The organism is Luteococcus sp. Sow4_B9 (genome assembly GCF_052116585.1).
Taxonomy (GTDB): Bacteria; Actinomycetota; Actinomycetes; order Propionibacteriales; family Propionibacteriaceae; genus Luteococcus.
Genome location: NZ_JBQKKT010000003.1, coordinates 1 through 54,871, shown reverse-complemented (window position 1 = coordinate 54,871; position 54,871 = coordinate 1). Strand labels below are relative to the sequence as shown.

The following is a 54,871-nucleotide window of genomic DNA, read 5'->3' as shown; positions in this document are numbered from 1 at the left end:
GCCTCGATGAACTTGGTGTGGTGGTACTCGGGGTGACCCGGGGTCTTCGAGCCCCACGTGCGCAGCGACTTCAGGTCGTCGAGCTCCAGGTCGCAGCCGGCCAGGTAGAGCTGGGTGTACTGGGTGAGCGAGGAGTGGCCGGCGCTCAGGACGAAACGGTCACGGCCCAACCACAGGCTGTCGGTCGGATCCGTCTTCATGACCTTCTGGTACAGCAGGTAGGCCAGCGGGGCCAGCGAGATCGCGGTGCCGGGGTGGCCATTGCCCACCTTCTCCACAGCGTCGGCGGCCAGGATGCGGGCGGTGTCGACGGCGCGATCGTCCTGCTCGGTCCAGTTGAGGGTGTTGTTCACGGTCTGCCTTTCAGGTGCGTGCGGGGTCGAAGGCTTTCACTGGTGATCCTAGTTGGAGCCACTGACAGACCCTCAGGGTTTGCCAGTGGTTGCCGCCCGATCAGGAATGACAGCTGGGCGCGGAACCGACGGCGTCAGTCGCCAGTGACGTCCCACCCCAGCTGCTTCCAGACGGACTCTGGCAGTAGCCGGTCGATCCGGTCAAGAACGTAGTCAGGGCGCTCATCGGCGGGCAGCTGCCGGACATCGTCCGCCGTCGCCTCACCCGTCAGCACGAGCGCCGAGCGCATCCCCGTGTCCAGCGCCATCTGGATGTCGGTCTGGAGCCGGTCGCCAACCATCACGCAGTCCGCCAGATCCACGTCGAGACCGGACAGTGCCTCAGTGAGCATGATTGACGAGGGTTTGCCAAGGCTCGCCTGGCAGGTGGTACCGGTGCAGGCCTCGATTGCCGCGGTGATGGCGGCACAATCGGGCTCACCGCGCCCCCCTGGAAATGGGCAGAAGCGGTCCGGGTTCGTCTGCACCAGGATGGCGCGCTGGTGGAACCAGATCGCATCGAAGGCGATCTGCAATTTGCGGTAGTCGAAGGAGCGGTCGTACGAAGCCACCACGACGTCGATCTCGGCCGGGTCCTCGCTCAAGCGGAAACCAGCTTCCCGCAGTGCCCTGCAGAGGGGCTCCTCCGCGATCGGGAAAAGCACGGCATCGGGATGGTTGGCCAGCAGCCACCGGGTGGTGGTGACCACCGTGTTGGAGATGTCGGCGATCTCCGTCGGCAGGCCAAGCCCGGCCAGCTTCTCGACGTACTGTGCCGGGTCCTTCGTCGGATTGTTGCTCAGGAAGCGCACCGGGATGTCCCTGCGACGCAGCTCCTCCACGAGCCGCACCGCGCCGGGCAGGATCTCGTCGCCCAGATAGATCGTGCCGTCCATGTCGAAGACATAGGCGGCGTGCAGCTGGGTGGGACGGGTGGTCTGGCGGTGGGGCATCCCGGTGTTCCTGTTCATGTCGGGGTGAGTGGTCCTGCAGGCGTTTGCCGGACGGATTCAGCGGCCAGCGCCGTCGGAACCGAAGAACTTCTTCCACGGCACGTCGACGGGCTTGTCCTCGCCCACCACCTCATACAGATGGCGCAGCAGTGGGAACTTCTCTGCGGGCACGACGCCCCGCTCGGTCAGTCGCTTCAACGCCTGACCCACGACAACGATGCACGTGGCACCCTCCAGGGTGACTCCGGGCATCTTCGCCTTGGCCTCGCTGAAGGTCATGCCCTGCCCCACCAAAGTGCCAACCTTGACATTGCGGCCGCCCATCGAGGTGACGAAGCAGTCGCCGATGCCGGCAAGGCCCATCACGGTCTGCGGATCGCATTCCAACAGCTGCAACCACTCCTGCATCTCCAGGGATGCCTGACCGAACACCGCAGCGCCGTAGTTGTAGTTCACATAAGGGCTGTCCGAGAACTCGGCGCCCTCGTCCTTGAGCCGCTGCAGCGTTCCGTGCATGAAGCCGGCGCCGAAGGCGTAGCAGTTCTTCGTGGCTGCCATCAGCTCGATGCCCGTGAAGTCGGTGTTCAGCCACACGTGGTAGGCGTCGGTCTCGAACAGGTCCCGCCACATCTCAAGCACGCCTCGGTCCTCGCCCGCGAAGGTGACGCAGGTGTGGCGACGTACGGCCACTTCACCGGCGATCGACGGCCCTGCGATGGCGGACCAGCTCACCTGTGAGCGGAGCTCCTCCGGCACCTGGCTCGCCAGGACGCGAGGCAGGATTTCGAAATTCCCGTCCTCGTCGGCGCGGAGCCCCTTGGCCAGGGCAATGACGTGCATTCCGGGGCGCAACAGGCCAGCCAACTGCTCGCCGGCCCACTCCACACCGAAGCTATTGACACCGCTCATCACCAGATCGACGCCTTCGAAGGCCTTGTCGGCATCCTCCAACTGGTACGCCTGTGTCCCCTCGGGGACCTTGAGCCCCAGTTTCGGGTGGATGCCCGTCTGCTGGATCGAGTCGATGATCTCGCGGTCCAGGTGGGTTCCCACCAGACGAACCGTGTTGCCGTTGTCTGCGAACGGGGTGGCCAGGGCGGTGGCCATGATTCCGGAGCCGAGGACGACCAGGGTTGCCATGAATTCTTCCTTCCGTCGGTCTGCTGATGCCAGGTGCGGACTACGTCGTCCAGAACACGACTGGCTTCCTTGACCTCGACGCTAGTGCGCTGCCCCCTTCCCCGAGCCCCCTCGACAGCACGCAGCTTTGCAGGCAGCCCTGCAAAGCCGCGGCGCCGAGCGGCCCTCGACGCCCGCCCCGTCAGCCCACCTGGTCGACGGCCGTGACGACGTCCCCGTCGAGCTCCAGGAAAAGGACGACGGGTTTGTCCCCCGCCTGGCCCCGGGCGACCGCCCGCCGTCCGGCATCCACCAGGTCCACCAGTTCGAAGCCCCGCAGGGCACCGGCCCAGTCACTGGCCGGGGTCTCGACGCCGCCCACCCGGACGGGTCCAGCCAGCAGTGCACCCAGCGCCTTGCCATTGCCCTCCTCCAGCGCACGGGCCAGACGGTTCACCACCTGGAGCGTGGTCAGGCGTCGACCGGGGCGCGGCTCGACGCCCGTCGGGGCAGGGATGACCACCGGACTGCCCACCAGCTCCGGACGGTCCACGGGAGCAGCGGGCTGGGCGGGGGCGATGTCCAGATTGACCACCTCGCCCTGACGCGGCACCACACAGGTGATGCCGAACTCAGACACGATCCGCTCACGCAGCGCCTCTGCGGAATCCTTCTCGCCATGCACCAGGTAGACAGTGCTGGGCTTGCGGGGCAGGTCACGCAGCCAGTCGAGCAGGTCCGAACAGTCGGCATGCACGCTGAACTCGGAGTCCTGCACGATGGTGGCGCGCACGGGCACGTAGCGGCCGTGCATCTTGAGCTGCTTGGCTCCGTCGAGCAGCGACCGACCACGGGTGCCGACGCCCTGGTAGCCGGTCAGGACCACCGAGTGCTTGGGGTCGGGCAGCATGTGCTCCAGGTGGTGCACCACGCGGCCGCCGGTGGCCATGCCCGACGAGCTGATGATGATGCACGGGAAGGTCGGGTCGTTCAGGGCGCGGGACTCCTCGACGCTGCGCACCTCTCGCACGTACTTCAGGCTCGCCAGGTCATCGACGTGCATGTCCTCGCGCAGCTCGTCCGAGTCGCGGTAGACCTTGAGCGCCGCAAGGGCCATCGGGGAGTTGACGAATACCGGCACCTCCGGAATGCGCCCCTCGCGCCGCATCTCGCTGACCACCTTCAGCACCGCCTCGGTCCGGTCCACGGCAAAGGCCGGCACCAGCACCGACCCGCCGCGGGCCACCGTCTTGCGGATGGTCTCCGCGAAGGCCTCGTGGGGCAGCCCCTCCGGCTCAGGATGCTCCCGGTCTCCATAGGTGGACTCCATGATCACGTGGTCCGCCCCCTGCGGGACCCCGCGGGGCTTCAGGACGGGGTGGTCATGTCGGCCCAGGTCTCCGCTGAACAGGACCGAACGCCCGTCATGGGTGATGTTGGCGCAGGCCGATCCGAGGATGTGGCCGGCACGGGTGAAGCGCAGCACGAGACCGTCGCGCAGATCGACGTCGGTGTCGAAATCGACCGGCCGGAAGAGGCGCATGGTGGTCTGCACGTCTTCCTGGGTATAGAGGGCCAGCGGCGGGTTGTGCTTGCTCCAGCCACCCTCCGCGGCCTCCTTGGCGTCCTGCTCCTGCAGGTGCGCGGAGTCCATCAGGACGATCTCCGCCAGTTCGATCGTCTCCGGGGTGCACCACACCGTGCCGCGGAATCCGTGCTTCACCAGGGCGGGAAGGTAGCCGACGTGGTCCAGGTGGGCGTGGGTGAGCACCAGGTCAGAGATGGAGCCCGGTTCGACGGGGAACTTGGCCCAGTTCTGCTCCCGCCACTTCTTCTCGCCCTGGAAGAGACCGGCGTCCACCAGCACTCGTCGCTGTCCGAGGGTGAGCAGGTGCTTGGAGCCGGTCACCGTTTCCGCCGCTCCGATGAATGTCAGCGTCATCTGTCCCATGACCCCACTCTGCCCGGGAAGAGGGTCCCGCGGGCGGTATTGGCCCAGTTGTCAGCTCGGGTTCATCTTCGCCTCGAGCCGCTGCCATCGCAGCCTCGAGCAGCAGCCTCGAGCTCGCCCCGCCTGCCTGCTCTGCCCCGGCGCCAGTCTCACCGCCCGGATCGCACTCCCGCGCGCCAGAAACAGATGCATAGGCGGTGTCCAGTGCACCAAATGCACTGGACACCGCATATGCATCTGTTTCTGGCAGCTGAGGGCTGGACGGGAGGGTCCAGAGGCATCGCCGGTGATCCTGGTCAGACCCGGCCCAGGCTCCGGTTGCGTGCCTCCGGGAGAGCCAGACAGGCCAGTGCCGCCACGGCAAAGGCCACTGAGAAGACGGTGAAGGCAAGACCATTGCCACCCGCGCGGATCAGGACCGGCACCAGCAATGGCGCGATGATCGACGCGATCCGGCCAAAGGCGGCGGCCGCACCCGTACCGGTGCCGCGGATCGACGTCGGGTAGATCTCCGGGCCGATCGCGTACAGGGCGCCCCACGCACCCAGGTTGGCAAAGCTCAGGGCACAGCCGGCCAGCAGGATCTCGGTGGTGCTCGACGCATGCCCGTAGGCCAGCGCAGCCATGGCCGATCCCGCCAGGAAGGAGGCCAGCGTCGGGCGTCGACCCCAGACCTCGATCAGCCAGGCGGCCAACGCATAGCCGGGCAGCTGCGCCAGCGTCATCACCAAGGTGAACTGGAAGGACTTCACCATGGAGAAGCCTTGCGCCACCAGCAGCGACGGGATCCAGATGAAGGCGCCGTAGTAGCTCAGGTTGATGCAGAACCACACGGCCCACAGCGCCGCGGTCCGGACCCGGAAGCGAGGCGACCAGATGTGCTGCTCCCTCACCGGGTCGGCCAGGTCCTCCACCACGGGGACCTCGACAGGCTCGGCCACCGAAGGACCCGACGCCTCCTCGAAGGATCGCACCGCTGCCTCAGCTTCCTCGATGCGCCCCTTCGACTCCAGGAAACGAACGGACTCCGGCAGCTTGTGCCGCACCACGGCCGCATAGGCGGTGGGGACCAGCCCGACGGCAAGTGCCCAGCGCCACCCGTCGTCGGACATGGGGATCACCAGATAGCCCAGCAGCGCGGCCATCATCCATCCCACCGCCCAGAAGGCCTCCAGTGCCACCACCATCCGGCCACGGATCCTGGCTGGGGCAAATTCGCTGACCAGCGTCGACGCCACGGGCAGTTCGGCCCCCAGTCCGAGCCCGACGATGAAGCGCAGCGCCATGAGGGCGGCCACGGACGTGACCAGTGCGGAGGCCGCGGTGGCCAGACCGTAGAGCAGCAAGGTGGCTGCGAAGACCTGGCGACGGCCGATCCGGTCGGCCAGCAGGCCACCGAGCGAGGCCCCCAGCGCCATCCCCACGAAACCGATGGAACCGACCCAGCTGGTGGTGGTCATGTCCAGCTTCCACTGGACCGCCAGGGCGGCCATCACGAAACTGATCAGGCCGACGTCCATCGCGTCGAGCGCCCAGCCGATGCCGGAGCCCACCAGGAGCCGTCGATGGGCACGGTTGAAGGACAGTCGTTCAAGCCGCTGGGATCGCGTCGGGGTTGCGGACTGGGTCATGCTGGTCTCCTCGTGGCCAGGTGTCCACGGCACCGTAGCGTCATGCGAACACGTGCCGCAGGTGGATCACCTGCTGGGTAATCTGCAGGCATGGCCCCCAGCGCTCCCCTGCAGCCCCTTGGCTACCGCCCCCCACGCCTGCAGATTCGTGCCGCGACGCACGAAGACCTGCCCGTGATCACCGAGATCTACAACGAGGCCGGCGTCGGCACCACCGCCAGCTATGATCTGGAACCCGTCTCCGTCGAGAACCGTCGCGTCTGGCTCGACGAGCGAATCAATGGCGGCACCCCGGTACTGGTGGCCGAGGACGACGGCACCGTGCTGGGCTATGCCTCCTATGGAACCTTCCGTGACAAGGCAGGATATGCCCACACCGTGGAGCACAGCGTCTACGTCGCGCGCGGGGCAAGGGCCCTGGGCGTCGGCCGGATGCTGATGCTGGCCCTCATCGACCGCGCCCGGGGCGATGGCGTGCACGCCATGATCGGTGTGCTGGATGCGGACAATGAGGCGTCTGTGCACTTCCACGAGAAGCTCGGCTTCGTCGAGGTGGGGCGGCTGCCGCAGGTGGGCCGCAAGTTCGACCGCTGGCTGGATGCGGTCTTCATGCAGCTGACCTTTCCGGCCGCGGACCCCGGTGACGAGGTGCAGGCCCGGCAGGCTGCGGTTTCAATCGCTCGATAGGCTCGTGCCATGACTGCGTACCATGCCGATTCCAGCGACCTCGTCGACAAGGAGGTGCTCACCTGGCAGGGCTTCGGTGATGCCTCGCGTGAGCTCGCCCAGCAGGTGGTTGATTCCGGGTTCGAGCCTGACATCGTGATCGCGGTGGCACGCGGCGGAATGCTTCCCGGCGGCGCACTCACCTACGCCATGGGCACCAAGCTGACCGACGCCATCAATGTCGAGTTCTACACCGACGTCCACGAGACGCTTCCCGATCCCGTGCTGCTGGCGCCGATGCTCGACACCGACTCGATCAAGGGTCAGAAGTTGCTCGTCGTCGATGACGTGGCGGACTCGGGCCGCACGCTCGCCCTGGTGATCCAGCTGCTGGAGAAGTTCGACGCCGAGGTGCGCAGCGTCGTCCTGTACGCCAAGCCCAGCACCATCGTCGAGCCCGACTATGTCTGGCGCCGCACGGACAAGTGGATCGTCTTCCCCTGGTCGGCCGAGCCTCCGGTCACGCCCCAGGTCTGACCCCGGCAGCCAGGTCTGACCCCGGCAGCCAGAAGGCGCCCCGAACCATGAGGTTCGGGGCGCCTGTTCGTGCCCGGCTGGCTGATCGTCAGCGGCGGTGGGTCAGCTTCACGTCCACCCAGACCAGACGATGGTCCGAGGACGGGAAGGGGTAGACCCCGGTCAGACGCGAGAGCGGGGCCGCCTGCACGGGCCAGAAGATGCCGGCGTCGCGGATGGGCAGGTTTCGGCTGGGCAGCACGTAGTCCGCGCGCATGTTGCCCGACGAGCCGATGGCGTCGCCGAAGTCCGCCGTGTCGAAGCGGGCGGGAGCCTTGTGCGTGGCATTCGCCAGCCCCTGCTGCTCGGAGGCCTCGACTCCACCCTCGCTGGACGGGGTCACGGAGGTGTTGACGCGCGGGTGGTCCAGCAGCTGGTTGATCGCGCCGTCCAGCGAGTCACCGTCCAGCGGATCGGCATTCTGGTCGCCGGCGATGACGAAGCGGGCGCCGGGGCGCAGCCCGCCGCGGCGGCCCTGGTCGTCGTAGATGTAGCGGGACTGCTTCTTGCCGCTGATGTAGTCGGCCCAGAAGCGGATCTCGTCGTGGTTGCGACGGCCATTGCGGTCCTCGGCGCCGTCGAAGACGGGCGGGGTGGGGTGCGAGACCAGGAAGTGCACGTCCTTCTTGCCGATCCGGATCGGCACATCCCAGTGCGACTTGGAGGAGAGCGGGAAGGAGGCGAGTTCCTCCGCGGAGTACCAGTCGGCGGGTTCCGGGGTGCTCGGATCGTCGGGCAGCATGGCGCCGGGCATGTCGGCCCAGCGGAAGTCCTGGAAGGTGCGGACCTTCTTGGTGTCGATCGGGAACTTGGAGTAGACGACCATGCCGTACTGGCCGGGGAAGAAGCCGAAGCCCCAGGCATCATCGGCGGTGCCGAGCTTGCCGTCGTTGTTGAGGTCGTGACCCGACGGGACACCGGTGTTCACGGGCGCGACGTAGGCGTAGGGGTAGTCCACTGGGGCGGCCCCGTTCTGGCCCACCTCCAGGTAGTTGCTCCGGAAGAGGTCGACGGCCTTGCCGCCCTCGACGAAGTCGAACTCGTTGACCAGGATCACGTCGGCATCGGTGCGCTGGATGATCTCCGCGACGGCGGCGGCCTGGGCATTGGTGCGGGTGGAGAGGTCCTTGACCAGATCGCCTTCGGCACCGCGGTTCAGGGAGGCATTGAAGGTGGCGAAGCGAACGTCATGGGCGACGGGGGCCTTGCCTGCGTGGGCAGGGATCGCGGCCATCGGGCAGGCGAGCGCCACGGCCCCGGCCAGTGCGATGAGTGTCTTGTGTGGGGTACGCATGCCTCGAAATCTAGGGTGACGACGCGTTTCGTGGCCCACCAGAAGATGACCACCAGGTGAATCCACGGCACGGGCGGCTCGGCTGTGGAACGGCAGGCACCGGGCCGCGTTGCCTGAAATCTGTCAGTGACTGGTGGCATCATCTGTCGCATGTCGTCAACACCGGTGACCGAAGTCACAGCCTCCAACGGCCTCGTCGAGATGCAGGGAATCGACGTCGTGCCGGACTCCCAGCGCACGGCCAGGCCCAGTGACCTGTTCTGGCCGTGGTTCGCCGCCAATGTCTCCGTCTTCGGCATGACCTATGGCTCGTACCTGTTCGGCTTCGGCATCTCCTTCTGGCAGGCCACCGTCGTGGCCGTGATCGGCATCATCGCCAGCTTCGCCCTGTGCGGCGTGATCGCGATCGCCGGCAAGCGCGGCTCGGTGCCCACCATGGTGCTCTCCCGGTCTGCCTTCGGCGTCGAGGGCCAGAAGGTGCCCGGTCTGATCAGCTGGCTCACGTCCATTGGCTGGGAGACGAGCCTGACGATCACGGCGACGCTGGCCACCGCCACGGTCTTCGACCGGCTGGGTTGGAGTTCGGGCACCACCACCAAGGTGATCGCCTGCGTGACCATCGCCGCAATCGTGGTGATCTGCTCGGTGCTGGGCTACCACACCATCATGAAGGTGCAGTCGGTGCTGACCTGGGTGACCGGTGCCTTCACCATCGTCTTCATGGCGATGACCATCAGCCACATCGACTGGGCGGCCGTCAGCGCCCTGCCGGCTGGCTCGATCGCCGCGTGCATTGGCGCGCTGGTGATGGTGATGACCGGCTTCGGGCTGGGCTGGATCAACATCGCCGCCGACTGGTCGCGCTACCAGCACCGCGACGCGAGCAATGGTGCCATCGTCTTCTGGAACACCTTCGGCGGCTCCGTGGCTCCGCTGGTGCTGGTGGTCTTCGGCCTGCTCCTGGCCGGTTCCGACGAGAAGTTGGCCACCGCCATCCCCAATGACCCGATCGGTGCGCTGGCCGGAATCCTGCCCACCTGGATCCTGTTGCCCTTCCTCGTCGTTGCGGTGCTGACGCTGATCTCGGGAGCCGTGCTGGGCATCTATTCCTCCGGCCTGACACTGCTGAGCCTGGGCATCGACATTCCTCGCCCCGCCGCCGCCGCCATCGACGGCATCATCCTGACGCTGGGCACCATCTACGTGGTCTTCTTCGCGGAGAGCTTCCTGGCTCCCTTCCAGAGCTTCCTGGTGACGCTGGGCGTGCCGCTGGCTGCGTGGGCGGGCATCATGTGCGCCGACATCCTTGCCCGCAAGAGGCCCTACGACGAGGTGGCCCTCTTCGACCGCAGTGGCCGATACGGCGCCTGGAACTGGAAGTCGATCGGCCTGATGGTGCTGTGCTCGGCCATTGGCTGGGGGCTGGTGATCAACCAGTTCAGCGATGCCAGCTTCAACAACTGGCAGGGCTATCTGCTGGAGCCCCTGGGTCTGGGCCACCACGGCCCCGACGGCTGGGAGGGCACCTGGCCATGGGCGAACCTGGGCGTGATCATCTCCTTGGCCCTGGGCTTCGTCGGGCACCTGGTACTCAACGGCGGCACCATCAAGCAGCAGGAGGACCGGGCATGAGCCCCATCGGAGCCATCGAGCTGGCCGACGCCTGGCTGGTGGTGATCGACCACCAACGGATCTTCGCCGATCCGGCCAGTGAGTGGTGTGCACCGCGCTTCGCCGAGACCGCCCCCGTGGTGGCCCGACTCGCCACGCACTTCGACGACCGGGTGCTGTTGACCCGCTGGCTGCCGGGCACCAACCGCAACGGCTCCTGGCGGGCCTACTTCGACAAGTGGCCCTTCGCAGACCGCCCCGACGAGGACCCCTTCTTCGATCTGGTGCCCACGGCCCGGGACCTCACCGACCGGCCCACGGTCGACGTGACGACCTTCGGCAAATGGGGCCCGGAGCTGGCTGCCGTCACCGGCCAGTACCCGCACCTGGTGCTCGCCGGTGTGGCCACGGACTGCTGCGTGATCTCGACCGCCCTGGCCGCCGCCGACGCCGGCTGCACCGTCACCGTCATCTCCGACGCCTGCGCCGGCTCCAGCGACGAGAACCACGCCGCCGCCCTGCAGGTGATGGGGCTCTACGCTCCGCAGATCACGGTGCTGGACTCCGCCACCGTCCTTGCCTGATCTCCCCGGTTCTGCCCCTCAGCCCAGACGTCCCAGAACGGCGTCCATGGCGCTGTCGGGCAGCACCTTGCGGGCCGCCACTGCCGCCTTGGCCCCGGCGCCCACGGCATAACGTGTCCTGGGCGTCGTGGCCAGGCTGGCGGCCACCACGGTCTCGGCCACCACCCGGGGACTGGAGCCGACGGCCTTGCGATCGGCCAGCGCGAGCAGTCGCGCCATCCTGCGCGCCGAGCGCTCGTAGGCCCCGCCCTTGCTGACCTTGAGGAAGTCCTTGCGAGCGATCGAATTCCACTCGCTGGCGATCAGCCCGGGCTCCACCATGGTCACGTGGATCCCAAAGGGCCGCACCTCCAGGCGCAGCGAATCGCTGAAGCCCTCCACCGCATACTTGCTCGCGTGGTACCAGGCCGCGAAGGGCTCATAGATGCGGGCTCCCACCGACGAGATGTTGATGATCCGCCCACTCCCCTGATCGCGCATCGCGGGAAGCACCAGCTGCACCATCCGCGCCAGACCGAAGAGGTTCACCTCGAAGAGCTCGCGGCCGGACGCCAGCGGCATGTCCTCCACCGCGCCGTAGCCGCCGCGGCCGGCATTGTTCACCAGGACGTCGATCCGTCCCGCGCCAGCAAGCACCGCGTCCACGAAGAAGGCCATCGACGCCTCGTCGGTCACGTCCAACGGGAGAACCCGGATGCCGTGGCTGCCCAGATCCTTCATGCGCGCGGTCCGACGGGCACCGGCCCAGACCTCGAAGCCCGCTCGGGACAGTTCGATGGCCGTGTCCCGGCCGATTCCGGAGGAGGCACCCGTGACGATGGCAACGCGGTGGTCCTCCACCTGGTGAACGGGCGCGAGAGGTACTGGACTGTTCTGCATGCCCCCAACCCTAGCCAGCGCGGTGCAAGCGGTTGGGCGTGAGACGATGACATCAATCCCCAGCGTCGATTCCCAGAGGTGGACCATGTCCTCAGTGCTCCCCGGCCGTGCAGACCTGCTGCGGATGAACCCGGTGGAGGGCGCGCACAGGGTGGCCCTGCGTGCGGGAGTGAGTGTCGCCCTGCCCCTGGCCGTGGTGATCGCCCTGGGGCACCCCGAGTGGGCACCCTATGCAAGCTTCGGCGCCTTCGCGTCGCTCTACGGACGCGGTGAGGAACACCTGGTTCGCGCCCAGATGCAGGTATCGGCCGGAATCGTGATGGTGATGGCCGTCGTCAGCGGTGTGCTCGTCTCCATGCTCCCGAGTTCCAGCTGGCTCCTGGTCCTTGCTGCCGCGGTGATCGGCGCCACCGGAGAGATCTTCGCCAAGGCGCACTCCTACCACCCACCGGGCCCGCTGTTCATGATCTTCGCCTTCGGCACCATCGTCTCCATCCCCCACACTCCCCGCGACGTCCTGACAGCGCTGCTGGTCTCCGGCTTGGCGGCCGCCTTCTCCGTTCTGGTGGGAGTCATCGGGGTACTGCGCGATCCGCGGGGCTGGCGCCGTGCGCTGCGCGAAGCCAAGCCGTTGAAGTTGGTCTTCACCCGGAGCCGCAAACCGCTCTGGATCGCCCTGGCTGTCCTCCTCTCGGGCAGCATCTCCGTGCTGCTGGGCATCGGGCACCCCTACTGGGCGATGGTCGCGGCGGTGGCACCGATGTCCGCGCCGCACGTGACACAGCAGGTGGTTCGCGGAGTCCACCGGGTGATCGGAACCGCCGCGGGCCTGCTGACCTCCTGGGCCCTGCTCGCCCTGCACCTGGATCGACCCTGGGCCGTCGCCGTGATCGCGGTGCTGCAGTTCGCCGCAGAGATGTTGGTGGGTCGCAACTACGGCGTCGCCATGCTGGCCATCACCCCGCTCGCGCTGATGATGGGACAACTGGCCACGCCCCGTCCCATCTCCCAGGTGCTCTTCGACCGTGGCGTCGAGACGGCCATCGGGGCCTGCGTCGGGATCGCCATGGTGCTCGTGGGCCACGGGTTGAGAGAACGACGCAAGGCGAAGGTTGCGGACAGGCTGCGCGAACTGGAGCAGAGTCGCGGACGCTGCGTTGACCCCACCGACGGGCAGGCAGACGGCGCTGTCTAGGGTGAGCCACAACAGTCGCAGACATTCCTTGGAAGGGCCATGTCCACAGCCACAGCCACCCCCACCCGCCCCGTCGACGATGCCGAGCGCGCGCAGGAGCCACCCAAGAGCACCAAGGTGCTGCTCAGGCTGGCCGCCTTCTTCGGCATTGCGACGGTGATCACCGGCAGCATCAACTCGGCCACCGGTTCCGGCTTCGCCTGTCCCACCTGGCCGGGCTGCTATCCGGGGAAGTTCGGGCCGGAGGCGGAGGTGCACGACATCATCGAATTCGGGCACCGACTGATCGCGGCCAGCACCGGTTTCGTCCTGCTCGCCGCGGCCATCGCCGCGACGCGCCTGCCGCGCCGACACGTGCTGGGACGTTGGCTGCCCTGGGCGGCCGTGGCGGGAGCGATCGTGTCCGCCTATCTGGGCCGACTGGTGGTGCTGAACCTGGGAATCCCCAAGCCGTGGGCCACCTTCGACCTGTTCGGCGCCCTGACAGTCCTGGTGGCCTCCACCATCGCCACGCTCGCCGTGAGCCGGAACTCGCCGCCGTGGACGTGGACGCCGCTGGCACGGCTGGCCGGCTGGGTGCTGGCGGGGCTGGTCCTGATGCACCTGCTGGGCGTCGTCGTGGCCGGCAAGGGTTCGTTCACGGCCGTCGTCGGCTGGCCGATGTGGCGCATCGTGCAACAAGACGTCGCAGTGGGCCTGCAGGTGGCCCGGATGGTGCTGGCAGCCGTCGTCGCGCTGGGAATGTTCGCGCTGGCCCGCCGCGGCTGGGACCGTCCCAGTCTGAGGCCCACTCTGGTGACGATGCTGGCGCTGTTCGCCCTGGAAATGGTGTTGGGCCAGGTACTCGCCACGCTGGGTGTGGACATGTGGTGGGCGGCCGGGCACTGCGCCGCCGCCGGTCTCATCGTGGTCTGCGTCACCCTGGTGCTGGGCCGCAGCGCGCTCGACCGTCTCTGACCCCTCATTCCGTTCGACGCACGACCCAAGGGCGCCGGGTTGTCCACAGGGCAGTGTGGACAACCCGGCGGCTGCTTGTGGGAAACGCCGTCTGGTTTGTGGACTGGCCGGTGGACCGCTCAAATCACCCCGGCCAAAGTGGTCAGCACCTTGCGGCTTGGCCCTCCGACGGCCTAGAAAGGGAGACACAGCCCCTTCGGGGAGGGGCCGGGATGGTCGCAGTTCGACGGTCCTGGATCCAGTGGCCAGACATGGCGCTGGACGTCGGCAGGGTGACGTGATGCCGACGGGGCCCCAGAACACGGCGCATCGACCGGATTCGTCACCGCTACCTGGTCAGACCCAGAAAGGCCTCGCACCCCACGTGCGAGGCCTTTCATCCTGTCCGGGCCATGCACCACCACGCAGCACGCAACCGTGAAAAGAGACCTCTTGAGCACCCAGACCACCCCCAGACCCCACGGGATTCCCTTTGGTCCCCGAAGCCGGTGAGCGCGAAACCTCCACGCTCGCCGCCTGCGCAACCCCCGTCGTCTCAAGACCGAGGTACTGGCCGGCCTGGTCGTGGCGTTGGCCCTGATCCCGGAGGCGATCAGCTTTTCGATCATCGCGGGTGTAGACCCCCGTCTGGGTCTGTTCGCCTCCTTCACGATGGCGTGCACCATCGCCATCGTCGGCGGCCGTCCCGCCATGATCTCCGCCGCAACCGGTGCCATCGCACTGGTGATCGCCCCGGTGGCCCGGGAGCACGGCACGGACCACCTCATCGCCACCGTGATCCTGGCCGGCATCCTGCAGATCGTGCTGAGTCTGCTGGGCGTGGCCAAGCTGATGCGATTCATCCCACGGATGGTGATGGTGGGCTTCGTCAATGCCCTGGCGATTCTGATCTTCACCGCCCAACCGCCGCACCTGATCGGTGACCAGATCCCAATGCTCGTCTACCCGATGGTCGCCCTGGGCATTGCCATCATGGTCGGTCTGCCGCGCCTGACCTCGGCCGTCCCCGCCCCGCTGGTGGCCATCGTGGTCATCACCACGATCGTCGAACTCACGGGATGGAAAATGCCGACGGTCGGAGACCAGGGCGAGCTGCCCACCAGCCTGCCGAGCCTGTTCTTGCCCAAGGTCCCGCTCACCCTGGAGACCCTGCAGATCATCGCCCCCTACGCCTTCGCGATGGCTCTGGTGGGCCTGCTGGAATCGCTGATGACCGCCAAACTCGTCGACGGAATCACCGACACCCACTCGAACAAGTCCCGGGAGGCCTGGGGCCAGGGCGTCGCCAACATCGTGACTGGCTTCTTCGGCGGCATGGGTGGCTGCGCGATGATCGGCCAGACCATGATCAACGTGAAGTCCTCCGGTGCCCGCACCCGCATCTCCACCTTCCTGGCCGGTCTCTTCCTGCTGGGCCTGGTGGTGGGTGCCGGACCGCTGGTGGCGCGCATTCCGATGGCGGTCCTGGTGGCCGTGATGATCATGGTCTCGGTGGGCACCTTTGACTGGCACAGCATCCAGCCCCGCACCCTGCAGCGGATGCCGTGGAGCGAGACCATCGTGATGCTGACCACCGTCGTCGTCACCGTCGCCACCCACAACCTGGCCTACGGCGTGATCGCCGGCGTGAACGTCGCCTTCGTCGTCTTCGCCCGACGCGTGGCCCACTTCTCCAGCGTCGAGAAGGTCACCGAGACCGACGTCGACGGTGACGGCACCGTCGACCAGCGCGTCTACCGCGTGCACGGCGAGCTCTTCTTCGCCTCCAGCAATGACCTGGTCTACCAGTTCGACTACACGGGTGATCCGCAGCACGTGGTGATCGACATGTCCGGCTCGCACATCTGGGATGCCTCCACCGTCGCGGCGCTGGACGCCATCCAGGCGAACTACGCAGCCAAGGGCAAGACCGTCGAGATCACCGGACTGAACGACGCCTCCGCCCAGCGCCACGGACAGTTGTCCGGGCACCTGGGCGAGGGCCACTGACGAGCAGTCAACCCCGCAGCGCTCAGTCCACCTTGCGGGCCGCGCCCTTGTCTGCACTCTGGGCGAACTTCGCGAAGATCTTGAGCGCGGCCGAAACCTGACGGTCCCGGTCCTTCGGCTGCCACCCGGCCTCGTCCTGCTCGGCGCGACGGGTGGCGAGCTCGGCGTCGCTGATGTCAACGCTCACGCTGCGGTTGGGGATGTCGAAGGTGATGATGTCCCCGTCACGCACCAGCCCGATCGGGCCGCCGCTGGCCGCCTCCGGCGAGACGTGCCCCACCGAGAGACCCGACGAACCGCCGGAGAAACGACCGTCGGTGATCAGGGCGCACTTCGGCCCCAGGCCCACGCCCTTCAGGTAGCTGGTCGGGTAGAGCATCTCCTGCATGCCGGGGCCACCCTTGGGGCCCTCGTAGCGCACCACCACCACATCGCCCTCGACGATCTGGCCGCCCAAGATCATCTCCACGGCCTGCTCCTGGCTCTCGGCCACCTTGGCCGGACCGCTGAACTGCCACTGGTGCTCGGGAACACCGGCGGTCTTCACGATGCAGCCGTCGGGGGCCAGGTTGCCCTTCAGCACGGCCAGGCCGCCCTCGGTGGTGTAGGCATGCTCAACCGAGTGGATGCAGCCGTTCTCCGCGTCCACGTCCAACGACTCCCAGCGGTTGGTGCTGCTGAAGGCCTCGGTGGTGCGCACTCCCCCGGGCGCGGCGTGGAAGAGCTCCAAGGCCTTCTGGGTGGCCTTGCCGGAACGGATGTCCCAGTCGTCCAGCCACTGCTGCACGCTGGGTGAGTGGACGGCACGCACCCCGTCGTCGAACATGCCGCCGCGGCGCAGCTCGCCCAGGATGGCGGGAATGCCGCCGGCGCGGTGCACGTCCTCCATGTAGAACTGCGTCGTGTTGGGAGCCACCTTGACCAGGCACGGCGTCTCCCGCGAGAGGGCGTCGATGTCGTCCTGGTCGAAGTCGACCCCCGCCTCCTGTGCAGCGGCCAGCAGGTGCAGGATCGTGTTGGTGGAACCGCCCATGGCAATGTCCAGACGCATGGCATTGGCGAAGGCCGGCCTGGTGGCAATGCTGCGCGGCAGCACCGAGTCGTCGTCGCCCTCGTAATACTGCTTGCAGAGATCGACGACCAGTTTGCCGGCCTCCAGGAAGAGGTCCTTGCGGGCGGCGGCGGTGGCCAGCGTCGAGCCATTGCCGGGCAGCGAGAGCCCCAGCGCCTCGGTGAGGCAGTTCATCGAGTTGGCGGTGAACATACCCGAACAGGAACCACAGGTGGGGCAGGCATTCTCCTCGATGGTGGTGATGTCCTGGTCGGAGACGGTCTCGTCGACGGACTTGATCATCGCGTCGATCAGGTCGAGGCGGGTCACCGTCCCGTCATCCTTGATCGTCGCCTTCCCCGCTTCCATCGGCCCACCCGAGACGAAGACCGTGGGGATGTTCAGCCGCAGCGCGGCCAGCAGCATGCCGGGGGTGATCTTGTCGCAGTTGGAGATGCAGACCAGAGCGTCGGCCTGGTGGGCATTGACCATGTACTCGACGCTGTCGGCGATCACCTCGCGGCTGGGCAGGCTGTACAGCATGCCGGAGTGGCCCATGGCGATGCCGTCGTCGACGGCGATGGTGTTGAACTCGCGCCCCACGCCGCCTGCCTCGGCCACCGCACCCGCGACGAGCTGCCCCATGTCCTTGAGGTGGACGTGGCCCGGCACGAACTGGGTGAAGGAGTTCGCGATGGCGACGATCGGCTTGCCGAAGTCGTCATTGGTCATGCCGGTGGCGCGCCACAGTGCGCGCGCTCCTGCCATGTTGCGGCCGTGGGTGGTGGTGCGGGAACGAAGTGCTGGCATGGGGAAAGCCTAGGCGAGCGCACCAGCCCCACCGGGCCGGGACCACATGCCGAGTCCGGCCGCCGCCAGCAGCACGGGTCAGGGATGCCGGAACTGGTCAGCGCACCGCGACGAGCGGAATGTCGCGCTCCTGGGCCCACGCCTCCCAGTCCGCGGCGGTCCGCGTGACGAAGATCGCCGTCAGCTCCTCCCTGGTCCCCTCGATCTCCAGGGCCTCTCGGGTGCGCTGCCAGAAGTGCGGCTCCAGCGCCGCCAGCACGACGTACCCGTCAAGGGCCTGATACATGGCGTACTGCGGCAGGGAGCCACCCAGGATCCCGTCGGGGGTGGTCAACCGGTGGCGTGCCGCATCACCCATCATCTCCGCCATCTCGCTGAGCGCCACCTGCCGGTGACTCCCGACGCCGGTGCGCTCCGCGTGCAGCAGGGCCGCCAGGGCATCACCGACTGCGCGTTCGGCGCTGGTCAGGTCTGCCAACGGCACCAGCGGCATCGTCGGTGGCGTGAGGGTGCCGACGCTGGCCTGGTACGTGAGGTCGTGGCCGGCGACATCCGCCTTCTCCCCCGGGTAGCCCACGATCTCCACGTGGCTCAGTCGCGGCAGCCGGGCGTGCACCGTCTCCCAGTCGAGGCCCAGCCTGGTCAGGGCCGAGGGACGGTTCGACGTGATGAACAGGTCAGCCTCCGTCAGCAGCCGCCACAGCTCGTCGCGGCCTTCACCCGACTTCAGGTCCAGGGACACCACCTGCTGCCCCTCCAGGAGCTCCTGGTAGTAGTCGGCGCTGAGCAGCTGCATCATGTCGCCCGCCGGCGGCTCCACCTTCACCACGTCGGCCCCCAGCTGGGCCAGGCGTCGAGCCGCGGCGGGTCCGGGCAGGTTGATGGCAATCGAGACGACCCGAACCCCGGCCAGGAGCATCTCGTCGTGCTGGCGGTCGGCCTGCTGTCTGTCGTCGGGGCGGATGGTGTCGTGCGGCATGGGAGATTCCCTCCAGTCGGCTGGGAAAAGCCAACCAGAGCCGAGCGACACCCGGGAAGTGCTGCGGGAGATCTTCCACCCCTTGGGCAGGTCACCGGTCGGTGCCGGTCAGCTCGGCTGCCAGCCTCCACACTCGCTCCGCCTCGGCGGGATCACTGGCCTTGCCGGAACGGCCGATCAGGCAGGGCTCCCCTCGCCAGCCCACCAGCCAGCCATCCGGACCGATGTGCGAGCCGCGCGGCAGGTCGGCCGTGGCCGCGAACAGGGTGCAGCGGGCGGCGTCGGCGGCGGGGGCGGCGACGGGTGAGGTGACGATGTCGATGGCCCGTTGCACCGCGACATTGCCCACAGCACTCTGCATGTTGCTCATCACCCAGCCGGGGTGCACCAGCTGCACGTCGACGCCGCGGGTCCGCAACCGGGCCTCCAGGGCCAGGCCCCACAGCATCACGGCCAGCTTCGACTGGGCATAGGCCGCGGCACTGGTCCAGCGGCGCCGTAGGAAGTCCGGATCGCCATGATCGATCCGCCCTGCCTTGTGGGCATTCGACGCGACGAGCACCACCCGTCCGCCGACACTCGGCAGCAGCAGGTTGGTCAGCGCGAAAGGGCCCAGGAAGTTGGTCTGCAGGATCCGCTCGTGGCCGTCCGCGGTCAGCTCCCGGTGCAATGTCATGGTGCCGGCATTGTTCACCAGCACGTCGATCTGCTGACCGGCCAGCGCCCTGGAGACCTGCGCAGCGCACTCCCGGACCGACGAGAAACTGGCCAGGTCCAGGGGAACAACCAAGTGCTCGCCGCCCCATTCGGAGGTCAGTCGACGGGCCCGCTCCGCATTGCGGGCCGGCACCACCAGGCGGGCTCCCGCACGAGCCGCGGCGCGAGCCGTGGCCTCCCCCAGCCCATGGGTTGCGCCGGTGACGAGCCACACCTGACCCGTCAGCTGGTTCGGGGACAGGTGGCCGGGGCCGAAGGTGGACGCGGCGCGTGGACGGGGGAAGCGCACGTGCCCATTCGACCACTGCTCACCATCCCTGGGAAGACCTACCCGCAGGACGTGTCCCTCGTTGGGGGGACAGAATCCTGAGCGGTGCCCAAGGGGATGCCAAGAGCTCGCTGAACTGGCTTCGGACAAGCTGAACAAGTGCCCAAAATGGCCGGAGGCGGCCCTTTCGACAGAGACCATGGAGCCATGTCCGCTGTGCTTGGTTTCCTGCTCCTGCTGGCCTTCGTGGCCATGATCATCGTCGCTGTGCCCGTCCTGCTGGCACCGCTGGTCCTCATCGTCGCCTATGTCACCCGCACCCGGGAGGCCGATGTCGAGCGTTCGGACGTGGAGGAGCAGGTCACCGTCGCCAGCACCGGGCGCCCTCGCAGTCGTCGGCTCGTGAAGGTGGCGAAGGCCGCCTGACCCGGCCCTCCTGACCACCTGCCTACTACTGGGGGATGACGCGGCCGCCACGCCCCCCATCGGAAGTAGGAGACGAGAGCACACCCCAAACCGATGCGCCGCTGCCCGGGCACTTGGGATGGTGGAGCCATGACGGAGATCCTCGGACTGTCGGCCGCGCTCGCGGTCACGCTCGCCTTGGCCCTGGTGGCCCCCCTCCTGCTGGCACCCCTGCTTCTCATCTGGACGGCCCTGGCGCACCGCCGCAGCACCCACCGTCGCGAGGGGGCCGCATCCAGCAGGGCCCGCACCAGCGTCCATGACCTGCCCACCGTGCACCCGGGTTCGCACCCGGCTTCGCGACGGCTGGATGAGCGCGCCGTGGCCTGAAGCCTTCCACCAGATCTATGACGTTCCACATAGCCTGCAGGGGTGACGAACCCCCGCCCCCGGCTCGCCCGCCCAGGACTCAGGCTGCTCGCCCATCTGACCCTCGGCGCGCTTGCGTTGGGCTCGCTCACTGCCTGTTCAGGCAGCGCACCCACCCCTGAGGCTCCTTCCCCGACGCCCACCCGGGACGCCTCCTCCCGGCCCGCCACCCCGGACCATGCCGCCGAACTGCGCGCCCTGGTCCCGGGGCTGCTGCCCCGAGCCGAGAGCTTCCCCCAGCAAGCGCCCAAGGTCTCCACTCCCGGGCCACGCGTGGACATCTCCGTCCCCGCCGCCGAGCAGGCCGGCGGGCACGTCTGGCAGGAGTCCAATGTGGGGCTCTCCTTCGAGGCCACCGAGCTGGCCGACCAACGCTGGGAACCCGACGGTTCCACCCTGACACCGCTCCTGCTGGCCCTGGACAAGCCCTCCCTGCGGTTCGGGGGCAATTCCGTCGATCGTCGGATGTGGTGGACCTCCCGCCAGAAGAAGGCGCCCGACTGGGCCTCGGCAACCGTCACCCCCGACGACCTGGCCCGGCTGGCCCGCATGGCCGAACGCGTCGACGCCACGGTCACCCTGGTGGTGGACCTGGGGCACTTCGACCCGGACCGCGCCGCTGACATGGCCGCCCATGCGCACCGGGCCCTGGGCTCGCGGCTCAAGGCGGTCTCGATCGGCAACGAGCCCAATGGCTTCTTCATGGCCTCCCAGGCCCGGCTCAGCGCCCGCGACAGCAGCTGGTCGCCAGAACATTTCGTCGCCCAGGCTCGGGTGTACGAGAAGGCGATCCATGCCCGCACCCCCAACCTCCCCCTGGCCGGCCCGGGAACCTTCGACGCGAAATGGTGGCGTGCCTTCGCACAGGCGAAGCTGCCCCAGACCACCGCCATGAGCCAGCACTGGTACCCCCTGTGGTCCTGCCCCAACCGCAAGGGGGCGACGGACCCGCGTGCGGTGCCGACCGTGCAGAACATCACATCCCCGTGGCTGCACCAGAAGGCCGCCACGATGGTGGGCATGGCGCAGGAGACGGCGGCCAGCCACAACCTGCCACTGTGGCTGGAGGAGACCGGGCCGACGTGCACGAACTGCCGGCCCTGCACCCCGAGAGCTCTCGCTTCAGCACGCAGGTGCAGCTGGCGGTCTGAGGCTCAGGCCCCGTCCCCCGTCGGCAGCGCCTGGTCCTGTTCCCGTTCCATCTGTGCGACGAACTCGCGCTTGGTGCGCTGCCAGTCGTCCTCGGCCAGCCCGGTGCGCCAGTAGCCCGAGATCGAGACGTCCTGCTTGGCCAGGCCACGCTCGACGAACAGGTTTCGCCGCACGTCCTTGATCATCTCGGCATTGCCGTGCACGAACAGCGACAGCCGCCCCTGCGGGAAGTGCGCCTCACGAACCTTGTGGGCCAGCAGCACACCGTAGGGCGCAGCGGGGCTGCCACCGTCGGGCGCGCGATGGACCCACACCACCTCGAGACCGGGCAGCGGGCGCAGCGGGGGCCGCACGGACTCATCGGCAACCTCCAGGAAGGCGGTGGCGCGCGCCGTGTGCGGCAGGGCGTCGAGTGCGGCGGCGATGGCCGGGATGGCGGACTCGTCGCCGATGAAGATGTGGTGGTCGGCAGCCTCGTCGGGATGCCAGGCGCCCCCGGGACCGCCGAAGGTGATCTGGTCTCCCACCTGCGCGGCGGCGGCCCACGGCCCGGCAAGACCCTGGTCGCCGTGCACCACGAAGTCGATGACCATCCGTCCCTCCACCGGATCGTGGTGGCGGATCGTGTAGGTACGGGTGACGTCACCGAAGCGGATCTTCACATAGCTGTCGGTGGGCTCCAGCGGCCCGAACTGCTGCAGGTCCTCCCCCTCGAAGTGCAGCCGCACCAGGTCACGGTTGAGACGTTCGACGGCGCTGATGGTGGCGCTGCGCATCACCCGAGCCTTGCCGCCGGGGCGCGGCCGTGCGGATGGAGCGGTGGACGAGACCTCATTGTTCGACATAAGGCGAGCCTAACCTTTCATTGCGCCCGGATTCACGCGATGCTTCCCCCCAGGACGGCACGAAGGCCCCCGGCCAAGCCGGGGGCCTTCGTCACTGCCTTGCAGCGCTGGCTCAGAGCTGGGTGGATTCCAGCTCGGCCACCGCGCGGGTGGTGGCCAGGTGCCGCTCATAGGCATCCAGCACGTCGTGGCAGACCTGGTCCTCGTTGTAGGAGATCAGGTCATAGGCGCCCACGCTCGGCAGAACGGCCTCCACACGAGTGGAGAAGTCGTCCGCCTCGATCATGCGCGCACCATAGGTGGGGGCCGGAACCCGACGCACCTGCAGCGGATAGGTGAACAGCGCCTCGGCCTCCGGGTCGCCCACCTCCAGCTGCACCTGACGACTGACGCGCAACTCGGGGATGGCCTCGCCCTCGACGATGCGAGCCTGCGCCCCGCGGGCCTCCAGCTCCTTGGCGACGGCCCGCAGCGCGGGCAGCACCACCAGGTCGAGGTGCCGGTTGGCCTGCTTGACCGAGACGGCACCAAAGGTGACGCCCAGCCGCTTGCGCCAGGATCCGGGCGCGGCGACCGTCTCACGGCCCACCAGCGACGAGGTGACCTGGGCACGGGCGGCGTCGCGTCGGCTCCGCTCCCCCTCCAGCGCCCGGTGCAGGCCGACCATCACCATCACCATGACGAAGGCGAAGGGCAGGCCCATGATGATCGTCGCGTTCTGCAGCGCGGCGATGCCGTCCACCGCGAGCATCGCGATGGTCAGCACACCGGTGGCCAGGGCCCAGAAGATGCGCAGCACGGGCTGAGCATCGGTCTCGCTGTCGGGCAGGTGGCTCGACAGGTTGGCCATGACCAGGGCACCCGAGTCGGCGCTGGTCACGTAGAACAGCAGACCGACGAAGGTGGCCAGCCCCACCATGAACATGGGCAGCGGGTACTGCTGCAGCAGGTGGTAGAAGCCCAGTTCGGGGCTCTCGACCGCCAGCGTCGCGAACTCCTTGTCCCCCAGGGTTCGGATCTGGTTGACCGCGGCATTGCCGAAGATGGTCACCCACATCACGATGTAGCAGAACGGGATGGTCAGCGTGCCCAGCACGAACTGACCGATGGTGCGTCCGCGCGAGATGCGAGCCAGGAACATGCCGACGAAGGATGCCCAGGCGATCCACCAGGCCCAGAAGAAGAGCGTCCAGGCGCCCATCCAGTCGGCCGGGTGGTCATAGGCCATCGTGTCCAGCGTCATGCCGGGGAACATGCTGATGAAGTCACCGATGTTCATCGTCATGGCACGCAGCAGGAAGGTGGAGTCCCCGGTCACCAGCACCCAGGCCGCCAGCAGGATCGCCAGCAGCACGTTGAGCTGACTGAGGATGCGGATGCCACGATCCACGCCGGTCAGCGCCGAGACGGTCGCGACCGTGACGGCCAGCACCACCAGCCCCACCTGGGCGCCGAGGCCCTGTTCCACCCCGAAGAGGATGTCCAGGCCCACGTTGAGCATGACCACGCCGATGCCCAGGCTGGTGGCCACACCGAAGATGGTACCCACCACGGTGGCGATGTCGACCGCGTCACCGGCCGCCCCGTTGATCCGCTTACCCAGCAGGGGATGCAGCGCCGAACGCACGGCCAGCGGCAGCCCCTTGCGGTGGGCGAAGTAGCCCAGGGCCATGCCCATCAGCACGTACATGCCCCACCCGGTGATGCCGTAGTGGAACATGGTCCACACCGTCGCCTGGCGGGCCGCCTCCAGGGATTCCCCCTGGATCTGCGGTGGCAGCATGTACTGGCTCACCGGCTCGGCCACGGCGAAGAACATCACGTCGGTGCCGATGCCCGCGGCGAACAGCATCGAGGCCCACGCGAAGGTGCTGAACTCGGGCCGGTCGGTGTCCTTGCCCAGCCGCACCCGCGAGTGACGCAGGCCGATGACGACCACGAAGAACAACACCGCGGTGGCCAGGGCGATGTAGAACCAGCCGAACCAGTCGGAGATCAGCCCGACCACGCGTCCCAGGACGCGCAGGGCGTGCTCGGGTGCTCCCAGGCCCCAACCGGCGACGATGATCGTCACCAGGGCGGAGACGCCCAGCACGGGCCACTTGGCCCGTGGCCGAGCGACCTGCGGTGCATCGGGATGCCCCCCGGAGGGGGCAACCGCTGCGGCCCCGCTCACGCGGTGGCTTCCGTCTGGCCGGAGCGCTCCATCGACTCCATGGCGGTGGGGATGTCCTCGACCCGGTTCCAGGCCTGGTTGCGGGGATCACCCTCGGGGAAGATCGGCATGCCCTGACCAGCCTTGTAGACCGGCACGTCGGCCGGGGCCAGCGGGGTGTTGCCCAGGATCAGGTCGGCCGCCTTCTCGGCCACCATCATCACCGGGGCGTAGATGTTGCCATTGGTGATGGACGGGAAGACCGAGGCGTCGACGACGCGCAGGCCCTCCACCCCGTGCACCTTCATGCTGTTCGGGTCGGTGACGGCCATCTCGCCGGTGCCCATCGCCGCGGTGCACGACGGGTGCAGCGCGGTCTCGGCATCCTTGGCCACCCAGTCGATGATCTCCTGGTCGGTCTGCACCTCGGGGCCGGGCGAGAGCTCCCCGCCGTCGAAGGGCGCGAAGGCCGGCTGCGCGAGGATGTGGCGTGCGGCCCGGATGACCTGCACCCACTCCTGGCGGTCCCGCTCGGTGGACAGGTAGTTGAAGCGGATCGCCGGGTGGTTGAAGGGGTCGTCGTTCTTGATGGTCACGTCGCCCACCACGTCGGAGTTCATCGGGCCAACGTGCACCTGGTAGCCATGGTCCCCACCGGCGGCCGTGCCGTCGTATCGCACGGCGATCGGCAGGAAGTGGAACATGAGGTTGGGGTAGGCCACCTGGTCATCGGTGCGGATGAAGCCGCCCCCCTCGAAGTGGTTGGAGGCGCCGACGCCGGTCTTGCCGAACAGCCACTGGGCGCCGATGACGGGCGCCTTCCAGTAGGCGAGCCACGGTGCGATGGACACGGGCTGGATCGCGGCGTGCTGGATGTAGACCTCGAGGTGGTCCTGCAGGTTCTGACCCACACCGGGCAGCTCGACGCGAGTCTGGACCCCGGCCTTCTCCAGTGCGGCGGGGTCACCGATGCCGGACAGCTGCAGGACCTGCGGGGTGTTGAAGGCGCCACCGCACAGGATGACCTCGCCGGCCTCGACGCTCTCCGGACGCTTGCCGGGCATCCGGACATAGTCGACACCGGTGACCCGGTTGCCGTCCATCCGCAGTCCGGTGACGTGGGCCAGAGTCTCCACGTGGAGGTTCTTGCGGTTGCGCACCGGAGTGAGATAGGCGCGCGACGGACGACATCGCCGACATCCTGCGCCGAGAAACCCAGATGCTGCGCGACCGATTCCTGGCCTTTGCCGCCCAGGTGGCCCCCGACAACGCCGAGGCACTGGCCCGCGCCATCATGGTGGCCTACAACGGCACGACGGCCATGATGCTGCGGGTCCCGTGGCAGGAGGCGCTGGATGATGGCGAGGCGACCGCCCGGATGTTGGTGCGCTCCAGCCTGGAGTGAGCCAGCCGATTCACCCGGCCGACAACTGACCCCGCGCCGCCAACGCGCCCAGCGCATCCCCCGTGAGCCGGTAGGTGTCCCAGTCCTGGAGGGGGAAGGCGCCCATGTGCTGGTAGACGTCGATGGCGGGCTGGTTCCACTTGAGCACCACCCACTCGATCCGGGCATAGCCACGCTGGGCCGCGACGGCGGCCAGGCTGGCCAGCAGGGCCGTCCCCAGCCCCTTCCCGCGGGCGTGCGGACGGACGTAGTAGTCCTCCAGGTAGATGCCGTGCGTTCCCTCCCAGGTGGAGTAGTTCAGGAACCACAGGGCGAAGCCGTCGATCCGGTGAGCCGATGCCTGCGGAGCCTCCACCACATGGCAGAAGATGGCCGGGTGCTCGCAGAAGAGCAACTGGTGCAGGCGTTGCGGGGTGTTGCGCACCGCGTCGGGTTCCTTCTCATAGGCCGCCAGGGCATGGATCAGTTCGATGATCTCGTCAACATCAGCAGGGACGGCGTTGCGCAGGGTCATGGGCCAAGCCTAGGAGCAGGATGGATGGCATGGACCACAGCCAGATCCTCGCCGACGCCGCCCGACGACCGATCGACACTGCCCGCGTGGTGCTCGACGGCATCTCCCCCAAGATGCTCAAGGCCCGCCCAGGCGGAGCCGGCAATCCCATCGCCTGGCTGGTGTGGCACTCGGCGCGCCAGATGGACGTGCAGCTGGCCGAGCTCACCGGTGAACCCACGGTCTGGGAGCGCGACGGGTGGGCCGAACGGCTCCAGGTCGATCGCCCCGACGACGACTTCGGGCTGGGCGATGGCCCCGAGGAGGTGGCTGCGCTGCAGATCGATGACGCCACCAAGTTGCTGGCCCTGCTCGAATCCTGCGTCGCTGCCCTGGTGACGTACGTCGACGGGCTGTCGGCCGAGGAGCTGGACCAGATCGTCGACGAGTCCTGGGAACCTCCCGTGAGCCGTGGCGTGCGCCTGGTCAGCATCATCGACGACGCGGCCGCCCACCTGGGTCAGGCCGCCTATGCACGCGGCCTGTTGGAGGGCTGGCAGCTGGGCGTGTGAATCGGCGTCGCGCCCCGCGCTCTGTACGATCGTCTGGCAACCCATCCACATGAAGGCCTGGTGACCTCGTCCGTGTCCAACGACGCCAAGTTGATCGACAATCCTCCCCGCAGCATCGCGGCGCTCTTCCAGTACCGGATCGACAAGACACCACAGGCCCTCGCCTTCCTGGTGCCCGACCGCGACGGCGGCGAGAAGACCGAGTGGCGCGAGGTCACCTTCCGCGAATTCCACGACGAGGTGGCCGACTTCGCCGCCGGTCTGCTCTCCCTGGGGGTGCAGGTGGAGGACCGGATCGCGATCGCCTCCTCCACCCGTTACGAGTGGGTGCTCGCCAGCATGGCCATCACCTGCGCCGGCGGCGCCATCACGTCGGTCTACCCCAACTCGACCGCGCACGATGTGCTGTTCATCCTGCAGGACTCCGGGACCTCCGTGCTGGTGGCGGAGAACCAGTCGCAGATCGACAAGGTGCAGGCGCACGACGACGAGCTGTACGAGCAGCTCAAGCACATCATCATCATCGACGACGACCGCACCGCGGCCGATCGCGTTGACCGCCGCGTGATGACCTGGGAGGAACTGCGCCGGAAGGGACAGGACCTGCTGGCCGACCGCCCGGAGGCGGTGCGCGAGGTGGCCTCGTCCCTGGAGCCCGACACGCTGGCCAACCTGATCTACACCTCCGGAACCACCGGCCGCCCCAAGGGCGTCGAGCTCACCCACCGGGCCATCGTCGCCGACGCGGTGGCGCTGGACGCGATGGAGATCGTCTTCCCCGAGGACCGGCACTACCTCTGGCTGCCGTTGAGCCACGTCTTCGGGGGCTGTCTGGTGGCCTCCCAGTGGGCGATGGGCTACTCCACCGCGGTCGACGGCCGGGTGGACCGGATCGTGCAGGGCCTGCAGGAGACCCACCCGACGGTGGTCTGCGGCGTGCCCCGCATCTTCGAGAAGATCCGCGCCACCGTGATCACCAGCAGCCCGTCCAAGGGCCCCAAGGCCCGGATCGCCCGCTGGGCCTTCGCCGTGGGACGCGAGGCACTGCCCCATCTGCACCAGGGAACGCCCATGCCGCGCGGACTGGCCCGCCGCTATGCCGTGGCTGACAAGCTGGTCTTCACCAAGCTGCGCGAGACCATGGGAGGCCGGATCCGCATCTTCATCTCTGGATCCGCCAAGCTCTCCCCGCAGATCTCCGAATGGTTCTACGCAGCCGGGTTGAACGTGATCGAGGGCTACGGCTCCACCGAGACCACCATCAGCGTCCTGAACCCGCCGGACCGACAGAAGTTCGGCAGCATCGGGCCGGTCGTGCCCGGCATGGAGGCCTCCCTGGCCGAGGACGGCGAGCTGCGGCTGCGCGGACCGCTGCTGATGCGCGGCTACCACAACCGCCCCGAGCAGACCGCCGAGGTCCTGCGCGACGGCTGGTTCCACACCGGGGACATCGCCGAGATCGACGACGAGGGTTACATCTTCATCACCGATCGCAAGAAGGACCTGATCAAGACGTCGGGTGGCAAGTACGTCGCACCGCAGAAGGTGGAGAATGCCATCGCGGCGAACATCCCCTATGTCAGCCAGGCGCTGGCCTTCGGCGAGAACCGCAAGTACATCGTGGCGCTGGTCACACTGGACCGCGATGCACTGATGAAGTGGGGCAAGAACCACGGTTACCCCAAGGCGAGCTATGAGGAGCTCTCACAGCTGCCGGAGGTCAAGAAGTCGATCGACCGCTTCATGGAGCGCGCCAACGGCCAGCTGGAGCGTTGGGAGACCGTCAAGCGCTACCGGATCCTGGACCACGAGCTGTCCATGGACGACGGCACCGTGACCGCCACGTCCAAGGCTCGACGCGATGTGATCGCCCGCAAGTACGCCCATCTGGTCGATTCGCTCTACGACCCGGAGTGATCCGCCCGCAGGACCTCGTGTGAGCAGGGTCGGACAGGCCAGTCATTGTGGGTCGTTGCTGCGCCCAACGCCCGCAGTGCGGGCCAGCACCCCGATGCCGATGATGGCATTGATCAGTCCCAGGCCACCCAGCCCCGGGGAGTCGTCGTGCTGTCCGAAGAAGGCGAGCAAGCCACCCAGGGCCACCAGGTAGACACCCGCGAAGCCGCAGATCACGGCCCATGCACGGGATCGACTGCGGTCGGTGTTCGCCCGGTTGAGCGACGCATTGGTGGTGTCGAAGGGGTCCTTCTTGCCGGTGAAGGGGTCGGTCATCATGGCTCCTGGGTGATCGACCGGACAGGTGCCGGCCGGACGAAGAAGGACAGTACGGCGGCGAGGACCGCCACCACACCCGTGACGAGGAAGGCCACTGCGGCGCCCTGCCCGAGCGCGGTCTGCTCGGGGAGCCCGGCACGCATCCGGCCGGCAGCAACCCCAGAGTATGTGGCGATCATGAAGGCCGTGCCGATTGCCGCGGCGAGCTGCTGCAGCGTGTTGAGGATGGCCGAGCCGTGCGAATAGAGGTCTTCCGGCAGCGAGCCCAGTCCCGTGGTCATCAGCGGGGTGTAGAGCATCGCCAGACCGATCGAGAAGACCAAGTGGACGGCCACGACGAACCAGACCAGACTCTGGTCGTCGACCGTGCCGAGCAGCAAGAGCGTCACCGCGACGATGAAGGCACCGGGGATGACCAGCCTGCGCGGCCCGATCCGGTCATAGAACCGGCCGAAGACCGGCGACAGCAGGCCCTCCAGCAAACCGCCCGGTAGCACCGCCAGGCCAGAGACCAGGGCGGTGGTCAGCAGGGACTGCTGCAGGTAGAGCGGCAACACATTCAGCGCGCCGAGCAGTGCGGCATGGACCAGGAGCAAGACCGTGATGGAGACCGAGAAGTTGCGCACCAGGAAGGGGCGCAGGTCCAACAGCGCCTCGTCGGTGCGCCCCAGCCGGACCTGACGCCAACCGAAGACCAGCAGGGCCACGAATCCCACCACCAGCAGCACCAGCGCCCGGGAGGCGCCAGGTCCACGGTCGACGATGGCGCCGATCGAACTGATGGCGTAGATCAGTCCGCCGAAGGCAGCCGCTGACAGCGCCACCGACACCGCGTCGAAGGGAGCCCGACGAACGGTGCCCACATTGCGCATGAAAAACAGGCCCACCACGCCGGCCAGGGCCACCAGCGGCACCATCACCCAGAAGATCGCATGCCAGGTGGAGAAGGCGAGGATCGCCCCGGCCACCGACGGGCCGAGTGCTGGCCCCACAGCCATCACGACCGCGATCAGCCCCATGACGGTGCCCCGGATGTGGACGGGCACCACGGTCAGGACGACGGTCATGATCAGCGGCATCATGATCGTGGTGCCCACGGCCTGGGCCACCCTGGCCACCAGCATCACCGGGAAGGTGGGCGCCAGCGCAGCGGTGATGGTGCCCACCAGGAAGAAGCCAAGCGCGACCGTGAAATTTGTCCGTGTGGGGAAACGATCGATCAGCCACCCCATGGCGGGCATCAGGACGGCCATGGTCAGCATGAATCCGGTCAACAGCCACTGGGCGGTGTTCGCCGAGACGTGGAAGTCAGCCATCATCGCGGGCAACGCCACCCCCAGGGTGGTCTCGTTCAGCATCATCACGAAGGCACCGAAGACCAGCACGGCCACGACAACCTTCGCATCGCGGGTCATGGGCTGCGGAGCCGCGGCATCGAGGGCGGGAGAAGTGTCAGTCTTGGGCATGGCTGTCCCCTGGGAACCTTTCGGGGGTTGGCGCGCTCATCGCGAGGTCAGGAAGCGATCGACCTCCGGCGCGGCCGGGGCAGCTCCCTCACAGTCATTGAAACCCACGCTGTCCGTGAACGGCAACTGCGCCGCCCCCGGGCGACGACGCAGTTGGACGACGCGAAAGCGCGGCAGCAACGAGCCTCAGAGCTTGGCCTTGACCAGCTCGTCGAGCGACTCGGAGGAGAGCAGATAGGGCGCCACCTCGAAGACGGTGCGGGCACCGGTCTCGCCATTGGCCTGCATGCGGTGGGCGGCACGGCCGTAGGCCACCTGCATGGCGGCGGTGAAGTCGGGATTGCGCTCCAGCTGCAGACCGAACTCGATGACGTGACCCGACGTGCCGGCCTGGCCGCGGGTGATCACCTGCCCGCCGTGCGGCATGCCCTGGTGGTCGCGGTCGAAGTCCTCCTCGGAGATGAACTCGACCGTGGTCTCGTAGGGGGCGAAGTAGTCGGGCATCGTCACGATGGTCTCGCGAATCTTCTCGCGGGTGGCCTCGTCGGCCGCGGCATCACCGGTCTGTTCGGCGACGACGTAGACCTGGCGCAGGTGGCACTCATTGCCCTTGAGGTCGGCGCCCTCACCCCGCTTGACGGCGTCGATGGCCTCCTGGTTGGGGATGGTGTACTGCACGCCCTTCTTCACGCCCGGCACGCGACGCACGGCGTCGGAGTGCCCCTGGCTGAGCCCCGGGCCCCAGAAGGTCATCTGGTCGGCGCCCGGGAGCACGGCGGTGCCGAGCACGCGGTTCAGGGAGAAGAAGCCGGGATCCCAGCCGGTGGAGATCATCGCGATGGTGCCGCCCTCACGCGCCGCGGCATCCATGGCGGCACGGTGGTTGGGGATCTCGTGATGATTGTCATAGGTGTCGACGGTGGTGAAGTGGCGGGCCAGCGCGGGCGCCTGCTCGGGCACGTCCGTGGCGGAGCCCAGGCAGACGAAGAGCACGTCCACCTCGTCGGCGTACTTCTCCACCTCGGCGGCGGGCAGCACCCGAGCCGTCGTGTCCAGGCTCTCGCGGCGGGAGAAGATGCCCACCAGCTCCATGTCGGGCTGGTCAGCGATGACCTTCTCGACGCTGCGTCCAAGGTTTCCGTAGCCGATGATGGCGGTGCGAATCATGCAAAAAGCGTAGCGCCCGCCCCCGACAGTACTCTGCATCGTCTCGTACCGAACCCGGGCGTCAGGATGTCAACCGGCCAGCTCGGTGAGGCCGTCCAGATCGCGCAGGACGATCTGCACCCCATGGACCTCGACGAGGCCCCGTCTGGTGAGTCTGGCCAGCGCACGGCTCAACGATTCCGGCGTCGCCCCCAGGTAGGAGGCCACCTCCCGCTTGCGCATCGGCAGGGTCACCACCACGCGCTCCTGCTGCATCTCGGCCGGCAGGTCGAGCAGGTAGTCGGCCAGCCGGGAAGCCATGTCCGTGCTGGTGAGGCGCGAGATCCGCAGCTCGGCATCCAGCAGGCGTTGGCTCAGGGCCCGCAACATCTCCCCGGCAATGCGGGGATGCTGCGACATCAGCCGCTCCAGCTCGCGATGGTCGAAGACACAGGCCACCACCGGCTCGATCGCGGTCGCGGTGTGGTCGCTGGGCCCTCCCGTCAGGAAGGCATGCTCCCCCACCACCTGACCGGGTTCCACAGTCCGGACGATGCGCTGACTGCCATCGGCCCGGGCGTGGCTCAACTTCACCACCCCCTCGTGCAGCACGAAGAGCTGCCGCACCCGCCCGCCCTGCCGGTGGAGTGACTCACCGGGGGCCACCTGATGGGGATGGGCGCAGGCGGCCACCTGCTGCTGGGCCTGGGGATCCAGCCCGGCAAAGATCGGCACGCGCGCCACACAACTGTCCTGGTGCATGCCCCCATCGTCGCACTCGATCCACCCCGATGCCTTGATCTTCGTCAAGCCCACGAACCTTGATCTTCGTCAAGGTCTCCGACGTGAATCCTTCCTAGCTTGGAGTCATCGGCGGACAGGCCGCCAACCAGAGGAAAGGAAGAACGATGACCGAGACCACCCAGCACACGACCCTTCGCGCCCAGGGATTCTCCTGCCCCTCCTGCGTCAGCAAGATCGAGAAGCAGGTGCAGCGGATGCCCGGCGTCAACGCCGTCGAGGTGAAGTTCGCCAGCTCCCGCATCGAGGTGGACCACGAGCCCAGCGTCACGCCCGAGGACCTGGTGGCCGCAGTCCGCAAGGCGGGCTACGAGTCCAGCCCCTCCGCCTTCTGACCATCACCCCAATCGATCGGAAAGGAGTTCCCATGACCCCGGCCCAGCCCACGACGGGCAGCCGCCTGCGACGGTCACCGTGGACCATTCCCGCCCTGGCCGCCGCCCTGGTGATCGCCTCCTGGGCGGCGGGCTGGGCCGGCCGGGACGGCATCGCCGACGCCCTGATGCTCACCGCCGCCGTGGTCGCCGGCCACCGCATCGCCCTCAACGCCGTGCGCGCCCTCACCAACCGCGTCATCGGCATCGACCTGCTGGTCACGATCGCCGCTGTCGGTGCGATCCTGGTGCGCAACTTCTGGGAGGCCGCCGCCGTCACGACACTCTTCGCCATCGGCGGAGCCCTCGAGGCAATGACCCTCAACCGAACCCGATCGGCCCTCTCGGACCTGGTGGAGTCGGCACCGGACATGGCCCTGGTGGTGCGCGACGGCGTCGAGGTGGAGGTGCCCGCACACCATGTGCGTGACGGCGAGACCGTCATCGTCAAGAGTGGCGGCATCATCCCCGTGGACGGCCGCGTGACCAGTGGTTCGGCCGCCGTCAACGAGGCGAGCATCACCGGCGAATCGATTCCCGTCGAGAAGTCCGCCGATGGCGAGGTCTATGCCGGCACCGTCCTGACCGGCGGCCACCTGCGCGTCACCGCAACCTCGATCGGCGCCGAGACCACCCTGGCGCGCATCATCCGCCGCGTCGAGGATGCCCAGGATGCGAAGGCTCGCACCCAGACCTTCATGGAACGCTTCTCCCGCTGGTACACGCCCGGCATCGTGCTGATGGCCCTGGTCACGGGGCTGGTGACGCGCAATGTGGAATTGGCCCTGACGCTGCTGGTGATCGGCTGCCCCGGTGCCCTGGTGATCTCCATCCCCGTCGCCATCGTGGCCGGGGTGGGCCGCGGAGCACGCGACGGAATCCTGATCAAGGGCGGCGAGCACCTGGAGCGGGCCGCCACCGTCGACGTCGTGGCGCTGGACAAGACGGGCACCCTGACCCGCGGCCTGCCCGAGCTCACCGACGTCATCCCCTTGGCCGACGGGATGACTCGCCCGGAGGTCCTGCGGCTCGCCGCGATGGCCGAGTCCGGCAGTGAGCACCCGCTGGCCCGACCGATCGTCGAGGCGGCCCGCGACGAAGGACTGCTGCCTGCCAGCCCCAACGGCGACTTCCGCCCCGTCGTCGGCCACGGCATCGTGGCGACGATCGACGGCAGCACCATCGCCGTCGGCAAGCCCGAGCTGGTGGAGCAGGCCTTCCCCGGCCGCGACGGATCCGGAGCCCAGCGGGTGATCGACGACCTGGGCGCGCAGGGCCGCACGGCAATGGCAGTGGCCCGCGACGGTGAACTGATCGGCGTGGTGGCGGTGGCCGACACGCTGCGCCCCGAGGCAGCCCAGGTGGTCGAGGACCTGCACCGGATCGGCGTCGAGCGGGTGCTGATGCTCACTGGCGACCGTCAGTCGGTGGCGGCCGCGGTGGCCCATCAGGCCGGGATCGACGAGGTGCACGCCGGACTACTGCCGGAGCAGAAGCTGGAGATCATCACCGGGCTGCAGCGCGACGGCCACCGGGTGGCCATGGTTGGCGACGGGGTGAACGACGCCCCCGCCCTGGCCAGTGCGGACACGGGTATCGCGATGGGTGCCGCGGGCAGCGGGCTCGCCGTGGAGACCGCCGACATCGCGCTGATGGCCGACCGGATCGACCGGGTGGCCGACGCCCTGGGGCTGGCCCGCTCGACGCTGCGGGTGATGCGCCAGAACATCGTGATCGCCCTGGTCACGGTGGCGGCCCTGCTGGCTGGTGTCTTCGCCGGCGGCGTGACGATGAGCCTGGGCATGCTGGTCCACGAGGCGTCGGTGCTGGTGGTCATCTTCAACGCGATGAGACTGCTGCGTCGCCGTACCTGACCAACGCTGCCGCTCGGCGGTTCAGTCGGGCAGGAGAGCAGCTGCAGCTCCCAGGGCTGCCAAGCCCACGGCCATCCGGCTGTGGGCCGCGGTCACGCCCGCGGATCGGCGCCGCTCACCCCGGGCGAAGATCTTCTTCTCGATCACGACGGTGAGCCAGGTCGAGCCTCCCAACAGGGCCAGACCACCGGCCACCACGGCCGGCGAGAGCTTGCCGAGCTGTGGCATCTCCTTCTCCTCCTCGATGCCCTCGGTGAGCCGAGCCCCCAGCACGCCGGCACCCGCCAGAAGGCCTGACTTCAGCACCCCCCGGGCAGTTCGGGAGCGCACCACGTCGGGCATCGCATACCAGGCGAACAGGACGGCACCACCGACTGCCGCCATGGGGATCCTGCCTTCCAACTGTGCATCCATGGGCCCACCCTGCCATGTGCCGCGGGCCAACGACGGGCCGGGTTCACAGACTCAGATGCTCCCGTGCCGGTAGGTGATCTCGGCGTCGGGCTCGATGGCCGTGACGATGCCGGTGTAGAAGTCCTCGGCCTGTTCGCGCAGCAGGTCGCGATGCTCCACCACCTGTTCATCCTTGGCCTCGTCGCTGAGGATGTTCTCGACCACCTTGGCGGTGTCGATCTGGGGAGTCCCCCAACTCAGCACGCCGTTCTTCTCCACCGCGGTCTGGAACTTCGCCTCGTCGTGTCCGATGAACTCGAAGTCCGGCAGGGTGATCCGGTAGGCCTTGTCGCCGGTCTGCTCGATGCGCACCTGACTGCCGTCCAGTCCGAGCTTGGCGCGATAGGAGTACTGCACGAACTGGATCCGTTCGGTGCCGGGAATCTCGATGCCACGGATGCTGCGCTGCACCTCGTCGGAGGCGATTCCTTGGACGCCCAGACTGACCAGCACCACTTCCTCCTCCGTCTGCACGGCCTCCACCACCTGGGTGTTCCGGGTGGAACGCTCCTCGCCCAGGATGGAGGGCAGGCGCAGGTCCGAACGGCCCAGGAGGATGCCCATCAGGAGGGCCAGGATGATCGCGATCACCACCACGGCACGGTTCTGCTTCATGTCGGTCTCCTCAGCGTCGGCCCGGAGGGACGGTCATCCCGAGACTACTGGGCGGATCCGCAGGAGACACCACCCCCAGGGTGGGAGGCCGGCGACGACGGGGAGCCGGGGGCGCTTGACCCCGCCAAGCACGGAGGTCCTTGAGGCCGCCGCGTACCCTTGGCCCGTGACCCCGCTCAGCCACTTGATGGACGCCCTCGCCTCCGACGACGCCAGCCTGCGCCAACGCGCAGCCGTGGCCCTGGGCACCGTGGACACCTCACCTGTCATGCCTGCGCTGGTGGCGGCGATGGCCATCGAGCCCGACGACTTCGTGCGGGAGACCCTCATCTGGGCAGTCGTCGCGCGCCCGGCAGAGGCTACGCCCGCCCTCGTCACGGCGCTGGAGAGGCGCGGACTGCCCCGCGAACCCCTGCTTCACGCGCTGAGCAAGATCGGCGACCCCGGGACCGTGAGCGCGATCCTGCCCCACGCGGCCGACGAGGACTCCGTCGTCGCGGCCAAGGCCTGGTGGGCGCTCGGTCGGATCGCCGCCGAGGAGGGCCTGCCCGTGTTGCTCGCCCACCTGGGCTCCGGCGAGGCCGAGCGCCGCCACGGACTCACCCGGGCGCTGCTGCAGTACGGGGCCCCCGCCATCGACGCGCTCGCCCAGTCGCTGGACAGCGAGGACGCGGCGGTGCGCTCGCATGCTGCCGAGGTGCTGGTGGCCTTCGCCGACGGCTCCCGCTACGGCACCGTGGAGCGCCGTCAGGGCAAGGACTTCTCGGCCCATGCCGCCGAGGTGCTGCGCCGGGCGAGCGCCCCCGAGGTGGACGGCGCCCTGCTGCTGGCCACCGTCACCGACGACCGTCCCGGTCTGGTGGAGGCTGCACGGGAACTACGCGACCAGCGCGGTTGAGCTCCGCGGGCAGCACCCGGCCCCAACCACTGGGCACGTCCAGCTTCCATCCGCACGCGCTGCACCACGTGCCCCGTCACGGACGACGTGCGGAGTACTCAGCGGAGCGCGATGGCCGCCCACACGGTCTCGGTCTCCTGCTGGTTGATGCCCTGTGACAGGAGGAAACGTCGGGCCTCATCCGCAGCGTCCACCTCGAAGCGCTGGTGGGTGGTGCGGAACTTCTCGGTGAGCCCCAGGTCGTGGAACATCGCCCCGACGTAGAGCAGCTCCGGGTCGAAGGCCAAACCCTCCTGCTCGCCCCGCAATGAGCCGAACAGGAAGACCCGTCGGCATTGGTCGTAGACCACGTCGGATACGACGTCGCGCACCAGCTGGGTGGCCTCACGGGCCATGGTGCTGTCGGGAATCCGGATTCCGGCAATGGTCTCGGTCATCCGTTGTCTCCTGTCGTCTCTCGTCGGTGGGATCAGGCCTGCATGGTGCCGGTGGTGGCGAGTCGGTTATGGAAGTCGAAGGCCACCGAGAGATCGTGCGGCGTGTGGGCTGCACCCTTGCTCGTGGCCCGGGCGACGTACTCCTCCAGCAGCGGTCGGTAGTCCGGGTGGGCGATGGCGATCATCCGCTCGGCGCGCTCGGTCGGCGCCAGCCCGCGCAGGTCGGCGTAGCCGTGCTCGGTGATGACCACCATGACGTCGTGCTCGGTGTGGTCGATGTGGCTCGCGAAGGGCACGATCGCGGAGATGGCGCCATCCTTGGCCACCGACGGGGAGATGAACGAGGAGATGTAACCGTTGCGGGTGAAGTCACCCGAGCCACCGATGCCGTTCATGATCCGCGAACCGGCCACGCAGGTGGAGTTCACATGGCCGTACAGGTCTGCCTCGATCATGCCGTTGGTGGCGATCAGTCCCACCCGTCGGATCACCTCGGGATGGTTCGAGACCTGCAACGGACGAGTGATGATGTGCTCGCGGTAGCGGGCGGCCTCGGCATTCATCTTGTTGGCGTACTCGGGTGAGAGCGAGAAGCTGGTGGCCGACGCGACGGTCATCTTGCCCGCGTCGATCAGGTCCACCATGCCGTCCTGGATCACCTCGGTGTAGGCCTGGATCTGCTCGAACTTGCTGTCCAGCAGGCCCGCCATCACGGCATTGGGCACATTGCCGACGCCGGACTGCATGATGTAGCCGTCGTAGGTGAGGCGGCCCGCGCGGACCTCGCCCTCCAGGAAGTCGAGGAAGTTGCCGGCGATCTGGCGGGAGACGTCGTCGATCGGCTTGAAGGGGGCATTGCGGTCCGGGGCGTCGGTCTCGACGACGGCCACCACCTTGGCGGCGTCGATCGGGATGTAGGTGGTGCCGATCCGGTCGCCCGGGTTGTTGATCGGGATGGCGACGCGGTTCGGGAGAGCGGGCATCTGCCAGATGTCGGCCATGCCGTCGAGCTCGATGGACTGCCAGGAGTTCACCTCGACGATGATCCGGCTGGCGGCGTTGAGGTACTCGACATTGTTGCCGACGCCCGAGGAGGGCACCAGGTTGCCGTCGGCGTCGATCTGGCTGGCCTCGACGATGGCGACGTCGAGCGCCCCGAAGAAGCCCTCCTCCACCTGCTGGGCGGAGTGCGACAGGTGCATGTCGGCATAGGACATGCGGCCTGCGTTGATGGCGGCGCGCATCGTCGGGTCGGACTGGTAGGGGGCGCGGAAGCGCAGGGCATCGGCCTCGGCCAGCACGCCGTCGCAGTCGGGGGCGGTGGAGGCGCCGGTGAACAAGTCGATGGTGTACTCGCGTCCGGCCTGGTGCTCGGCGCGGGCGCGTTCTGCGATGGCCGTCGGCAGTGCCTTGGGGTAGGCGGATCCGGTGAAGCCGGACATGCCGACCTTGTCGCCATGGTTGACGAACTGGGCCGCGTCGGCGGCGGACATGATCTTGGCGCGCAGGGCGGCGTTCTTGATGCGTTCGTTCATGCACCAAGTCTGGAAGGACTGCCTAGACTCCTTCCATGCCTCGACGGACGGCTTCCCCCACGGATTCGGACATGCTGCGGGTGGGCATCGTGGTCTACGACGGCGTGACCCTGCTGGACGTCAGCGGTCCCGCCGAGGTCTTCGACCGTGCCGGTGGCTACCGGGTGGAGCTGCTCTCCCCCGACGGCGGCGAGGTGACGGCCTCCAATGGCCTGCGGCTGGCGGGCACGCGCGCGATGGACGAGCCCTTCGCCCTCGACGTGCTGGTGGTGGCCGGTTACGAGCACCTGTCCCACCACGAGCTACCAGCCGCGTTGCTGGAGGCGGTGGCCCGCTTCGTACCGCTGGCCGGGCGGGTGGCCTCGGTCTGCACCGGCGCCTTCGTGCTGGCAGCCCTCGGACTGCTCGACGGGCGCCGGGCCACCACGCACTGGCGCCAGGCCGACGAGCTGGCCCAGCTGCACCCCCGGGTGCGGGTGGAGGCGGACGTGCTGCACATCGCCGACGGGCCGGTGTGGACCTCGGCCGGGATCACCGCCGGGGTGGACCTGGCGCTGTCCATGGTGGAAGCAGACCTGGGGGCCGACCGGGCCCGGGAGGTGGCGCGCGAGCTGGTGGTCTTCCTGCACCGCTCGGGCGGGCAGGCGCAGTTCTCCACCTCGCTGCGCACCCCGGTGACCACCCACACCCCGCTGCGGGCCGTGATGGAGCAGGTGCAGGCCGATCCCGCCGCCCCGCTCGACGTGGAGCAGATGGCTGCCGCGGCCTCATTGAGCAGCCGGCAGCTCACCCGGCTCTTCCGTCAGGAGCTCGACACCACTCCGGCGCGTTGGCTGGAGCAGGTGCGGCTCGACCACGCCAAGCAGTTGCTGCTGGAGGGACGCTCGGTCACCGAGAGCGCCCGGCTCAGTGGCTTCGGCTCCGACGAGACCCTGCGCCGTGTCTTCCTGCGCCTGCTGCACACCACGCCCAGCGAGTACCGGGAACACTTCCGCACGGCGGGCACCGGCACGTGATGCCAGCGCTGCGACTGCTGGACAGGCGTGCTGGGACTGTCGTCGGACACAGCGCAGGTTGCGTCACGCTTCTTCCCACTGCATCTCCCCCGAGACCAGCATGGCGGTGAGTGCCTGTTGCGCGGCCATGGAATAGATGACGTTGAAGTAACGATTCGTTCCTGACCCACTCTCGTAGCGCGCGATGCCGAGCGTCGCCCCGCGAGCGCTGGGCCGAAGTGTGGAGTCCTCACGCACGAGCAGACCCGCCCGCTCCAGCGCCCGGTTGAATTGCTGCGAATTCGGCAGGGCTCGCCCAGCCGCCACGGGATCGGTCTTCCACTTCTTGATCAGTTCGCTGGCAATCAGGTAGCCCGGTTCATGTCGCGAGACCCAGATGTCGACGTCTCCATCGGGGACGGTTTCCGGTGAGGTGACTTCCGCCGTGGTGGGTTGCGTCAGGGTCGTGTCCGACGCCGATCTTTCGTTCTCACCCGACGCGTCCATGCTGGGATTGTTTGCCGATTCTTCGTGGACACCGGGCGCCCCGGAGGTGGCGGGCAACTCTACGGTCAAACCTCGCGCACCGGCGAAGTCACACGCGCTCGGGGTGGCATGTCGGGCCACCAAGGAGAAGACCGGCCCTCTGTCCTTGGCACGAGCCGCTCCGCCGAAGACGATGAACAGGTCCTTCGCACGAGAGACGGCAACATTCATCAGCTCCAGCGTGTTGTCCACGAAGGAAGCCTTGCCCGAATTGTCGCCGTAGACGGCGGAAAAGAGCACCACCGACCGCTCAGCTCCCTGCAGAGTATGTGCCGTACCCACGGTGACATTGCGTCGCAACTGTGCTCCGCCCACCGCCTCGAGACGCCGTTCGATGAGTCGTGCCTGCGCGGCAAAGGGCGTGACGACACCGATTATCTTCTTGTCCTCGGCAGGATCTCCATCAGGGTTGTAGATCTCCCGGAAAAAGTCGAAGTTGTGGACGATCCATTCGACAATGACGTTCGCTTCCTGTTCATTGATCCGGCTGGGTCCCTGTGCGCGATCCTCGGATCCGGGCACCTGCCGGAACAGGAATGGGGCGGGCACCCGCCCCGCCAACGGCCAGCTCTCGGCGGGACGGCTGGGAACCAGCTTCCCGTTGTAAAGCAGGTCATTGCAGTAGCCGATGATGTCGGGATGGCAGCGGAAGTGCTCAGCAAGGAACAGTCCGGGAGCCTCGTCCTCCCCGTTGCTCCACCGCGTCGCGGCGCTCGCCGCCCGCATGACCGACGACGAGCTCGAAGCGGTGAGGCCGCGCTTCTCCATCTCGTCCCAGTCACGGGTCAGACCATGCCCCTCAGCCAACTCGCGGTCAGCCTCGGGGTCGATTCCCCACACCGGCGCGAGTTGCTGCACGTCGCCGACGACCAGTGCCCGCTTGGCCAGCGCGAAGGCGGCGGCCCCCACCGAGGTGTCCACCTGTCCCGCTTCGTCGATGATCAACAGGTCGATGCGGCCCAGGTCGAAGTTCGACGGCTCTCCGCTCCGAGTCCAGAGCCGGAAGTACTTCGGCAGCTGGAAGGCTGTCATCACGAAACAGGGCACGAGAGCTGGCACTTGCGACCAGTAGCGGTCCATGTAGCGCTTGACGGTACGCGACCGTTCATCGGGGGCGATCAGGTCGTCACTGCCAATCACGGTTAGCCATTCCGCCTCATAGACATGCACGGCCAGCCAGAACTGTGCATAGCGAAGCGTGGTGTCGAGCAGCCGGTCCAGTTCGAGCAGACTCGCTGCCGACAAGATCTGCTCCACCTGCTCTTGTGTGATGACCCCCAGCAGCCGCGCCATCCTCAATGGACGTTCAGATGATTTCCGATAGTCGCGGGACGCCTCCTCCTCACGGCGCACCACCTGGTCGAGCTCAGCCTGCAACCGGTCCACTGTGGCTCCGAGCGCGGCGGAGCGCTCCTCGTAGAACTGGACATAGGCCCCGCATCCTTGCAAGGTTCCGGCTGGCTCGTCGGGCTGACGGTTCATCTCGGCGCGGTACTCATCCTCCACGGGGTCCGCTGGACTCCCGTCCGGGCGCGGTGGGGAAAGCCGCGCCACCCATTGATCAAGGAAATGCCGATGGCGCAGGAGATCGGCGCCAACCTGGTCGAGCTCCCGGCGCAGGCGTGCACTGTCGTTCGGCCCGATCAACGAATCCGCCCGGGCCCGCTCCTCTATGAGGCGGCGACGCTGTTCGTCACAGGTCTTCAACGCCTTGCGGAGTGCCACGGTCGCAGCCTTCAGGTCATGCGGAGCATCGAGACGAGCCGCAGTGCAGTACTGGGCTGTCTTCTGCAGGAAGTGTGACGTGGCAGCCACACGGTAGGCGTCCTCAGAGTACTCGCTGTACACACCCGACTTGTTCGTCGATTCGGTGAGGTACCCCTTCTCGCGTGCCTTGCTGGCCTTCGCCTGCGAGGGACAGTAGACAGCCAGCCCGGGTAGTGGGTCTGCGCCCGCATCGCCGTCGAGAGCGACAGGCAGCCAGCGGTGGTCCAGGATGCCTGGATCGTCCTTGGTCACGGAGCTGAAGGAGTCGATGATGTTGGTGACCGCCTGATTGTTGGTTGACGTGCCCACGACCAGGGGCGCGGGTTTCCCATCCAGCGCGTGCTGGACGAGGAGGCTGGCGACCACCGCCTGCAGCATCGTTGTCTTGCCCGTCCCCGGCGGACCGCTGACGGCAGTCGCCATGCCCTCGCCGTCACGTTCGAAAGCGTGCACGGCACGGCGTTGTGACGCCGTCAGGGGAAAGGCATCGCTCATGCTGCCCACGGCGCGCAGCGCGGACTCCCGCAACAGCTCGACGTCATCGTCAATGGAATCCGCGGATGCTCTTGGCTTCTGGTCCAGGCAGAGCAGGGCCTCGTACAGAGGCGCCTCCAGTGCGGCACCACCATCGATGAGGTGACCGTACAGCTCGAGGATGGCCCCATTGGCCTTGATGACCTTCCCGGGGACCACATGGCACAGCTCCGTGTCCACGACGTATTCGGCACTCGCCGCAAGGGATCGGAAGTCGTCGTCGCTGACGGCATCGAACATCGCCAAGGCATGGTCGACAGCGTCGGTGAAGGACTCCACCTTCGACGCGCTCTCCATCCCCTTGCCGTTGCGCCACTTCCAGAGCGCCGACAAGTTCCCCACCATGACCTCGCGATTGGCCGACCCCGGGGAACGCAATCTCACGACGGGGATCCATGGCTCACCGGACGCGAGGTCGGCAGTCAGCCGTCCATCCGGCGCGAGCGTGGCGGGCAGCAATGCCAAGGCCGCTGCCCGACCATCCTGGTGGAGCGTGACCAAGGAAATGATGATGTCCAGCGACTTCGCGTCACTTCGGGAACTCGCCGGTGGGCTCGTCGACACTCTGCCAGAAGCACCGTCCCTGAGCGCGTACAGCTCGGCAGTCCGCTGTGGGCCCAGCGTGCCCTGACGCAGCTCGCCCAGCGGGATGCGGCTGTACGGGGTCTTGCTGCTGAACTCCTGGTCAACGAGGTTGGTCCGCTCCTGGACGTCGCGCAGGTGGTGGGACAGCTTCACCGTGGTCTTCTTCATCTTGCTCCCACCGTCATCCTGGTCGGTTCCCAACGAATTCGTGACCACGCTACAGATCGGACGTGTCAACACCGCGCCGTCCACACCGTGGCCTCTGGGGCCAGCCACCTAGGCTGGCAGTGTGAACAAGCTCGAGACGTTGATGGCCGCCCTCACCTCCGAGGAGGCGCCGGTGCGCCAGCAGGCAGCACTGCACCTGGGGACGGTCGATGCCAGCCCGTTGATGTGGGAGCTGGTCGACCAGATGGCCTCCGAGCCCGACGACTTCGTCCGCGAGACCCTCATCTGGGCGGTCGTGGCCCGGCCACAGGCGGCGACGCCGGTGCTCGTCGCGGCGCTGGAGCGCGACGGCGTCCCGAGGGAGCCGGTGCTGCACGCCCTGAGCAAGATCGGCGACCCGGCCACCACGCCCGCGATCCTTCCCCACGCCTCGGACCCCGATCCGGTGGTGGCCGCGAAGGCGTGGTGGGCGCTGGGCCGCATCGCCTCTCCCGAGAGCCTGGCCGTGCTCGTCGGGCACCTGGGCTCGGACAAGGCGGAGCTCCGCCACGGCCTGACCCGGGCACTGCTGCAGTACGGCGAGCCGGCCATCGACGCCCTGGCCGCCGCCCTCGACAGTGAGGAGGCCGCCGTGCGCTCCCACGCCGCGGAGGTGCTGGTCGCCTTCGCCGACCCGAGCCGCGCGGGCACCGCCGAGCGACGCGCCGGGCGCGACTTCTCGCACAAGGCCGCCGAGGTGCTGCGCACCGCGAAGGCACCGGAGGTGGATGGCGCGCTGCTGCTGGCCACCGTCACCGACGACCGGCCCGGGCTGGTCGGCTCGGCGCAGGAGCTGCAGGACGAGCGCGCCTGACCCGTCCGTCGTCGGGGTGCCGCGGCGACTCAGTCCCGGGGCCGGTGCAGGTCGACGCGGGTCGAGGGGTCGACGCCGAAGTAGGCCGCTGGGCCACCGGCACGCAGCATCGGCAGGGCGGCGGCGGTGTCGAAGATGCCGTCCGGCAGCAGCGCCTGGTCGATGTGGACGGCGACGACCTCGCCGAAGGTGACCCACGTCCCCACCCCGTCGCCGGCGAGGTTGGTGAGTTCGAGCTGCTGGGTGACGCGGCACTCGAAGTTGACCCCGGCCACGGCCACCCTCGGTGCGGCCACCTCGACCGAGTCGGCGGCCAGCAGTCCGGCGCGCTCGAACTCGTCCTCGTCGGTCGCGGCACAGGTCTGGTTCATCTGCTCCAGCAGCGGACGGCTGACGAGGTTCCAGGTGAACTCGCCCGTCGCGGCGCAGTTGGCGACGGTGTCCTTCCAGCCGATGCTCGCGAAGCCGATGATCGGCGGACGGTAGTTGAAGGCGTTGAAGAAGGAATAGGGCGCCAGGTTGCGGCGGCCGTCGGCGGCCCGGGTGCCGATCCAGCCGATGGGGCGGGGAGCGACGATCGCGTTGAAGGGATCGTGGGGCAGGCCGTGGCCGTCGGCGGGACGGTAGAAGTGCATCGACATGGCCCAATCGAACCAGCTGGTGGCCACCCCTGTCCCGGGATGGCCACCCATTCGATCCGAAGGATCAGCGAATTTCCGAGACCGGCGGGAAGACCGGGAAGATGCCATCGTCGGTGGGAAAGCCCTCCAGGTACGTGAGACTGCCGTCGTCGATGAACAGCGCGAGGCCCAGCCCCTGGGCCTCGCCGGCCAGCACCGTCCGCGGCCCTGACGGGTCCCCGGGAACCAGTTCGATGCTCGGGCACGCACCGCAACCGCAGGTCCCGTACACCATGGCCCTGGGGACTTGGGCGAGCCACGCGCGGCGCTCCTCGTCGGTGGGCTGGGGATCGGCCGTGCCGTGCAGGACCATCCACTGGAGTGTCTCGCGCTCCCGTGCGGTCAGGGGACGCGGCCGGGCGGGCTGGTCACCGGCACTGGTCATGCCCACATGCTGCCAAAGGTGACGATCAGCCCGTCCTGCCGCACCCCCTCAATTGCGCCAGAGCCCCCTCGTCCCGATGGTGCGGGCCAGGCGCAACAGCCGCTCGTCGGCCCGCGGCGACAGGTGGCACCAGTAGGTGGGATTGGCCTGCTCGTCCAGCACCGGCACCTGGACACGGTGCGGGTCCGCACCGAGCTCGGCCAGCGCACCCAGCGCCTGGCCCCGGTGCCGTGGTTCACCATGCCCGTGGCGATGATGGCCCTGTTCGGCTACGGGCTCGACCTGCTCGCCCGCCAGGCCGACCACCAGATGGCCCGACGGCTGCGCGCCGAGCACAGCCGGGAGGTGGAGCGGGCCGAGAAGGACGCCAGCCGGGAGGCGGCCCGCCTGCTGCACGACCACGTCCTGCACGCCCTGCACGCCATCAGCCGCGGCTCCGGCGGTGTGCCGCACGCCACGCACGTCGAGGTGATGGTGGCCGAGCACGGCTCCCAGTGGCACATCACCATCCGTGATGACGGGCGCGGCTTCGATCCCGCCCGCGCCCCCGCACCGCCTCCAGGGCCGGGTTGACGGCCTCGCCGCCGAAGGGGTCGAAGGCGGTCACCAGGATCTTCACCCCGCCGAGGCTACCGACCAGGGCACCACCACACCCCTTCGAAGGGACCACCGTGGATCATCGAAAGTTCAACGACGCAAGAATGTTAAGTCTTCACAATCCCTTCCCTGCAAGGGATCAACGGATGTAATCTCCATGCTGGAGAGTATTTCTGCTCCACCCCCCACAACCCCCAACCCCCAACCCCCCAACCGGAGGAACCACCATGAAGCGCACCCCCGCCCTCATGCTGACCGGCCTGGCAGTTGCCGGTCTCACCATCCCCGCCACCCCCGCCCTGGCCGTCGAGGTCCCGCCGCAGCCCACGAACCTCGAGCGCACCAGCAATCTGTCCACCAAGGACCCCCGCCTCACCGAGTCGGTCCTGCAGCTCGCCAAGGGCCTCGGTGTCCCCGCCAGCCAGGTGCACGTCTACCGCTACAACGAGGGCTACTGGTCCAATGGCGCCAGCGGCTGCCCCCAGCCCGGCTTCATGTACACCATGGCCCTTCGCTACGGGCATGAGCTGGTGCTCGAGGTCGACGGCAACCTCTACCTGGCCAACGGCTCCGAGAAGGGCTACTGCAGCACCCCGAGCTGGGACTTCCACCCCAGCCCGAAGATGGACACCACCTTCCCGGCCTGATCCGGCCAACCGACCCTGAAGTGTGCGTCCCAGCCCTCGACATCGGGGGCTGGGATGCACACTTTCGCCCACCGGTCACGTTGCGTGCTTGACTGTCCCGACGAACAACCGGAGGGACCCATGACCGAGACCGCACCGCACACGATCGTCCTCGGCGCCGGGCCGGTCGGACTGGCCGCCAGCCTCCTGCTGGCCACCCAGGGCCATCGCGTCACCATCCACGAGGCCCATGACGAGCTCGACCTGTCGGCCGCCAACAGTTACCCGATCGGCGTCAACACCCGCGGCCAGGAGGCCCTGCGACGCATCGACCCCGCCCTGCTGCAGCAGCTGCGCGACGAGGCCGAGGTGGTGGAGGCCTTCATCATCCGCAACGGCACCCGACGCATCGCCCGCCTGGACAGCGGCCGTCTGCTCGCCACCACGCGTGCCTTCCTCACCCAGATCCTGCTCGACAGGGCCACCCGGCACCCGGCCATCACCATCCACACCGGCCACCGGCTCATCGGGCTCGACCTGGCCAGCCGCACCCTCACCTTCGCCACCGCCGACGGCGAGGTGACGGTCGAGGCCGCCGAGGCCCGGGTGCTGGCCGCCGACGGTGTCCGCTCCCGGGCACGCTCTGCGCTGGCCGAGCAGGTGCCCGGCTTCTCCCCGCTGGTCGGCGACTGGGGCGTGCAGTTCCGCGTCGCCTTCTCGAAGCCGGGGGCCAGCGCGCCCGGACTCGACCCCGCCATCCACCACATCTTCACCTCCAGGGGCATCTACACGGCCACGCTGTCCGACGGGGTGTGGGGTGTCGTCGTCACCGCCATCGAGGGCGACGACGCCGAGGAGCTCCTGCTGTCCACCACCGCCAGCGGGGCCAACATCCAGGCCCTGCGCGCACACATCGAGCAGCACGCACCGCTTGCCGCTCCCCTGTTGACGCACGATGACCTCGCCGCCTACTTCGACCGCAAGCCCTTCTCGGGCGCCGTCGTGCGCTGCGACCAGCTGGCCTTCGACGAGTGGCTGCTGCTGGTGGGCGATGCCGCGCACAGCGTCCTGCCGCCCACCGGCGAGGGCGTGAACTCCGGGCTGGAGGACGCCTTCCTACTCGCCGAGCACGCCGCCTCCGGCTCCGAGACCTGGTTCGCCGACTTCGAGGCGCAGCGCCTGCCCGACCTGGCGGCGCTGGGCGAGTACGCGTGGACGCTGCGCGACAACCTGGCCAGCACCGACCCCGCGCGCCGCGGGGCCACCGTGGCGCTGCGGATCGTCGACGCCGTCGCCACGGCGCTGCCGGGGGTGCCCAGTGCCCGGGTGGAGTCGCGCCTGTTCGGGCCCGATTCGGGACTGGAGCCCTACCGCGAGGCGATCGGGCCGTGGCTGCGGCAGCGCCGGGCGCTGTACCCGGTGGCGTACCGGGTCGCCCAGGGGGTGCACCTGGTCGCCGGGAAGATGAAGTCGGACAGCGATTCCGACGTGCAGCACCATTCGTCGGTGACGGCCTCGCACCCCGACCCGTTGGCGATCACGGTGGTGGGTGGCTCGCAGGGCTCGGGGCGGGCACTGGCCGAGCTGGCGCTGCGCCATGGCCACCGGGTGACGGTGGTCTCGCGTTCGGGCACCTCGCTGGAGGGCGCACGCATCGTCACCGGTGACGCGACCGATCCGCAGGTGGCCCGCGACGCGGTGGCCGGTGCCGATGCCGTGGTGGTGGCCGTCGGCGGCTCGAAGGACGCGCCCCGGGCCCGCACCGAGGTGACGCGCGCCGTCATCACGGCGATGCAGCAGGAGGGGGTGGACCGCCTGGTGGTGCAGACCTCGCTGGGGGCCGGCGCCTCCGCCGAGCAGCTTCCGGTGCCGATGCGCCAGATCGCCCCGCGGATGCTGGCCCAGCCGCTGGCCGACCACGACGAGCAGGAGGACGCCGTGCGCGGCTCGGGGCTGCGGTGGACGATCGTGCGCCCGGCCGGGCTGACCGACGGCGACGCGACGGGCCGGTGGCGCAGCCTGGACGAGGGCGGCAATGGCACCCTGGGCGGCAGGATCAGCCGCAGCGACGTCGCCCACTGCCTGCTCGACGTGGTCGGCGACGAGGCCACGGTCGGCCAGCAGCTGGGGATCAGCGGCTGAGTCGCCCCGGCCCGGCCTCGGGGGCCAGCAGCTCCAGGGTGTGGCGCTTCTGGTCCTCGGTTCCGGCCATGTTCACCACGATCAGCTCGTCGGCCTGCACCTGCTGGGCGAAACCGTCCAGGCCGTCGACCACCTGCTCGCGGGTGCCGGTGAAGGTGCACTCCAGCATCGACAGCAGCTTCGAAGTCCTGCGCCGTGGCGGCCTGGTGGTGGGCATCGCCGGCACCCCGGATCCCGCGCTGGCCGACCAGGCCGGCGCAGCACTACCCGTGAAACTGGCGCTGACGGTCCTGAGCGCCCGGCTGCGCGCCCGAGCCAGAAAACGGGGCGTCAGCTACCGCTTCCTGTTCATCGAGCCCGACGGTCAGGCCCTGCGCACCATCGCTGGCCTCGTCGACGACGGCGTGCTGCAGCCCGTGGTCGATCGGGTGCTCCCCTTCGGCCAGACGCTGGAGGCGATGCGTCAGATGCTCGACGGCGGCACTCGCGGCAAGGTGCTGGTGACCACCGGCCGGGACGGCTCGTGACCAGCAGCCGACTCAGCGCTCGTCGACGCGCTCCTGGTGGACGACCCGCATCATCGCGTCCGGGGCGACCTTCTGCACCGCCTCGCCGAGCGTCACGTTGATGCTCCAGGCCAGCGAGTCGAAGGCATCCTCGCCTCCGCTGACCACCGCCACCAGGCCCGGTTCCAGCCGCCGCAGGACGGCGCCACCGTCAAGGATCTTGGCCGCATCGCCGTCGTGCTCGCGCAGGACCTCCTGCCACGCCCTGTCCAGGGCCACCACGGGCTCGACGGCCACCCGCACCTCGTAGACCCGGGACTGGCGGTGCTTGCGTCGCCACTGCTCCGACGGCTCCCACAGCCCCACCCCGCTGCCGAATCCCAGCACGTTGCCCTCCCGTGATGCGCTGACCAGTTGATCCACCCCAGCATGCACCCCTGGTGGCTCTACTGTGTCCCTGCTCATCCACCACGTGTCCCCTGAGGGAAGATCCATGTCACGCCGTCTTCGCGCCGCCACGCTCGCCGCCACCCTGCTGTTCACCACCCCCACCGTCGCCACGACACCGGCCCACGCCGCACCGGAGGAGGGGCCGCACTCCCCCGTCGGACGCAAGGCTGCCGCGCTGAAGGTCACCCGCACCCGCACCGCGGTGGTGCGCGACGTCGACCTCGGCGACATCGACCTGGGCCCCGCCTCACGTCCGAAGGCCTACCGAGCTCCCGTGCGCGGCCTGCTGATCACGCCGCGGCGCGCACGGGCGAACGCGCCGTTGGTGGTCTTCGGCCACCTGCGGATGCCGTGACGGCGCGCCATCCGAAGCTGGTGGCCCTGCACCTGACGCCCACCCGTGACCGCAAGGACAAGCTGGGTCACACCCCCATGAGCTTGACCGCCGTGATGGCCGACGGCCGTCGCTTCCCCGTGGACATGGGGCCGAAGTACAACGCGCTGCGCGAGTGGCCGCACCCCTACGGCGCGGGGCTCTACTACCCCCAGACGGCACGTGTCCCCCTGCCCGCGGCTGCTCGGCGCGGCACCCTGGTCGCCGTCGAGCTGACCGGTCCACGTGGCGGGGAGGTGGACATCCGCGGTCTGGACGTGGTCACTGGCTGAACCGCAGAGGTCAGTGGGTGGCGCCTGCAACCAGCGAGATGTCCTCGCCATGGCTGACCACAGCGGTCAGGGCGGCCGTGAGTCCGCGGACGACGTCGGCCAGCGGCAGGCTGGGCACCCGGGGATCCGCCACCTGCTCGGGGATGAAGGGCACGTGCACGAAGCCGGCCCGGATCCGCCCGCCACGAGCCGCAATGTGGTCCAGCACTCCGTACATCAGGTGGTTGCAGACGAAGGTTCCGGCGGTGTTGGACAGCGAGGAGGCCAGCCCCTCGTCGCGGATGGCCTGCACCATCGCCTTCACCGGCAGGGTGGCGAAGTGGGCGGCCGGCCCACCCTCCACCACTGGCACGTCCAAGGGCTGGTTCCCGTCGTTGTCGGGGATGCGGGCGTCGTCGACGTTGATCGCGACCCGCTCGGGAGTGATGTCGGGACGGCCTCCGGCCTGACCGACGCAGACCACGGCGTCGGGCCGCAGTTCGTCGATCGCGGCGGCGACGACGTCGATGCAGCGCCCAAAGACGGTGGGAACCTCCAGCGGGACCACCTCCGCCCCGGCGATCTCGGCGGGCAATCGACGCACGGCCTCCAGGGCCGGGTTGATGTGTTCTCCACCGAAGGGGTCGAAGGCGGTCACGAGCAGGCGCATGTCAGGCCTCGTTGATGGCCGCGACGAAGGCGTCGAGGTCGTCGGGATTGCGCGAGGTGATCAGTGTCCAGCCGTTGGCGGGGCACACCTTCACCTCTTCGTCGACGACGGTGGCGCCGGCATTGGCCAGGTCGGTGCGGATCGACTCGTAGCCGGTCAGGGTCTTGCCCTTGGCCAGTCCGGTCTCCACCAGCACCCAGGGCGCGTGGCAGATGGCGGCGATGGTGCGGCCGGCCCCGGCCTGGTCCTTGACGACCCGCTGGATCTCGCTGTCAATGCGGGCGGCGTCGGAGTTGAGGGTGCCACCGGGCAGGAGGACGACGTCGAAGGGGCCCTCGGCCTCGGCGAGCTTCACGTCGACGGGGAAGACCTCGCCGCGGTCCTTGTCGTTGACAAAGGTCTGCACATCCTTGCCGCTGGGGGTGGCGACGGTGACGTCGTGGCCCAGCTCACGGAGCTTCGGGGTCGACCGACAGCTCGTCGGACCTGACGGTGTCCCCGCCATGCACGCTTCGGTCCGAGCGGTCTGCTCCTTCCGGTGGCGATCAGGATTCGGAACGCACTGGGCCCAAGAAGGTGACATCCCGCGGGGGTGGGAAGACCGGGAAGACTCCCCCGTCGATGGGAAATCCCTCCAGACAGCTCGGGCGATCGTCGTCGATGAACAGCACCAGCCCCAGGCCGGGGGCACCGGCGGACAGCGCCACTCGCCGGCCATTCGTGTCGGCCACGGAGAAGTCGACCGTCGGGCACTCGGAGCACGCGCAGCGACGCACCACCTGGAGCGAGGGCACCATCGCCAGCCACCGCTCCCGGTCGGCCCCGGTCACGGTGTCATCGTCGTCGGGGCGGCCCTGCTGGAGCATGAGCACCAGCACCTCGCGCTCACGCGAGGTCAGGGCTCGGGGCAGGGCTTCGGCCCCCTGCAGTCCGGTCATCGCCGGGCTCCCGGCTCAGTTGCCCTGGCGTGCCCGCTCGGCCTTCAACCGCTCGTTCTCGGCAACCACCTTGCGGTGCACGGATCGCTCGTGCTCCAGCCACTGCGGCGGATTGGCCAGCAGCTCGCCGATCTGGTCGGCGTCGAGCGGATCGGTGAGACCGCCGCGAGCCAGTCCCGAATTGGAGACGCCGAGCTTCTGGGCGATGACGTCGCGCGGGAAGGGTCCGTTGCGGCGCAGGTCCTGCAGCCACTGCGGCGGATTCTCGCGCAGGGCGTCCAGGTCCTCGCGGGAGATGGGGGTCTGCTGGAAGTCCTCGGGGGCGGCAGACAGCAGGATCCCGAGCTTCTGGGCTGCGGTGGACGGCTTCATCACTTGGCTCACGGGCGTGAGCGTAGCCGAGGGCGGCAATGTGGGCGGACGGCCCGGGCCGCTAGCCTGCAGTGGTGAGCGAGAAGACCCCGCCGACTGGCCTGCGGATCGGACATGTGCGAGGCGTCATCCTGCACAAGTGGCAGCGCACCTGGGAGGAGCGCTTCGCGGCGCCGCTCAGCATCACCGAGGTGGCCGACGACGAACAACTCGTCGGTCTGCGCGACGACAGCCTGGACATGTGCTTCGTGCGGCTGCCCATCGACCGCGACGGGCTGCACGCCATCCCGCTCTACGAGGAGCAGATGGTGGCCTGGGTCTCGAAGGAGCACCTGTTCGCCGCGGCAGACGAACTGACCATGGCCGATCTGGCCGACGAGGAGACCGTGCTCACCGAGCTGGACGCCATTGCGCTTGACCGGGTGCTGGTGGGGGCAGTGCTGGTGGTGCCGATGTCGATCGCCCGTGGCGCCAGCCGTCGCGACCTGGTCTACCGGCCGATCACCGACGCCGAGCCCTCCCCCGTGGCGCTGGCCTGGCGCATCGACGACGAGAATCCCCTGCTCGACGAGTTCGTCGGCGTGGTCCGCGGCCGCAGCGCCAACAGTTCGCGGACGCAGAAGGAGCGGGCCGCCTCGGGATCCCGACCCGCCCCGGCGCGGGGTGGCCAGCGACCCCGCCCAGGCGCCAAGCGGTCAACCAGGCGGGCGAAACGCGGCTGACCGCCCCGGCCGGGGACCGCTGGACCACCCGAGTCAATTCACCGGCACCGCGGGCAGAGTGATGGATTGCGTGCTGTCGCAGAGCAGCCGATTGGGAAAATTCTGCGTTAACTGGGGGCCCCGCCCGGTCAACTGCCCCCGCCCACCGCGCAGGATCGGGGCTCCACTGACAGCACAGACAGGGAGTTTCCCATGCCTTCATTCACCAGCACCGTCGACATCATGGCTCCGGCACCGATCGTGTGGGACGTGCTCACCGATGTCGAGCGCTGGGGTGGCTGGATGCCCGACGTGACGAGCGTCACCACGCAGACCCCCCAACGGAGGCGTCGGCGCCGTCTACGACCTCGACCAGGGTCTGTTCGGCGGAGTGCAGCACTACCGCGTTGATTCCGTCGTGGCTCCGGAGACCTTGACCTTCGTCGGCAGCGGCACCGTCTCGAGCCGCATCACCTACCGACTCTCCACGCCTGGCGCGGGGACGACTCGCGTCGAGTGCGACTACGAACTCTCGGACGTCGGCGGCACGATCGCGTCGCTGACCGGCACGATGCAGGGCCAGCTCGACAAGGAGATGGACGCGCTCAAGGAGCGCTGCGAGCAGGCCTCCTGAGCCCGCGGTCATCCCGCGGCCCCGGCACTGCTCCCACACCGCTGTGCCCCGCGGCGCCTGGCCCCTGCCCGGGTCAGGCGCCCGGCAGCGCCAGGTGCAGGATCGGATAGGGCCGCCCCTCGTCGTCGAGCTCGTCACGGCTGACGACCACGAAGCCGCGCCGGCGGTAGAAGTCCGCCGCTTGGCCGTTCTGCTCATTGACGTCCACCGTCCGCACGCCGTGTTCGGCCACGACGAAGTCCAGCAGGCCCGTCCCGATCCCGTGTCCGCGCTCGGCCGCGTCGACGAAGAGCATCTCGAGGTTTCCTCCCCCGACCCCAGCGAAGCCGACTGCCTTGCCTTGGCGCTCAGCCACGTGCAGCTGCACCTGCGGGAAGTAGTTCGAGGCCAGCACCGCCTCGATCTCGTCACGATGCTCGTCGGCGAGGAAGTCGTGGGTGGCATCCACCGCACTACGCCAGATCTGGACCAGCCGCGGGTACTCCTCCACCCCGTGCGGGCTGCGGATGGTCAGGTCGGGGACGGCGAGCTTGGCCACGAACGGCAGGTTGCGCAGCCGGTCCTGCCAGGGAAGCCCGAAGCCGACGAGCATGTCGTCGCTGTCCATCTCGCGGGCGAAGTACTGCCGCACGGGAGTGTCGACCCGTCCCGGCTTCACGAAGAGGGTGGCCACCGAGATCGACGCCGGGTTGAAGGTGGCCAGGTGGGCCACCAGGCGCTTCATGGTTCCGCCGGACTCGATGGCGTCGTCGATGACGATGACGTGGCGCCCATCGATCGGGACGTTCTGGTGGTAGACGATCGGCGAGGCATTGTTGTACTCCCCCGGGGTGTGCGGGCAGGAGATCCAGTCCATCGAGACATCGAAGGTCAGCTGCCGCACCAGGTCGGCCGTCACCAGGATGCCGCCGGGGACGACGGTGATCACCACCGCCTCCTCGAAGTCCGCATTGAGCTGCTGGGCCACCTCGGACAGGCCCGCCTGGATCTCGTCGGCACCCAGCACCGTTTCGCCGATCACCGTGTCCATTCGTCGACCTCCAACAGTCCCGTGCCCGTTACCTTGCTGGTGACCCCGTAGGGAGGGGTCACGGTCGCCGGGCCCGGCATGACTCAGTGCCCCTGTCTCACCAATGATCCGGGGGGTGTTGTCACCGGGCCTGGT

General features: G+C 68.5%; 59 protein-coding genes (1 of these 59 cut by a window edge). 27 read left to right on the top strand and 32 right to left on the bottom strand.

Going from position 1 to position 54,871, the window contains the following annotated elements; all coding sequences use genetic code 11:
• From tkt to ACTQ49_RS02840, 5 genes are all read right to left on the bottom strand, one after another.
• A protein-coding gene (tkt, locus tag ACTQ49_RS02860) for a transketolase (RefSeq protein ID WP_441826338.1) crosses the window boundary here: on the bottom strand, positions 1–353 show its 5' portion. It extends 1,708 nt beyond the left edge of the window; 353 of the gene's 2,061 nt are visible here — the first part of the coding sequence; the start codon lies at positions 351–353; its stop codon lies beyond the left edge, outside the window.
• A 134-nt stretch (positions 354–487) separates the two neighbouring features.
• On the bottom strand, positions 488–1,345 hold the full coding sequence (locus ACTQ49_RS02855) for an HAD-IIA family hydrolase (protein ID WP_441826503.1): 858 nt from the start codon (positions 1,343–1,345) through the stop codon (positions 488–490).
• A 57-nt stretch (positions 1,346–1,402) separates the two neighbouring features.
• On the bottom strand, positions 1,403–2,485 hold the full coding sequence (locus ACTQ49_RS02850; protein ID WP_441826337.1) for an NAD(P)H-dependent glycerol-3-phosphate dehydrogenase: 1,083 nt from the start codon (positions 2,483–2,485) through the stop codon (positions 1,403–1,405).
• Positions 2,486–2,666: 181 nt separating this feature from the next.
• Positions 2,667–4,415 (bottom strand): MBL fold metallo-hydrolase RNA specificity domain-containing protein, encoded by a 1,749-nt coding sequence (locus ACTQ49_RS02845; RefSeq protein ID WP_441826336.1) that lies wholly within the window; start codon positions 4,413–4,415, stop codon positions 2,667–2,669.
• Between the two features lie 296 nt (positions 4,416–4,711).
• Entirely contained in the window at positions 4,712–6,046 is a 1,335-nt protein-coding gene (locus ACTQ49_RS02840; protein ID WP_441826335.1) for an MFS transporter, read from the bottom strand.
• 90 nt (positions 6,047–6,136) lie between these two features.
• Here ACTQ49_RS02840 and ACTQ49_RS02835 point away from each other — a divergent pair, with 90 nt between their 5' ends.
• The gene (locus ACTQ49_RS02835; RefSeq protein WP_441826334.1) at positions 6,137–6,733 is read left to right on the top strand and encodes a GNAT family N-acetyltransferase; all 597 of its coding nucleotides are present in this window, start codon (positions 6,137–6,139) and stop codon (positions 6,731–6,733) included.
• 9 nt (positions 6,734–6,742) lie between these two features.
• The gene (locus tag ACTQ49_RS02830; RefSeq protein ID WP_441826333.1) at positions 6,743–7,249 is read left to right on the top strand and encodes a phosphoribosyltransferase; all 507 of its coding nucleotides are present in this window, start codon (positions 6,743–6,745) and stop codon (positions 7,247–7,249) included.
• Positions 7,250–7,337: 88 nt separating this feature from the next.
• Here ACTQ49_RS02830 and ACTQ49_RS02825 read toward each other — a convergent pair whose 3' ends face one another.
• Complete coding sequence (locus tag ACTQ49_RS02825; RefSeq protein WP_441826332.1) at positions 7,338–8,582, bottom strand: endonuclease/exonuclease/phosphatase family protein; 1,245 nt, start codon at positions 8,580–8,582, stop codon at positions 7,338–7,340.
• 201 nt (positions 8,583–8,783) lie between these two features.
• Between ACTQ49_RS02825 and ACTQ49_RS02820 the strand changes: the two genes are divergently transcribed.
• A complete protein-coding gene (locus ACTQ49_RS02820) occupies positions 8,784–10,214 on the top strand; it encodes a purine-cytosine permease family protein (RefSeq protein ID WP_441826502.1) in 1,431 nt (476 codons plus the stop codon).
• Between the two features lie 20 nt (positions 10,215–10,234).
• A complete protein-coding gene (locus tag ACTQ49_RS02815) occupies positions 10,235–10,777 on the top strand; it encodes a cysteine hydrolase family protein (protein WP_441826501.1) in 543 nt (180 codons plus the stop codon).
• 18 nt (positions 10,778–10,795) lie between these two features.
• Here the strand turns inward: ACTQ49_RS02815 and ACTQ49_RS02810 are convergent, their stop codons facing one another.
• Positions 10,796–11,656: an oxidoreductase gene (locus ACTQ49_RS02810; protein WP_441826331.1), complete on the bottom strand. Its 861-nt coding sequence runs from the start codon at positions 11,654–11,656 to the stop codon at positions 10,796–10,798.
• Between the two features lie 85 nt (positions 11,657–11,741).
• Here ACTQ49_RS02810 and ACTQ49_RS02805 point away from each other — a divergent pair, with 85 nt between their 5' ends.
• The 3 genes from ACTQ49_RS02805 to ACTQ49_RS02795 all read left to right on the top strand — a co-directional run bounded on the left by ACTQ49_RS02805 (position 11,742) and on the right by ACTQ49_RS02795 (position 15,797).
• Entirely contained in the window at positions 11,742–12,851 is a 1,110-nt protein-coding gene (locus tag ACTQ49_RS02805) for an FUSC family protein (protein ID WP_441826330.1), read from the top strand.
• Between the two features lie 39 nt (positions 12,852–12,890).
• A complete protein-coding gene (locus ACTQ49_RS02800; protein ID WP_441826329.1) occupies positions 12,891–13,808 on the top strand; it encodes a COX15/CtaA family protein in 918 nt (305 codons plus the stop codon).
• A gap of 516 nt (positions 13,809–14,324) precedes the next feature.
• Complete coding sequence (locus ACTQ49_RS02795) at positions 14,325–15,797, top strand: SulP family inorganic anion transporter (protein WP_441826500.1); 1,473 nt, start codon at positions 14,325–14,327, stop codon at positions 15,795–15,797.
• 22 nt (positions 15,798–15,819) lie between these two features.
• Here ACTQ49_RS02795 and ilvD read toward each other — a convergent pair whose 3' ends face one another.
• The 3 genes from ilvD to ACTQ49_RS02780 all read right to left on the bottom strand — a co-directional run bounded on the left by ilvD (position 15,820) and on the right by ACTQ49_RS02780 (position 19,643).
• Positions 15,820–17,658 (bottom strand): dihydroxy-acid dehydratase, encoded by a 1,839-nt coding sequence (gene ilvD / locus ACTQ49_RS02790; RefSeq protein WP_441826328.1) that lies wholly within the window; start codon positions 17,656–17,658, stop codon positions 15,820–15,822.
• A 97-nt stretch (positions 17,659–17,755) separates the two neighbouring features.
• Positions 17,756–18,637, bottom strand: a complete 882-nt coding sequence (locus tag ACTQ49_RS02785; protein ID WP_441826327.1) for a CoA transferase — start codon at positions 18,635–18,637, stop codon at positions 17,756–17,758.
• A 91-nt stretch (positions 18,638–18,728) separates the two neighbouring features.
• Positions 18,729–19,643: an SDR family NAD(P)-dependent oxidoreductase gene (locus ACTQ49_RS02780; protein ID WP_441826326.1), complete on the bottom strand. Its 915-nt coding sequence runs from the start codon at positions 19,641–19,643 to the stop codon at positions 18,729–18,731.
• Between the two features lie 186 nt (positions 19,644–19,829).
• Between ACTQ49_RS02780 and ACTQ49_RS02775 the strand changes: the two genes are divergently transcribed.
• The 3 genes from ACTQ49_RS02775 (at position 19,830) to ACTQ49_RS02765 (ending at position 21,722) form a co-directional block, all read left to right on the top strand.
• On the top strand, positions 19,830–20,048 hold the full coding sequence (locus tag ACTQ49_RS02775; protein ID WP_441826325.1) for a hypothetical protein: 219 nt from the start codon (positions 19,830–19,832) through the stop codon (positions 20,046–20,048).
• A 129-nt stretch (positions 20,049–20,177) separates the two neighbouring features.
• Entirely contained in the window at positions 20,178–20,417 is a 240-nt protein-coding gene (locus ACTQ49_RS02770) for a hypothetical protein (protein WP_441826324.1), read from the top strand.
• Positions 20,418–20,459: 42 nt separating this feature from the next.
• Positions 20,460–21,722 (top strand): hypothetical protein, encoded by a 1,263-nt coding sequence (locus tag ACTQ49_RS02765; protein WP_441826323.1) that lies wholly within the window; start codon positions 20,460–20,462, stop codon positions 21,720–21,722.
• On the opposite strand, the gene ACTQ49_RS02760 is transcribed toward ACTQ49_RS02765, so the two are convergent.
• From ACTQ49_RS02760 to ACTQ49_RS02750, 3 genes are all read right to left on the bottom strand, one after another.
• Complete coding sequence (locus ACTQ49_RS02760) at positions 21,611–22,453, bottom strand: siderophore-interacting protein (protein WP_441826322.1); 843 nt, start codon at positions 22,451–22,453, stop codon at positions 21,611–21,613. The two genes, ACTQ49_RS02765 and ACTQ49_RS02760, sit on opposite strands and share 112 nt — an antisense overlap.
• A 112-nt stretch (positions 22,454–22,565) precedes the next feature.
• The gene (betT, locus tag ACTQ49_RS02755; protein WP_441826321.1) at positions 22,566–24,629 is read right to left on the bottom strand and encodes a choline BCCT transporter BetT; all 2,064 of its coding nucleotides are present in this window, start codon (positions 24,627–24,629) and stop codon (positions 22,566–22,568) included.
• Positions 24,626–25,888 carry a GMC oxidoreductase gene (locus ACTQ49_RS02750; RefSeq protein ID WP_441826320.1) on the bottom strand — a complete coding sequence of 421 codons (1,263 nt, stop codon included), beginning with the start codon at positions 25,886–25,888 and terminating at the stop codon, positions 24,626–24,628. The genes betT and ACTQ49_RS02750 overlap by 4 nt, the downstream gene beginning before the upstream one ends.
• Between ACTQ49_RS02750 and ACTQ49_RS02745 the strand changes: the two genes are divergently transcribed.
• Positions 25,828–26,013 (top strand): hypothetical protein, encoded by a 186-nt coding sequence (locus tag ACTQ49_RS02745; protein WP_441826514.1) that lies wholly within the window; start codon positions 25,828–25,830, stop codon positions 26,011–26,013. The genes ACTQ49_RS02750 and ACTQ49_RS02745 overlap by 61 nt on opposite strands.
• A gap of 10 nt (positions 26,014–26,023) precedes the next feature.
• Here the strand turns inward: ACTQ49_RS02745 and ACTQ49_RS02740 are convergent, their stop codons facing one another.
• Positions 26,024–26,527, bottom strand: coding sequence for a GNAT family N-acetyltransferase (locus tag ACTQ49_RS02740; RefSeq protein ID WP_441826319.1), 504 nt, complete (start codon positions 26,525–26,527; stop codon positions 26,024–26,026).
• A 29-nt stretch (positions 26,528–26,556) separates the two neighbouring features.
• On the opposite strand from ACTQ49_RS02740, the gene ACTQ49_RS02735 reads away from it, so the two are divergent.
• Both ACTQ49_RS02735 and ACTQ49_RS02730 read left to right on the top strand, forming a co-directional pair.
• Positions 26,557–27,078: a mycothiol transferase gene (locus tag ACTQ49_RS02735; RefSeq protein ID WP_441826318.1), complete on the top strand. Its 522-nt coding sequence runs from the start codon at positions 26,557–26,559 to the stop codon at positions 27,076–27,078.
• A 60-nt stretch (positions 27,079–27,138) separates the two neighbouring features.
• A complete protein-coding gene (locus tag ACTQ49_RS02730) occupies positions 27,139–28,995 on the top strand; it encodes an AMP-dependent synthetase/ligase (protein WP_441826317.1) in 1,857 nt (618 codons plus the stop codon).
• A gap of 42 nt (positions 28,996–29,037) precedes the next feature.
• On the opposite strand, the gene ACTQ49_RS02725 is transcribed toward ACTQ49_RS02730, so the two are convergent.
• The 4 genes from ACTQ49_RS02725 to ACTQ49_RS02710 form a co-directional block, all read right to left on the bottom strand.
• Positions 29,038–29,310: a hypothetical protein gene (locus ACTQ49_RS02725; RefSeq protein WP_441826316.1), complete on the bottom strand. Its 273-nt coding sequence runs from the start codon at positions 29,308–29,310 to the stop codon at positions 29,038–29,040.
• The gene (locus ACTQ49_RS02720) at positions 29,310–30,779 is read right to left on the bottom strand and encodes a DHA2 family efflux MFS transporter permease subunit (RefSeq protein WP_441826315.1); all 1,470 of its coding nucleotides are present in this window, start codon (positions 30,777–30,779) and stop codon (positions 29,310–29,312) included. The genes ACTQ49_RS02725 and ACTQ49_RS02720 overlap by 1 nt, the downstream gene beginning before the upstream one ends.
• Positions 30,780–30,965: 186 nt before the next feature.
• The gene (locus ACTQ49_RS02715) at positions 30,966–31,946 is read right to left on the bottom strand and encodes a diaminopimelate dehydrogenase (RefSeq protein WP_441826314.1); all 981 of its coding nucleotides are present in this window, start codon (positions 31,944–31,946) and stop codon (positions 30,966–30,968) included.
• Positions 31,947–32,015: 69 nt separating this feature from the next.
• Positions 32,016–32,735: a Crp/Fnr family transcriptional regulator gene (locus ACTQ49_RS02710; RefSeq protein WP_441826313.1), complete on the bottom strand. Its 720-nt coding sequence runs from the start codon at positions 32,733–32,735 to the stop codon at positions 32,016–32,018.
• 98 nt (positions 32,736–32,833) lie between these two features.
• Between ACTQ49_RS02710 and ACTQ49_RS02705 the strand changes: the two genes are divergently transcribed.
• Positions 32,834–33,061: a heavy-metal-associated domain-containing protein gene (locus ACTQ49_RS02705; RefSeq protein WP_441826312.1), complete on the top strand. Its 228-nt coding sequence runs from the start codon at positions 32,834–32,836 to the stop codon at positions 33,059–33,061.
• Between the two features lie 32 nt (positions 33,062–33,093).
• Complete coding sequence (locus tag ACTQ49_RS02700) at positions 33,094–34,974, top strand: heavy metal translocating P-type ATPase (protein WP_441826311.1); 1,881 nt, start codon at positions 33,094–33,096, stop codon at positions 34,972–34,974.
• A gap of 21 nt (positions 34,975–34,995) precedes the next feature.
• On the opposite strand, the gene ACTQ49_RS02695 is transcribed toward ACTQ49_RS02700, so the two are convergent.
• Entirely contained in the window at positions 34,996–35,358 is a 363-nt protein-coding gene (locus ACTQ49_RS02695; protein WP_441826310.1) for a hypothetical protein, read from the bottom strand.
• A gap of 81 nt (positions 35,359–35,439) precedes the next feature.
• A complete protein-coding gene (locus tag ACTQ49_RS02690; protein WP_441826309.1) occupies positions 35,440–36,042 on the bottom strand; it encodes a hypothetical protein in 603 nt (200 codons plus the stop codon).
• Positions 36,043–36,208: 166 nt separating this feature from the next.
• On the opposite strand from ACTQ49_RS02690, the gene ACTQ49_RS02685 reads away from it, so the two are divergent.
• Entirely contained in the window at positions 36,209–36,940 is a 732-nt protein-coding gene (locus tag ACTQ49_RS02685) for a HEAT repeat domain-containing protein (RefSeq protein WP_441826308.1), read from the top strand.
• A 98-nt stretch (positions 36,941–37,038) separates the two neighbouring features.
• Here ACTQ49_RS02685 and ACTQ49_RS02680 read toward each other — a convergent pair whose 3' ends face one another.
• The gene (locus tag ACTQ49_RS02680) at positions 37,039–37,377 is read right to left on the bottom strand and encodes an HD domain-containing protein (protein WP_441826307.1); all 339 of its coding nucleotides are present in this window, start codon (positions 37,375–37,377) and stop codon (positions 37,039–37,041) included.
• Between the two features lie 32 nt (positions 37,378–37,409).
• Positions 37,410–38,912, bottom strand: coding sequence for an acetyl-CoA hydrolase/transferase family protein (locus tag ACTQ49_RS02675; RefSeq protein ID WP_441826306.1), 1,503 nt, complete (start codon positions 38,910–38,912; stop codon positions 37,410–37,412).
• A 35-nt stretch (positions 38,913–38,947) separates the two neighbouring features.
• Between ACTQ49_RS02675 and ACTQ49_RS02670 the strand changes: the two genes are divergently transcribed.
• Positions 38,948–39,928 (top strand): GlxA family transcriptional regulator, encoded by a 981-nt coding sequence (locus tag ACTQ49_RS02670; RefSeq protein WP_441826305.1) that lies wholly within the window; start codon positions 38,948–38,950, stop codon positions 39,926–39,928.
• Between the two features lie 63 nt (positions 39,929–39,991).
• Here ACTQ49_RS02670 and ACTQ49_RS02665 read toward each other — a convergent pair whose 3' ends face one another.
• On the bottom strand, positions 39,992–43,507 hold the full coding sequence (locus ACTQ49_RS02665) for a DEAD/DEAH box helicase (RefSeq protein WP_441826304.1): 3,516 nt from the start codon (positions 43,505–43,507) through the stop codon (positions 39,992–39,994).
• Positions 43,508–43,628: 121 nt separating this feature from the next.
• Between ACTQ49_RS02665 and ACTQ49_RS02660 the strand changes: the two genes are divergently transcribed.
• Positions 43,629–44,360: a HEAT repeat domain-containing protein gene (locus ACTQ49_RS02660; RefSeq protein ID WP_441826303.1), complete on the top strand. Its 732-nt coding sequence runs from the start codon at positions 43,629–43,631 to the stop codon at positions 44,358–44,360.
• 29 nt (positions 44,361–44,389) lie between these two features.
• On the opposite strand, the gene ACTQ49_RS02655 is transcribed toward ACTQ49_RS02660, so the two are convergent.
• Complete coding sequence (locus ACTQ49_RS02655; RefSeq protein WP_441826302.1) at positions 44,390–45,001, bottom strand: flavin reductase family protein; 612 nt, start codon at positions 44,999–45,001, stop codon at positions 44,390–44,392.
• Positions 45,002–45,065: 64 nt separating this feature from the next.
• Positions 45,066–45,425, bottom strand: coding sequence for a hypothetical protein (locus ACTQ49_RS02650; protein ID WP_441826301.1), 360 nt, complete (start codon positions 45,423–45,425; stop codon positions 45,066–45,068).
• A gap of 123 nt (positions 45,426–45,548) precedes the next feature.
• On the opposite strand from ACTQ49_RS02650, the gene ACTQ49_RS02645 reads away from it, so the two are divergent.
• The 3 genes from ACTQ49_RS02645 (at position 45,549) to ACTQ49_RS02635 (ending at position 48,790) form a co-directional block, all read left to right on the top strand.
• Positions 45,549–45,998 carry a hypothetical protein gene (locus tag ACTQ49_RS02645; RefSeq protein ID WP_441826300.1) on the top strand — a complete coding sequence of 150 codons (450 nt, stop codon included), beginning with the start codon at positions 45,549–45,551 and terminating at the stop codon, positions 45,996–45,998.
• Positions 45,999–46,249: 251 nt separating this feature from the next.
• A complete protein-coding gene (locus ACTQ49_RS02640; protein ID WP_441826299.1) occupies positions 46,250–46,669 on the top strand; it encodes a hypothetical protein in 420 nt (139 codons plus the stop codon).
• Positions 46,670–46,789: 120 nt separating this feature from the next.
• Positions 46,790–48,790: an NAD(P)H-binding protein gene (locus tag ACTQ49_RS02635; RefSeq protein ID WP_441826298.1), complete on the top strand. Its 2,001-nt coding sequence runs from the start codon at positions 46,790–46,792 to the stop codon at positions 48,788–48,790.
• On the opposite strand, the gene ACTQ49_RS02630 is transcribed toward ACTQ49_RS02635, so the two are convergent.
• Entirely contained in the window at positions 48,780–48,959 is a 180-nt protein-coding gene (locus tag ACTQ49_RS02630; RefSeq protein ID WP_441826297.1) for a hypothetical protein, read from the bottom strand. The two genes, ACTQ49_RS02635 and ACTQ49_RS02630, sit on opposite strands and share 11 nt — an antisense overlap.
• Between ACTQ49_RS02630 and ACTQ49_RS02625 the strand changes: the two genes are divergently transcribed.
• Positions 48,946–49,317: a zinc-binding dehydrogenase gene (locus ACTQ49_RS02625; protein WP_441826296.1), complete on the top strand. Its 372-nt coding sequence runs from the start codon at positions 48,946–48,948 to the stop codon at positions 49,315–49,317. The genes ACTQ49_RS02630 and ACTQ49_RS02625 overlap by 14 nt on opposite strands.
• A 12-nt stretch (positions 49,318–49,329) precedes the next feature.
• On the opposite strand, the gene ACTQ49_RS02620 is transcribed toward ACTQ49_RS02625, so the two are convergent.
• The gene (locus ACTQ49_RS02620) at positions 49,330–49,683 is read right to left on the bottom strand and encodes a hypothetical protein (RefSeq protein ID WP_441826295.1); all 354 of its coding nucleotides are present in this window, start codon (positions 49,681–49,683) and stop codon (positions 49,330–49,332) included.
• Positions 49,684–49,789: 106 nt separating this feature from the next.
• Here ACTQ49_RS02620 and ACTQ49_RS02615 point away from each other — a divergent pair, with 106 nt between their 5' ends.
• Positions 49,790–50,101 carry a hypothetical protein gene (locus ACTQ49_RS02615; RefSeq protein ID WP_441826294.1) on the top strand — a complete coding sequence of 104 codons (312 nt, stop codon included), beginning with the start codon at positions 49,790–49,792 and terminating at the stop codon, positions 50,099–50,101.
• Complete coding sequence (locus ACTQ49_RS02610; protein WP_441826293.1) at positions 50,098–50,412, top strand: hypothetical protein; 315 nt, start codon at positions 50,098–50,100, stop codon at positions 50,410–50,412. The genes ACTQ49_RS02615 and ACTQ49_RS02610 overlap by 4 nt, the downstream gene beginning before the upstream one ends.
• 10 nt (positions 50,413–50,422) lie before the next feature.
• On the opposite strand, the gene pcp is transcribed toward ACTQ49_RS02610, so the two are convergent.
• Genes pcp through ACTQ49_RS02590 form a run of 4 tightly spaced genes read right to left on the bottom strand, consistent with a single transcriptional unit; the run spans position 50,423 to position 52,383 of the window.
• Positions 50,423–51,061 carry a pyroglutamyl-peptidase I gene (gene pcp, locus ACTQ49_RS02605; protein WP_441826292.1) on the bottom strand — a complete coding sequence of 213 codons (639 nt, stop codon included), beginning with the start codon at positions 51,059–51,061 and terminating at the stop codon, positions 50,423–50,425.
• Between the two features lies 1 nt (position 51,062).
• Positions 51,063–51,566 (bottom strand): DJ-1/PfpI family protein, encoded by a 504-nt coding sequence (locus tag ACTQ49_RS02600; RefSeq protein WP_441826291.1) that lies wholly within the window; start codon positions 51,564–51,566, stop codon positions 51,063–51,065.
• Between the two features lie 40 nt (positions 51,567–51,606).
• On the bottom strand, positions 51,607–51,999 hold the full coding sequence (locus tag ACTQ49_RS02595) for a hypothetical protein (protein ID WP_441826290.1): 393 nt from the start codon (positions 51,997–51,999) through the stop codon (positions 51,607–51,609).
• 15 nt (positions 52,000–52,014) lie between these two features.
• Positions 52,015–52,383, bottom strand: a complete 369-nt coding sequence (locus ACTQ49_RS02590) for a DUF5997 family protein (RefSeq protein ID WP_441826289.1) — start codon at positions 52,381–52,383, stop codon at positions 52,015–52,017.
• 62 nt (positions 52,384–52,445) lie between these two features.
• Between ACTQ49_RS02590 and ACTQ49_RS02585 the strand changes: the two genes are divergently transcribed.
• From ACTQ49_RS02585 to ACTQ49_RS02575, 3 genes are all read left to right on the top strand, one after another.
• Positions 52,446–53,093 (top strand): LysR substrate-binding domain-containing protein, encoded by a 648-nt coding sequence (locus ACTQ49_RS02585; RefSeq protein WP_441826288.1) that lies wholly within the window; start codon positions 52,446–52,448, stop codon positions 53,091–53,093.
• A 192-nt stretch (positions 53,094–53,285) separates the two neighbouring features.
• A complete protein-coding gene (locus ACTQ49_RS02580) occupies positions 53,286–53,483 on the top strand; it encodes an SRPBCC family protein (protein WP_441826287.1) in 198 nt (65 codons plus the stop codon).
• A complete protein-coding gene (locus ACTQ49_RS02575; RefSeq protein WP_441826513.1) occupies positions 53,464–53,706 on the top strand; it encodes a hypothetical protein in 243 nt (80 codons plus the stop codon). Before ACTQ49_RS02580 ends, ACTQ49_RS02575 begins: the two co-directional genes overlap by 20 nt.
• A gap of 73 nt (positions 53,707–53,779) precedes the next feature.
• On the opposite strand, the gene ACTQ49_RS02570 is transcribed toward ACTQ49_RS02575, so the two are convergent.
• The gene (locus ACTQ49_RS02570) at positions 53,780–54,736 is read right to left on the bottom strand and encodes an acetyltransferase (RefSeq protein ID WP_441826286.1); all 957 of its coding nucleotides are present in this window, start codon (positions 54,734–54,736) and stop codon (positions 53,780–53,782) included.
• Positions 54,737–54,871: the final 135 nt, after the last annotated feature.

Bases quoted from the DNA above. Each gene is read 5' to 3' on its own strand.
- ACTQ49_RS02855 (WP_441826503.1), bottom strand. From the start codon at position 1,345: ATGCCCCACCGCCAGACCACCCGTCCCACCCAGCTGCACGCCGCCTAT.
- ACTQ49_RS02850 (WP_441826337.1), bottom strand. From the start codon at position 2,485: ATGGCAACCCTGGTCGTCCTCGGCTCCGGAATCATGGCCACCGCCCTG.
- ACTQ49_RS02845 (WP_441826336.1), bottom strand. From the start codon at position 4,415: ATGGGACAGATGACGCTGACATTCATCGGAGCGGCGGAAACGGTGACC.
- ACTQ49_RS02840 (WP_441826335.1), bottom strand. From the start codon at position 6,046: ATGACCCAGTCCGCAACCCCGACGCGATCCCAGCGGCTTGAACGACTG.
- ACTQ49_RS02835 (WP_441826334.1), top strand. From the start codon at position 6,137: ATGGCCCCCAGCGCTCCCCTGCAGCCCCTTGGCTACCGCCCCCCACGC.
- ACTQ49_RS02830 (WP_441826333.1), top strand. From the start codon at position 6,743: ATGACTGCGTACCATGCCGATTCCAGCGACCTCGTCGACAAGGAGGTG.
- ACTQ49_RS02825 (WP_441826332.1), bottom strand. From the start codon at position 8,582: ATGCGTACCCCACACAAGACACTCATCGCACTGGCCGGGGCCGTGGCG.
- ACTQ49_RS02820 (WP_441826502.1), top strand. From the start codon at position 8,784: ATGCAGGGAATCGACGTCGTGCCGGACTCCCAGCGCACGGCCAGGCCC.
- ACTQ49_RS02810 (WP_441826331.1), bottom strand. From the start codon at position 11,656: ATGCAGAACAGTCCAGTACCTCTCGCGCCCGTTCACCAGGTGGAGGAC.
- ACTQ49_RS02805 (WP_441826330.1), top strand. From the start codon at position 11,742: ATGTCCTCAGTGCTCCCCGGCCGTGCAGACCTGCTGCGGATGAACCCG.
- ACTQ49_RS02800 (WP_441826329.1), top strand. From the start codon at position 12,891: ATGTCCACAGCCACAGCCACCCCCACCCGCCCCGTCGACGATGCCGAG.
- ilvD (WP_441826328.1), bottom strand. From the start codon at position 17,658: ATGCCAGCACTTCGTTCCCGCACCACCACCCACGGCCGCAACATGGCA.
- ACTQ49_RS02785 (WP_441826327.1), bottom strand. From the start codon at position 18,637: ATGCCGCACGACACCATCCGCCCCGACGACAGACAGCAGGCCGACCGC.
- ACTQ49_RS02775 (WP_441826325.1), top strand. From the start codon at position 19,830: ATGTCCGCTGTGCTTGGTTTCCTGCTCCTGCTGGCCTTCGTGGCCATG.
- ACTQ49_RS02770 (WP_441826324.1), top strand. From the start codon at position 20,178: ATGACGGAGATCCTCGGACTGTCGGCCGCGCTCGCGGTCACGCTCGCC.
- ACTQ49_RS02760 (WP_441826322.1), bottom strand. From the start codon at position 22,453: ATGTCGAACAATGAGGTCTCGTCCACCGCTCCATCCGCACGGCCGCGC.
- ACTQ49_RS02745 (WP_441826514.1), top strand. From the start codon at position 25,828: ATGCTGCGCGACCGATTCCTGGCCTTTGCCGCCCAGGTGGCCCCCGAC.
- ACTQ49_RS02740 (WP_441826319.1), bottom strand. From the start codon at position 26,527: ATGACCCTGCGCAACGCCGTCCCTGCTGATGTTGACGAGATCATCGAA.
- ACTQ49_RS02735 (WP_441826318.1), top strand. From the start codon at position 26,557: ATGGACCACAGCCAGATCCTCGCCGACGCCGCCCGACGACCGATCGAC.
- ACTQ49_RS02725 (WP_441826316.1), bottom strand. From the start codon at position 29,310: ATGACCGACCCCTTCACCGGCAAGAAGGACCCCTTCGACACCACCAAT.
- ACTQ49_RS02720 (WP_441826315.1), bottom strand. From the start codon at position 30,779: ATGCCCAAGACTGACACTTCTCCCGCCCTCGATGCCGCGGCTCCGCAG.
- ACTQ49_RS02715 (WP_441826314.1), bottom strand. From the start codon at position 31,946: ATGATTCGCACCGCCATCATCGGCTACGGAAACCTTGGACGCAGCGTC.
- ACTQ49_RS02705 (WP_441826312.1), top strand. From the start codon at position 32,834: ATGACCGAGACCACCCAGCACACGACCCTTCGCGCCCAGGGATTCTCC.
- ACTQ49_RS02700 (WP_441826311.1), top strand. From the start codon at position 33,094: ATGACCCCGGCCCAGCCCACGACGGGCAGCCGCCTGCGACGGTCACCG.
- ACTQ49_RS02695 (WP_441826310.1), bottom strand. From the start codon at position 35,358: ATGGCGGCAGTCGGTGGTGCCGTCCTGTTCGCCTGGTATGCGATGCCC.
- ACTQ49_RS02690 (WP_441826309.1), bottom strand. From the start codon at position 36,042: ATGAAGCAGAACCGTGCCGTGGTGGTGATCGCGATCATCCTGGCCCTC.
- ACTQ49_RS02680 (WP_441826307.1), bottom strand. From the start codon at position 37,377: ATGACCGAGACCATTGCCGGAATCCGGATTCCCGACAGCACCATGGCC.
- ACTQ49_RS02675 (WP_441826306.1), bottom strand. From the start codon at position 38,912: ATGAACGAACGCATCAAGAACGCCGCCCTGCGCGCCAAGATCATGTCC.
- ACTQ49_RS02670 (WP_441826305.1), top strand. From the start codon at position 38,948: ATGCCTCGACGGACGGCTTCCCCCACGGATTCGGACATGCTGCGGGTG.
- ACTQ49_RS02665 (WP_441826304.1), bottom strand. From the start codon at position 43,507: ATGAAGAAGACCACGGTGAAGCTGTCCCACCACCTGCGCGACGTCCAG.
- ACTQ49_RS02655 (WP_441826302.1), bottom strand. From the start codon at position 45,001: ATGTCGATGCACTTCTACCGTCCCGCCGACGGCCACGGCCTGCCCCAC.
- ACTQ49_RS02650 (WP_441826301.1), bottom strand. From the start codon at position 45,425: ATGACCAGTGCCGGTGACCAGCCCGCCCGGCCGCGTCCCCTGACCGCA.
- ACTQ49_RS02640 (WP_441826299.1), top strand. From the start codon at position 46,250: ATGAAGCGCACCCCCGCCCTCATGCTGACCGGCCTGGCAGTTGCCGGT.
- ACTQ49_RS02635 (WP_441826298.1), top strand. From the start codon at position 46,790: ATGACCGAGACCGCACCGCACACGATCGTCCTCGGCGCCGGGCCGGTC.
- ACTQ49_RS02630 (WP_441826297.1), bottom strand. From the start codon at position 48,959: ATGCTGGAGTGCACCTTCACCGGCACCCGCGAGCAGGTGGTCGACGGC.
- ACTQ49_RS02615 (WP_441826294.1), top strand. From the start codon at position 49,790: ATGTCACGCCGTCTTCGCGCCGCCACGCTCGCCGCCACCCTGCTGTTC.
- pcp (WP_441826292.1), bottom strand. From the start codon at position 51,061: ATGCGCCTGCTCGTGACCGCCTTCGACCCCTTCGGTGGAGAACACATC.
- ACTQ49_RS02600 (WP_441826291.1), bottom strand. From the start codon at position 51,566: ATGGCGGGGACACCGTCAGGTCCGACGAGCTGTCGGTCGACCCCGAAG.
- ACTQ49_RS02595 (WP_441826290.1), bottom strand. From the start codon at position 51,999: ATGACCGGACTGCAGGGGGCCGAAGCCCTGCCCCGAGCCCTGACCTCG.
- ACTQ49_RS02580 (WP_441826287.1), top strand. From the start codon at position 53,286: ATGCCTTCATTCACCAGCACCGTCGACATCATGGCTCCGGCACCGATC.
- ACTQ49_RS02570 (WP_441826286.1), bottom strand. From the start codon at position 54,736: ATGGACACGGTGATCGGCGAAACGGTGCTGGGTGCCGACGAGATCCAG.